The organism is Priestia megaterium, assembly GCF_041941685.1.
Lineage (GTDB): Bacteria > Bacillota > Bacilli > Bacillales > Bacillaceae_H > Priestia > Priestia megaterium_C.
In genome coordinates this window covers 2,022,130-2,077,795 of sequence record NZ_CP130958.1, presented here as the reverse complement: position 1 = coordinate 2,077,795, position 55,666 = coordinate 2,022,130, and the positions used below count along the sequence as shown (strand labels likewise).

Annotated in this window: 62 protein-coding genes, 4 pseudogenes and 1 riboswitch; of the genes and pseudogenes, 16 read left to right on the top strand and 50 right to left on the bottom strand. The window is 38.3% G+C overall.

Annotation, left to right across the window (positions count from 1 at the left end; translation table 11 throughout):
* Positions 1-329: 329 nt before the first annotated feature.
* Positions 330-710, bottom strand: a complete 381-nt coding sequence (locus Q5794_RS10690; RefSeq protein WP_013056721.1) for a helix-turn-helix transcriptional regulator — start codon at positions 708-710, stop codon at positions 330-332.
* A gap of 228 nt (positions 711-938) precedes the next feature.
* Here Q5794_RS10690 and Q5794_RS10685 point away from each other — a divergent pair, with 228 nt between their 5' ends.
* Positions 939-1,373, top strand: coding sequence for an Hsp20/alpha crystallin family protein (locus Q5794_RS10685; protein WP_013082862.1), 435 nt, complete (start codon positions 939-941; stop codon positions 1,371-1,373).
* Positions 1,374-1,414: 41 nt separating this feature from the next.
* Here Q5794_RS10685 and Q5794_RS10680 read toward each other — a convergent pair whose 3' ends face one another.
* A complete protein-coding gene (locus Q5794_RS10680; protein WP_251034122.1) occupies positions 1,415-2,104 on the bottom strand; it encodes an anti-sigma factor in 690 nt (229 codons plus the stop codon).
* 178 nt (positions 2,105-2,282) lie between these two features.
* On the opposite strand from Q5794_RS10680, the gene Q5794_RS10675 reads away from it, so the two are divergent.
* Complete coding sequence (locus Q5794_RS10675) at positions 2,283-2,681, top strand: thiol-disulfide oxidoreductase DCC family protein (RefSeq protein ID WP_214987175.1); 399 nt, start codon at positions 2,283-2,285, stop codon at positions 2,679-2,681.
* Positions 2,682-2,841: 160 nt separating this feature from the next.
* Here the strand turns inward: Q5794_RS10675 and proC are convergent, their stop codons facing one another.
* From proC to Q5794_RS10655, 4 genes and pseudogenes are all read right to left on the bottom strand, one after another.
* A complete protein-coding gene (gene proC, locus Q5794_RS10670; protein WP_193425794.1) occupies positions 2,842-3,645 on the bottom strand; it encodes a pyrroline-5-carboxylate reductase in 804 nt (267 codons plus the stop codon).
* 3 nt (positions 3,646-3,648) lie between these two features.
* Positions 3,649-4,310 (bottom strand): annotated as a pseudogene (bshB2, locus tag Q5794_RS10665) (bacillithiol biosynthesis deacetylase BshB2).
* 23 nt (positions 4,311-4,333) lie between these two features.
* Positions 4,334-4,645 (bottom strand): YojF family protein, encoded by a 312-nt coding sequence (locus tag Q5794_RS10660; protein WP_152640865.1) that lies wholly within the window; start codon positions 4,643-4,645, stop codon positions 4,334-4,336.
* Positions 4,646-4,726: 81 nt separating this feature from the next.
* Positions 4,727-5,614 carry a 5'-3' exonuclease gene (locus Q5794_RS10655; RefSeq protein WP_214987176.1) on the bottom strand — a complete coding sequence of 296 codons (888 nt, stop codon included), beginning with the start codon at positions 5,612-5,614 and terminating at the stop codon, positions 4,727-4,729.
* A gap of 243 nt (positions 5,615-5,857) precedes the next feature.
* Here Q5794_RS10655 and Q5794_RS10650 point away from each other — a divergent pair, with 243 nt between their 5' ends.
* Positions 5,858-6,040, top strand: a complete 183-nt coding sequence (locus Q5794_RS10650; RefSeq protein WP_280146878.1) for a hypothetical protein — start codon at positions 5,858-5,860, stop codon at positions 6,038-6,040.
* A gap of 178 nt (positions 6,041-6,218) precedes the next feature.
* Here the strand turns inward: Q5794_RS10650 and Q5794_RS10645 are convergent, their stop codons facing one another.
* The gene (locus Q5794_RS10645) at positions 6,219-7,019 is read right to left on the bottom strand and encodes a GIY-YIG nuclease family protein (protein WP_013056711.1); all 801 of its coding nucleotides are present in this window, start codon (positions 7,017-7,019) and stop codon (positions 6,219-6,221) included.
* A complete protein-coding gene (gene panE, locus Q5794_RS10640) occupies positions 7,019-7,948 on the bottom strand; it encodes a 2-dehydropantoate 2-reductase (RefSeq protein ID WP_214987177.1) in 930 nt (309 codons plus the stop codon). The genes Q5794_RS10645 and panE overlap by 1 nt, the downstream gene beginning before the upstream one ends.
* 271 nt (positions 7,949-8,219) lie before the next feature.
* On the opposite strand from panE, the gene Q5794_RS10635 reads away from it, so the two are divergent.
* Positions 8,220-9,140 (top strand): GTP-binding protein, encoded by a 921-nt coding sequence (locus Q5794_RS10635; protein WP_214987178.1) that lies wholly within the window; start codon positions 8,220-8,222, stop codon positions 9,138-9,140.
* A 33-nt stretch (positions 9,141-9,173) separates the two neighbouring features.
* Here Q5794_RS10635 and Q5794_RS10630 read toward each other — a convergent pair whose 3' ends face one another.
* Complete coding sequence (locus Q5794_RS10630; protein ID WP_013056708.1) at positions 9,174-9,332, bottom strand: hypothetical protein; 159 nt, start codon at positions 9,330-9,332, stop codon at positions 9,174-9,176.
* A 297-nt stretch (positions 9,333-9,629) separates the two neighbouring features.
* On the opposite strand from Q5794_RS10630, the gene Q5794_RS10625 reads away from it, so the two are divergent.
* Positions 9,630-9,956 (top strand): MerR family transcriptional regulator, encoded by a 327-nt coding sequence (locus tag Q5794_RS10625; protein WP_013082852.1) that lies wholly within the window; start codon positions 9,630-9,632, stop codon positions 9,954-9,956.
* 91 nt (positions 9,957-10,047) lie between these two features.
* On the opposite strand, the gene rarD is transcribed toward Q5794_RS10625, so the two are convergent.
* From rarD to Q5794_RS10555, 14 genes are all read right to left on the bottom strand, one after another.
* The gene (rarD, locus tag Q5794_RS10620) at positions 10,048-10,974 is read right to left on the bottom strand and encodes an EamA family transporter RarD (protein WP_214987179.1); all 927 of its coding nucleotides are present in this window, start codon (positions 10,972-10,974) and stop codon (positions 10,048-10,050) included.
* 135 nt (positions 10,975-11,109) lie between these two features.
* Positions 11,110-11,679, bottom strand: a complete 570-nt coding sequence (locus tag Q5794_RS10615) for a cob(I)yrinic acid a,c-diamide adenosyltransferase (RefSeq protein ID WP_025752044.1) — start codon at positions 11,677-11,679, stop codon at positions 11,110-11,112.
* The gene (locus Q5794_RS10610) at positions 11,676-12,101 is read right to left on the bottom strand and encodes a bifunctional adenosylcobinamide kinase/adenosylcobinamide-phosphate guanylyltransferase (protein WP_214987180.1); all 426 of its coding nucleotides are present in this window, start codon (positions 12,099-12,101) and stop codon (positions 11,676-11,678) included. The genes Q5794_RS10615 and Q5794_RS10610 overlap by 4 nt, the downstream gene beginning before the upstream one ends.
* The gene (locus Q5794_RS10605) at positions 12,053-12,667 is read right to left on the bottom strand and encodes a histidine phosphatase family protein (RefSeq protein WP_214987181.1); all 615 of its coding nucleotides are present in this window, start codon (positions 12,665-12,667) and stop codon (positions 12,053-12,055) included. The genes Q5794_RS10610 and Q5794_RS10605 overlap by 49 nt, the downstream gene beginning before the upstream one ends.
* Complete coding sequence (cobS, locus tag Q5794_RS10600; protein ID WP_214987182.1) at positions 12,625-13,398, bottom strand: adenosylcobinamide-GDP ribazoletransferase; 774 nt, start codon at positions 13,396-13,398, stop codon at positions 12,625-12,627. Before cobS ends, Q5794_RS10605 begins: the two co-directional genes overlap by 43 nt.
* Entirely contained in the window at positions 13,395-13,955 is a 561-nt protein-coding gene (locus Q5794_RS10595) for a bifunctional adenosylcobinamide kinase/adenosylcobinamide-phosphate guanylyltransferase (protein ID WP_214987183.1), read from the bottom strand. Before Q5794_RS10595 ends, cobS begins: the two co-directional genes overlap by 4 nt.
* Positions 13,952-15,031: a threonine-phosphate decarboxylase CobD gene (gene cobD, locus Q5794_RS10590; protein ID WP_214987184.1), complete on the bottom strand. Its 1,080-nt coding sequence runs from the start codon at positions 15,029-15,031 to the stop codon at positions 13,952-13,954. The genes Q5794_RS10595 and cobD overlap by 4 nt, the downstream gene beginning before the upstream one ends.
* Entirely contained in the window at positions 15,006-15,992 is a 987-nt protein-coding gene (cbiB, locus tag Q5794_RS10585) for an adenosylcobinamide-phosphate synthase CbiB (RefSeq protein ID WP_192997210.1), read from the bottom strand. Before cbiB ends, cobD begins: the two co-directional genes overlap by 26 nt.
* A gap of 4 nt (positions 15,993-15,996) precedes the next feature.
* Positions 15,997-16,605, bottom strand: a complete 609-nt coding sequence (locus tag Q5794_RS10580; RefSeq protein WP_374989078.1) for an adenosylcobinamide amidohydrolase — start codon at positions 16,603-16,605, stop codon at positions 15,997-15,999.
* A gap of 88 nt (positions 16,606-16,693) precedes the next feature.
* Positions 16,694-17,653, bottom strand: a complete 960-nt coding sequence (locus Q5794_RS10575; protein ID WP_374989077.1) for an ABC transporter substrate-binding protein — start codon at positions 17,651-17,653, stop codon at positions 16,694-16,696.
* A gap of 258 nt (positions 17,654-17,911) precedes the next feature.
* Positions 17,912-18,045: riboswitch (cobalamin riboswitch) on the bottom strand.
* Between the two features lie 90 nt (positions 18,046-18,135).
* Positions 18,136-18,450 carry a thioredoxin family protein gene (locus tag Q5794_RS10570; protein WP_013056696.1) on the bottom strand — a complete coding sequence of 105 codons (315 nt, stop codon included), beginning with the start codon at positions 18,448-18,450 and terminating at the stop codon, positions 18,136-18,138.
* Between the two features lie 188 nt (positions 18,451-18,638).
* Positions 18,639-19,241, bottom strand: coding sequence for a YpjP family protein (locus Q5794_RS10565; RefSeq protein ID WP_025752035.1), 603 nt, complete (start codon positions 19,239-19,241; stop codon positions 18,639-18,641).
* Positions 19,242-19,621: 380 nt separating this feature from the next.
* Entirely contained in the window at positions 19,622-20,401 is a 780-nt protein-coding gene (locus tag Q5794_RS10560) for a class I SAM-dependent methyltransferase (protein WP_214987216.1), read from the bottom strand.
* Positions 20,402-20,535: 134 nt separating this feature from the next.
* On the bottom strand, positions 20,536-20,973 hold the full coding sequence (locus tag Q5794_RS10555) for a BrxA/BrxB family bacilliredoxin (protein WP_057243854.1): 438 nt from the start codon (positions 20,971-20,973) through the stop codon (positions 20,536-20,538).
* 241 nt (positions 20,974-21,214) lie between these two features.
* Here Q5794_RS10555 and Q5794_RS10550 point away from each other — a divergent pair, with 241 nt between their 5' ends.
* Positions 21,215-22,081, top strand: a complete 867-nt coding sequence (locus Q5794_RS10550; protein WP_374989076.1) for a polysaccharide deacetylase family protein — start codon at positions 21,215-21,217, stop codon at positions 22,079-22,081.
* 29 nt (positions 22,082-22,110) lie between these two features.
* Here Q5794_RS10550 and Q5794_RS10545 read toward each other — a convergent pair whose 3' ends face one another.
* The 6 genes from Q5794_RS10545 to Q5794_RS10520 all read right to left on the bottom strand — a co-directional run bounded on the left by Q5794_RS10545 (position 22,111) and on the right by Q5794_RS10520 (position 28,977).
* Positions 22,111-23,235, bottom strand: a complete 1,125-nt coding sequence (locus tag Q5794_RS10545) for a conserved virulence factor C family protein (protein WP_013056691.1) — start codon at positions 23,233-23,235, stop codon at positions 22,111-22,113.
* A gap of 61 nt (positions 23,236-23,296) precedes the next feature.
* Positions 23,297-25,195, bottom strand: a complete 1,899-nt coding sequence (locus Q5794_RS10540; protein WP_374989075.1) for an ABC-F family ATP-binding cassette domain-containing protein — start codon at positions 25,193-25,195, stop codon at positions 23,297-23,299.
* A complete protein-coding gene (locus Q5794_RS10535; RefSeq protein ID WP_374989074.1) occupies positions 25,176-25,829 on the bottom strand; it encodes an HD domain-containing protein in 654 nt (217 codons plus the stop codon). Before Q5794_RS10535 ends, Q5794_RS10540 begins: the two co-directional genes overlap by 20 nt.
* A 124-nt stretch (positions 25,830-25,953) precedes the next feature.
* A complete protein-coding gene (locus tag Q5794_RS10530; RefSeq protein ID WP_025752029.1) occupies positions 25,954-26,430 on the bottom strand; it encodes a glutathione peroxidase in 477 nt (158 codons plus the stop codon).
* A 61-nt stretch (positions 26,431-26,491) separates the two neighbouring features.
* The gene (locus tag Q5794_RS10525) at positions 26,492-27,010 is read right to left on the bottom strand and encodes a hypothetical protein (RefSeq protein ID WP_025752028.1); all 519 of its coding nucleotides are present in this window, start codon (positions 27,008-27,010) and stop codon (positions 26,492-26,494) included.
* 278 nt (positions 27,011-27,288) lie between these two features.
* Positions 27,289-28,977 (bottom strand): formate--tetrahydrofolate ligase, encoded by a 1,689-nt coding sequence (locus Q5794_RS10520; RefSeq protein WP_214987188.1) that lies wholly within the window; start codon positions 28,975-28,977, stop codon positions 27,289-27,291.
* Between the two features lie 352 nt (positions 28,978-29,329).
* On the opposite strand from Q5794_RS10520, the gene metA reads away from it, so the two are divergent.
* Positions 29,330-30,241 carry a homoserine O-succinyltransferase gene (gene metA / locus Q5794_RS10515; protein WP_192997203.1) on the top strand — a complete coding sequence of 304 codons (912 nt, stop codon included), beginning with the start codon at positions 29,330-29,332 and terminating at the stop codon, positions 30,239-30,241.
* A 172-nt stretch (positions 30,242-30,413) separates the two neighbouring features.
* Here the strand turns inward: metA and Q5794_RS10510 are convergent, their stop codons facing one another.
* Positions 30,414-30,602, bottom strand: coding sequence for a hypothetical protein (locus Q5794_RS10510; protein ID WP_014460480.1), 189 nt, complete (start codon positions 30,600-30,602; stop codon positions 30,414-30,416).
* Between the two features lie 84 nt (positions 30,603-30,686).
* Positions 30,687-31,097 carry a hypothetical protein gene (locus Q5794_RS10505; RefSeq protein ID WP_028408813.1) on the bottom strand — a complete coding sequence of 137 codons (411 nt, stop codon included), beginning with the start codon at positions 31,095-31,097 and terminating at the stop codon, positions 30,687-30,689.
* 160 nt (positions 31,098-31,257) lie between these two features.
* Between Q5794_RS10505 and Q5794_RS10500 the strand changes: the two genes are divergently transcribed.
* Together Q5794_RS10500 and Q5794_RS10495 are read left to right on the top strand one after the other, a co-directional pair.
* Entirely contained in the window at positions 31,258-31,989 is a 732-nt protein-coding gene (locus tag Q5794_RS10500; protein WP_192997202.1) for a polysaccharide deacetylase family protein, read from the top strand.
* A 464-nt stretch (positions 31,990-32,453) separates the two neighbouring features.
* On the top strand, positions 32,454-32,618 hold the full coding sequence (locus Q5794_RS10495) for a hypothetical protein (protein ID WP_013056680.1): 165 nt from the start codon (positions 32,454-32,456) through the stop codon (positions 32,616-32,618).
* A 123-nt stretch (positions 32,619-32,741) separates the two neighbouring features.
* Here the strand turns inward: Q5794_RS10495 and Q5794_RS10490 are convergent, their stop codons facing one another.
* Entirely contained in the window at positions 32,742-33,437 is a 696-nt protein-coding gene (locus Q5794_RS10490) for a peptidoglycan-binding protein (protein WP_129708433.1), read from the bottom strand.
* Positions 33,438-33,559: 122 nt separating this feature from the next.
* Complete coding sequence (locus tag Q5794_RS10485; RefSeq protein WP_116072793.1) at positions 33,560-34,309, bottom strand: Cof-type HAD-IIB family hydrolase; 750 nt, start codon at positions 34,307-34,309, stop codon at positions 33,560-33,562.
* A gap of 245 nt (positions 34,310-34,554) precedes the next feature.
* Here Q5794_RS10485 and Q5794_RS10480 point away from each other — a divergent pair, with 245 nt between their 5' ends.
* Complete coding sequence (locus Q5794_RS10480; RefSeq protein WP_374989073.1) at positions 34,555-35,397, top strand: sulfurtransferase; 843 nt, start codon at positions 34,555-34,557, stop codon at positions 35,395-35,397.
* Positions 35,398-35,472: 75 nt separating this feature from the next.
* Here Q5794_RS10480 and Q5794_RS10475 read toward each other — a convergent pair whose 3' ends face one another.
* The 4 genes from Q5794_RS10475 to Q5794_RS10460 form a co-directional block, all read right to left on the bottom strand.
* On the bottom strand, positions 35,473-36,117 hold the full coding sequence (locus Q5794_RS10475) for a FusB/FusC family EF-G-binding protein (RefSeq protein WP_192997199.1): 645 nt from the start codon (positions 36,115-36,117) through the stop codon (positions 35,473-35,475).
* Between the two features lie 135 nt (positions 36,118-36,252).
* Positions 36,253-36,522, bottom strand: a complete 270-nt coding sequence (locus Q5794_RS10470) for a CD3324 family protein (protein ID WP_057243870.1) — start codon at positions 36,520-36,522, stop codon at positions 36,253-36,255.
* A 375-nt stretch (positions 36,523-36,897) separates the two neighbouring features.
* A complete protein-coding gene (locus tag Q5794_RS10465; protein ID WP_013056674.1) occupies positions 36,898-37,026 on the bottom strand; it encodes a YuzL family protein in 129 nt (42 codons plus the stop codon).
* 65 nt (positions 37,027-37,091) lie between these two features.
* Positions 37,092-37,772, bottom strand: coding sequence for a class I SAM-dependent methyltransferase (locus Q5794_RS10460; protein WP_374989072.1), 681 nt, complete (start codon positions 37,770-37,772; stop codon positions 37,092-37,094).
* Between the two features lie 104 nt (positions 37,773-37,876).
* On the opposite strand from Q5794_RS10460, the gene Q5794_RS10455 reads away from it, so the two are divergent.
* Together Q5794_RS10455 and Q5794_RS10450 are read left to right on the top strand one after the other, a co-directional pair.
* A complete protein-coding gene (locus Q5794_RS10455; protein WP_013082820.1) occupies positions 37,877-38,101 on the top strand; it encodes a DUF3892 domain-containing protein in 225 nt (74 codons plus the stop codon).
* Positions 38,102-38,113: 12 nt separating this feature from the next.
* Entirely contained in the window at positions 38,114-38,260 is a 147-nt protein-coding gene (locus Q5794_RS10450) for a hypothetical protein (protein WP_013056671.1), read from the top strand.
* A 303-nt stretch (positions 38,261-38,563) separates the two neighbouring features.
* On the opposite strand, the gene Q5794_RS10445 is transcribed toward Q5794_RS10450, so the two are convergent.
* The 3 genes and pseudogenes from Q5794_RS10445 to Q5794_RS10435 form a co-directional block, all read right to left on the bottom strand.
* The gene (locus Q5794_RS10445) at positions 38,564-39,439 is read right to left on the bottom strand and encodes a helix-turn-helix domain-containing protein (protein WP_014460489.1); all 876 of its coding nucleotides are present in this window, start codon (positions 39,437-39,439) and stop codon (positions 38,564-38,566) included.
* Positions 39,440-39,835: 396 nt separating this feature from the next.
* Positions 39,836-40,926, bottom strand: a pseudogene (gene ribD / locus Q5794_RS10440) (bifunctional diaminohydroxyphosphoribosylaminopyrimidine deaminase/5-amino-6-(5-phosphoribosylamino)uracil reductase RibD).
* Positions 40,923-41,672, bottom strand: a complete 750-nt coding sequence (locus tag Q5794_RS10435; protein ID WP_214987192.1) for a GTP cyclohydrolase II — start codon at positions 41,670-41,672, stop codon at positions 40,923-40,925. The pseudogene ribD and the gene Q5794_RS10435 overlap by 4 nt, the downstream one beginning before the upstream one ends.
* A gap of 355 nt (positions 41,673-42,027) precedes the next feature.
* On the opposite strand from Q5794_RS10435, the gene Q5794_RS10430 reads away from it, so the two are divergent.
* Positions 42,028-42,351 carry a helix-turn-helix domain-containing protein gene (locus Q5794_RS10430; RefSeq protein ID WP_014460492.1) on the top strand — a complete coding sequence of 108 codons (324 nt, stop codon included), beginning with the start codon at positions 42,028-42,030 and terminating at the stop codon, positions 42,349-42,351.
* A 124-nt stretch (positions 42,352-42,475) separates the two neighbouring features.
* On the opposite strand, the gene Q5794_RS10425 is transcribed toward Q5794_RS10430, so the two are convergent.
* From Q5794_RS10425 to Q5794_RS10415, 3 genes are all read right to left on the bottom strand, one after another.
* Positions 42,476-43,687, bottom strand: coding sequence for an MFS transporter (locus Q5794_RS10425; protein ID WP_192997196.1), 1,212 nt, complete (start codon positions 43,685-43,687; stop codon positions 42,476-42,478).
* A 124-nt stretch (positions 43,688-43,811) separates the two neighbouring features.
* The gene (locus tag Q5794_RS10420; protein WP_214987219.1) at positions 43,812-43,973 is read right to left on the bottom strand and encodes a hypothetical protein; all 162 of its coding nucleotides are present in this window, start codon (positions 43,971-43,973) and stop codon (positions 43,812-43,814) included.
* Positions 43,974-44,082: 109 nt separating this feature from the next.
* Entirely contained in the window at positions 44,083-45,138 is a 1,056-nt protein-coding gene (locus Q5794_RS10415) for a tartrate dehydrogenase (RefSeq protein WP_214987193.1), read from the bottom strand.
* A gap of 208 nt (positions 45,139-45,346) precedes the next feature.
* Here Q5794_RS10415 and Q5794_RS10410 point away from each other — a divergent pair, with 208 nt between their 5' ends.
* On the top strand, positions 45,347-46,015 hold the full coding sequence (locus Q5794_RS10410) for a GntR family transcriptional regulator (RefSeq protein ID WP_192997194.1): 669 nt from the start codon (positions 45,347-45,349) through the stop codon (positions 46,013-46,015).
* A gap of 146 nt (positions 46,016-46,161) precedes the next feature.
* Here Q5794_RS10410 and zwf read toward each other — a convergent pair.
* Together zwf and Q5794_RS10400 are read right to left on the bottom strand one after the other, a co-directional pair.
* Positions 46,162-47,660, bottom strand: a pseudogene (gene zwf, locus Q5794_RS10405) (glucose-6-phosphate dehydrogenase).
* Between the two features lie 125 nt (positions 47,661-47,785).
* The gene (locus tag Q5794_RS10400) at positions 47,786-48,697 is read right to left on the bottom strand and encodes an AEC family transporter (RefSeq protein ID WP_025752008.1); all 912 of its coding nucleotides are present in this window, start codon (positions 48,695-48,697) and stop codon (positions 47,786-47,788) included.
* 291 nt (positions 48,698-48,988) lie between these two features.
* Here Q5794_RS10400 and Q5794_RS10395 point away from each other — a divergent pair, with 291 nt between their 5' ends.
* Positions 48,989-50,506 carry an alpha/beta hydrolase gene (locus tag Q5794_RS10395; RefSeq protein ID WP_214987195.1) on the top strand — a complete coding sequence of 506 codons (1,518 nt, stop codon included), beginning with the start codon at positions 48,989-48,991 and terminating at the stop codon, positions 50,504-50,506.
* Positions 50,507-50,574: 68 nt separating this feature from the next.
* Here Q5794_RS10395 and Q5794_RS10390 read toward each other — a convergent pair whose 3' ends face one another.
* Both Q5794_RS10390 and Q5794_RS10385 read right to left on the bottom strand, forming a co-directional pair.
* On the bottom strand, positions 50,575-50,709 hold the full coding sequence (locus Q5794_RS10390; protein WP_264295275.1) for a hypothetical protein: 135 nt from the start codon (positions 50,707-50,709) through the stop codon (positions 50,575-50,577).
* 120 nt (positions 50,710-50,829) lie between these two features.
* Entirely contained in the window at positions 50,830-51,519 is a 690-nt protein-coding gene (locus Q5794_RS10385) for a DUF421 domain-containing protein (protein ID WP_311590538.1), read from the bottom strand.
* Positions 51,520-51,659: 140 nt separating this feature from the next.
* On the opposite strand from Q5794_RS10385, the gene Q5794_RS10380 reads away from it, so the two are divergent.
* Entirely contained in the window at positions 51,660-52,289 is a 630-nt protein-coding gene (locus Q5794_RS10380) for an NUDIX domain-containing protein (RefSeq protein ID WP_192997191.1), read from the top strand.
* Positions 52,290-52,293: 4 nt separating this feature from the next.
* Here the strand turns inward: Q5794_RS10380 and Q5794_RS10375 are convergent, their stop codons facing one another.
* From Q5794_RS10375 to Q5794_RS10365, 3 genes and pseudogenes are all read right to left on the bottom strand, one after another.
* Positions 52,294-52,692, bottom strand: coding sequence for a PaaI family thioesterase (locus Q5794_RS10375; protein ID WP_214987196.1), 399 nt, complete (start codon positions 52,690-52,692; stop codon positions 52,294-52,296).
* Between the two features lie 113 nt (positions 52,693-52,805).
* Positions 52,806-53,840, bottom strand: a pseudogene (locus tag Q5794_RS10370) (DNA topoisomerase); the annotation flags it as partial.
* A gap of 448 nt (positions 53,841-54,288) precedes the next feature.
* On the bottom strand, positions 54,289-55,440 hold the full coding sequence (locus tag Q5794_RS10365) for a suppressor of fused domain protein (protein WP_214987197.1): 1,152 nt from the start codon (positions 55,438-55,440) through the stop codon (positions 54,289-54,291).
* Positions 55,441-55,666: the final 226 nt, after the last annotated feature.

The following is a 55,666-nucleotide window of genomic DNA, read 5'->3' as shown; positions in this document are numbered from 1 at the left end:
AAATCTAGTCAAATTCGTCAGAGTTGCTAAAACCAAAATGCTTCAATGATGGTCTGATAACGGTTTATAAGTTCTTAAAATATGGCAAATAACGCATTAAATAGATTTATATACACTTTGTATCATATCAATTCGTACACTATTTATGAATAGTGCATAATCTTTAAAATCGAATTCATCCATATATGTTAAAAGTGTGTATTTTATCCATAATATAACTATATATCCATCTTTTACACTACTTTGTACCCATTTTATAACTTTTATTCCGACATAAGACGACAAAATCAGCTATAGAAAAAACGTGTCTTTTCTAACTAAAGACACGTTCATTTGGACCCGAAGTTGTCACGAATAGCTTTTTGAATCATAGCTTCACACCGCTCCAGCTCTACTTTTAATTGTTTTTTATATAATTTAGCTTTCTCTTCTCCCTCATTCGTAAATGTATAATAAACCACTTCTTGAAGCTTCATTCCTTCTTTTTTACGCTTCACCTGTTTGAGGACACCATCTTCAATCAAGTCATGAAGAGCTTTGTATACTTCAGAATGATTAGGTTTGAACCCAAAAGGGCGAAATTCATCTCTCAACACATCTAACAACCGAAGGCCATACAGACGCTCTTGTTCTGTCATCGTAATCATATATAATTTTAAGAAAGCACGTTGTTTTAATAGAAAACCACTGGATGTACGCTTTTCTCTCATCTCAACTTCCTCCTTCACATACTTGCTTTCATTCAGAATAATAGAAAGCTCTATACGTAATTATACTTTTTTTATTCTACATAATCCTTCTTTTTCACTCAAAATCTCTTTTTTTCTCACATTTTTTCACTTATTTACGCGTTTTTCTCATTCTTTGTAAGCAGGCATTGAATTTTCTTTTTTTCATATATATAGAAGGAATTTACGTGAATATAAGGAGGGGTTCCTTTGAGTAAAAAATATGAAGAGATTGATTGGGGTTCGATTCAGCATAAGGTAGAAGATATGCTTGGAAATCACTTTTGGAGCGATTTAAATCACATCTTACCAAAGCGATTTCCAAACGTCGACTTATATGAAACCGATAAAGAAGGCATTATCGTTGTTGAGGTTCCTGGACTGCATTCAACTAACGACATTCAAATCAAGTTGGACGCAAATATATTAACAGTTGAAGGGAACGTTCCTTATGCTTATGAAGCATCTAAACAAAAGTTAAAGCTCAACGAACGCCATACAGGCGTATTTTCTCGCACGGTCAAACTTCCTTTTCACTACACAGACGAACCAGTTCGCGCTAAGTACAAAAATGGATTATTGGAAATTCGACTGAATAAGATAGAAAATGACCAAACCATTGCCATACAATTTGAAGATGATTAACTGCACGTAACAAAAACCCTTCTGTAGCAGAAGGGTTTTTGTTAGAGCGGTGAACTTAACACAATGTTTCCTTTTGGCGTCTTATTATTCGCGTTCGGTTCTAAAGTAATGGCCATAACACCCCACTTTTCAGTCTGTTCTTTTTGGCTCATCGTATAGACCACTGTCCCGTTTCCATTTTTATCTGTTACAAAAGCACCTGCCGGATGAGGCTTATCACCTTTTATGAGCCACACCTGATAAACTTCATTTCCCTTTACGTTTTTCAAGTTATTCGCTTGAATGACCACATTTAAATTTCCACCTTTTTTCGTAAGAGATGCTGTTGCTTCACCAGAAACGTTCGGCTCCGCCTGCAGCTTCATTGTTTTTTCAGATGTAAGAGGTTCGTTTTGAGGAGCAACCGAAACATTTGGTTCTTGTTTGCCTTTGTCTTCATCTTTCAACAGAAAGTAGCTGTTTCCTGCAAGAGATAAAAGAAGCGCCGCAACTAATCCAATAATGATGGATTTTTTATTTGATTTCTTAGACGCAGCATGTTGTTTTTGACTTTTTAAAGCTATTGGTTCTCTCTTTGTCTCATCTTGATCTTCTTCAAATACATTCGCAAGTATTCGCTGTTTCATTTCTGGCGGAGGAGATTGTTCTGGTGTCAAATATGTTAGATCTCCAAGAACTTCCTCCAGTTCTCGTAATTCTTCTTGACAGCTTTGACAGTTTTTCAAGTGCATTTCAAACTCTTTTTTCTCCTGGGAAGTCAACTGATCATTATAGTAATCAATGAGTCCTTATTATATAATCGAATTACCTTTGAATTTGGATCACTTTCACATCTTTTAAACGTACCTTTATTTTTCAAAAATGACAAATAATTATACTTTTTTTATGGAATAGGAGCGAAATCGTCCAATGAAACATTTAATTCTTTTTGATGGCATATGTAATTTATGTAATAGCAGTGTTCAATATATTATTAAACATGATGAACAAGCTTTGTTTTCTTTCGCTTCTCTTCAATCAGATTTCGGAAAGCAGCAGCTAGCCTCTCCCGGCTTACTTCCTGAGCAATTAGACAGCATTGTATATATTCATGGAAAACAAAGATATATAAAATCAACGGCTGCTTTAAAAATCGCCAAGCGCTTAGATGGACCCGTTAAATTTTTATATGCTTTCATTATCATTCCTGCACCTATTCGAGATATAGTATACAACTGGATCGCTCGCAACCGATATAAGTGGTTTGGCAAACAGCAGCACTGCATGCTCCCAACTTCTGATACGAAAAAGCGGTTTGTTGATGACTAAAAAAGCTTGGGACATAGAGAAAAAAACAGTTCCAAAGAGGAATATATTTATGTTAAGAAAGTCTATTCATTAAAAAATCCGAACTGATTCAACATTCTAATGAAAGAATGCTGAACTATAGTTCGGATTTTTCAGCTAACATATGGTTGTACGAGCTTTTTTAACTTCCACCCATTGCTTTTTTATTCGTTGCTTCAATTGCCTGCTTCATTATTAGAGAGAAGTCTTGTTCTTTCATAACTTTTAACCCTTCGGCAGTAGCTCCGCCTGGAGTTGTTACTTGCTCTCTTAAAGACGCAGGATCTTTGGTTTCATGCAGCATTTGTACAGAGCCATACATCATTTGAATAACTAAATCTTTGGCTGTTTTTTCGTCCACACCGTAAGCAGTAGTTGCATCAATTAACGATTCTGCAAAATAATATAAAAACGCCGGTGCACTGCCAGTTACAGCCGTTAGCTCATGTACTTCTTTCTCTGAACACTCATGCGCTTCACCAATTCCTTTTAAAATCATTTGAAGCACTTCTTTATGTTCTTTTGTGGCAGAAGTTCCAAGTGAATACAGTGACATCGATTGTCCAATCATAGCAGCTGTATTTGGCATAATCCAAGCGACAGGCGTATCCTGCGGAAGGTGATTTTCTAAGTAACTCGGACCAATTCCTGCCGCTAACGTTACGACAAATTGTTGATTTAGATGCGTCGAAAGTTCCTTGAGCACTGAAGGATGGGCCTCGGGAGGCATCGCTAAAATAATAACATCCGAATTGTCAACTTCTTGGCGCCAATTTTGCGTCGTTTGTACGCCGTACGTTTTTTCAACACGCTGTAACCGCTCAATATCTCCGTTGTTTGACATCACCACTGCCTCAATACTGTCAGCGCTGCTCGTAACCAAACCAGCCGCTACAGCTTCAGCCATTCGTCCTGCTCCAATAAATAAAATTCGCTGTTTTTTCATCTGTTACTCCCAGTTATATGTCCAGAATTCTTCTCTAGTTAATAAACGTTCCATTTGCGGATAGTCAGATAAGCGGTCGAAGTCAATTGCGTTCATCATTCCTTCTGTTTGAGAACGATGGGCTTTTAACGCTTCAATTTTTTTATCTTTCATCGCTGTTACATCAAAAATAACATCTGGTTCTCCAATATGTTCAATACGATCTTTTGAAAACGCATGACACCAAACAACCGGACGCTTTTCTTTTGGCATACGTTTTACCGCTTGAATCGTAGCTGCACCCGTAGCATTATGATCAGGGTGTACCGCAAAGCCAGGGTAATGCGTTAAAATGTGAGTCGGCTTTACATCGTTAATGATTTCTTCGATTTTATCTGCAAAAACATCAATATCAAGAAATTCCAGCGTTTTATCACGAAGCCCTAGCATACGCAAGTCTTGAATATCTAAAACGTTCGCTAAATCTAAAAGTTCTTTTTTCGGATTTGAGGTAAAGTTTCACGGTTAGCAAACAGCGGTCTACCCATATTTCGTCCCATTTCACCTAGCGTAACACAGGCATATGTAACGGGCGTTCCTTTTTGTCTAGCTTGCGTGATCATTCCTGCTGCTCCATATGCTTCATCGTCAGGATGCGGAAATACAATTAATAATCTTTCTTCCATGTTCTATTCTCCTCTCTTTTCTGTTATGAAAACGGATGTTCACTTAATTGAAGGGCAACTGCTAAACGACCTTCGAAGTCATGCCCAGCTAGAAGAAGTCGGCCTTCTTCATCAATTTCCCAATCTGTTAATCCCTCTGCATAAATCCATCCTAAATCAATTTGAAGACCTACACGATAAGGACCTTCTCCAGTTATCTTTCCGTTTGAAATAGTGACTTTACCATTGCGAATAAAAGCCCCAACTGTCATTACTTTTTCATTTACGTGTGAAGCATATGCACCGTTTGTCGTTTCAAGGTGTACATATACGTCTTTATTTAAAAATGTTTGTATTTTTTTTGGACTGTTTCTTTATGAATTGGTTGCACGCTTGTTACTCCTTTCTCATGTTCATAAATTGTATTGTACTAAAAATCATGAGCGAATCCTAATGTTTAGTTCTAGACTTTGAATTTCTTTATTCCATCGTTCATAATCATACATAAATGTTAATTCTCCCCAAGTCAACATACTGATTTCTTGAATGTCTATAATAATCTCAGCGAGTTCACGACTAAGCATACCTAGTTCTTTTCCTTCGACCAGCTTTTTTTTGTAACGATTAAAAGCTGGATCTAATTGTTCAATTTGTGCATAAATTTCATGGATAGAGCCATATTGTTGAATAAGAGGCAGTGCGGCTTTTTCTCCTACACCAGGAACGCCCGGAATATTGTCAGATTTGTCACCAAGCAATGCTTTTACGTCCACCCATTGACGAGGATGAATATTGTATTCTTCTTGAAAGTGCTTAAAGCCATAAACAAGATCGCCAACCTGCTTTTTGGCAATAATTTGCGAAATATGTTGATCTAGAAGCTGAAGCAAGTCTCGGTCATTGCTATAGATGTACCCTGGACTTTGCTTTTCCTTACTCCACTTGCTTGCAAGTGCTCCAATTAAATCATCTGCTTCATAAGAAGACAATGACATTTGATAAATGCCTACTGTGTCAAAAAATTGTTTTAACGTTTCGTACTGCTGAATCAGCGGCTCAGGCAGCTCTGCTCTTGTTTGCTTATATAGGGCGTATGTATCTTTACGTTTTGTATCCTCACGCTTAACATCCCAAGCGACGAAAATATGGCTTGGCTCATATTGGTGAATCAATGCATGCATTTTTTGAATCGTTACTCTCAGGGCATTCGTAAATTGGCCCTTACTGTTTCTTGTCAACGCTGCTTCATCTCTGCCATAAGAAGTAGCAAAATAACAGCGGCTTAATAAATTAAATCCATCAATTACTAATAGTGTTTCGTTCACATAGTCACGTCCTTTGAAAACTTTGCTCCTTTAGCTTTTAGAGCAAACATACTATAGCACTTGTTCTTTGCACACGTCAATGAAGCGCACAAAGCTCAAAACACGCCCATTTTTTTCTCTCAATGTAAATGTAGTATAAAGATGTTAAATTGTTGTTATGATTTATTCGTTTGACTTTTAGAACTTTTGACTATCCTATAAAATGAGGATGAAAGATCAATCCTACAAATGAAGGTGAAAAAAGTGAATAAAAACACGATGATTAAAACATTAAAAGTTATATCTGTTGTGTCGCTTCTCGCTTTGTTATTTATCATTGCTTATGATCGTTCCATGTCTACATCCATGATTATTTTGTTCAGTTCGCTCATTTTCTTTGTATTTGTACTTAGCGACTTTTTTTCGATCGCAAGCCGTGGGGATTAAAAGGCCTTCAATTATATATATCACTGATGTTATTCATCATTGCCATTTTTGAAATGCATCAAGTTGTCAGTTCACTTTGCGTTATTTCCATTATGGCTCTACCAAAAGTTATTGACGAATTAGCTTAAGTGTGAATGATAAATGATAAAATCCATGATCACAATGATCATGGATTTTATCACGTTTTGAGTAATTTTTCAGAGATGCGAAGAGCTTCTTCTATGCCAAATTTACGCACTAAACTGATGGCTTCCTTTATTTCTCGTTTTTTCAAATCATGGGTCGGATTTAAATTTAACAACACTTGAATAACAACTAAATCCCGCATCGTAAACATCATATTCTTTTTCATATCTCGCTGAAATGTATACTGCTCTTTTAAGAGCCGGTCACTTATTGCTAACACTTTCGACTCCGGAAGATGTAGCTGCGCTCCTGCTTCTTGACAAGACCACAATTTTTTCACTCGATCTTCAGCATTCATATTTGCGACTCGTGCATATGTAATATCGCTGTTTTCTTGACGAATCTCTATCTCTTTTAATGTTGGCTTTAGCACCGTTTTTCGCTTGGAGACTTTTTTCTTATCAACTCCTGTATCCCTGAGGACTCTGCCGTGAACGGTGTAAATGTCGTATTCATTTTCTCTTTTTACATCTTGTTTATTGTATTTTGGAAAATAACCATTTACAAGCATCGTTCTCAGCATATCTAATTCTTTTTTTAATCCATGAACTTCAATATATCCAACAGCATAAATTTCTTTATGGAATTTTTTTGTGTTGCTAACGCCTTTTCCTGCAACGTGAGCTCTTACTCTTTCTAATAGAGAGCCCGTCGTTGTTCCGATATACAAAAGCCTGCCGGGTTTATCAAAGAAAAAATAAATGCCGGGAGCAGAAGGCAATTGTCCTATTTCTGCTGTACTTAGCAGCTTCTGCAGTACCTGCATGACTGCTAAATCAATTTTCGCTGTCATTATTTTTGATAACCTTTTAACATTTCTTCATACACTTTTAGATGCGTATACACAGTTTGAAGAAGCGGTACGTGTATAGACGATTTTTCAGCTAATGTCAGCAAATATCCTTGAAGGTGGTCTCCTTCAATTTGAAAACTTTTTTCCATATCACGCTGCATCGATGACTTCATGTCATACGTCATTTTGTCCATCGTATTCATATGCTGTTCAATAATCCCTTCAGCTAATGGTGCATCGTATGCCATCATAATATTTTCAACTTCTTTAAAAAGCTCTTGTACAAATTGACGCCCTCCTTTTGTCGCTAGCACTGGGCCAACAGGTGCGCGCATAAGAGTGGTCATGCCTGACATAACCGTAATAAATAAATACTTATGCCACATATCCTGTTCAATATATGAACTTTTTACAAACGAAGCTTTTGTACCACTGAACGCTTGCTCAATCAGTTGTAATCTTTCTGTTTCCTTCTGCTTAAATTCACCGAATACAAGTCTGTGAGCAGGACTCGTCTGGACGACATCTCCATCTTTGTTTAAAGTTGTTTCAATAAAGCACAGTCCTCCAATGACTTTTTCTTCCCCAAAAGCTTCTTGTAAAGGAACGACGTGAGCCATACCGTTTAACAAAGGTACGACAACTGTCTGATTCCCTACAAAAGGACGCACATCCTCAATTGCTTGTTTAAGATGATAAGCCTTAGTTGTGAACAAAATAACATCATAAGGCTCTTTCATCTCAGATTTTGTAATAGCTTGTACAGGTGAAGTGAAGTCACCGTGTATGCTCTTGATAACAAGTCCATTTTGTTCCAGCTCTTTTTTTCTGCGTTCTCTGACAAGAAAAGTAACATCCTCTCCTTTTTCCACAAGCCTGCCTCCAAAGTAACCTCCAACGCCGCCTGCGCCTAAAACTAATATTCGCATAACTTTTGCTCCCCTTTTTCTTTTTCTTTTTCTTTTTCTTTTTCTTTTATTGTAGCACAGCTAGTTTGAAATTTTATAATATTCTTATTTCATTGTATTTTGAGTTTTTTACAAAAGATAGCCATAGCGCTTTTAAAGTTGTTATAATGAATACAAAAAAGCATAAAAATTTACGCATAGATTATTTATCCCCTCTTGGATATACTATTTACCAATCCGTAATCGGAAAAGTTTCGATTTAAACAATGTTATTTACATAGGAGAGACTGAAATGAAAACAGAAATCTACATTTTATCTGGATTTTTAGGCAGTGGAAAAACAACGTTACTTAAACAGCTGCTTCAGCAAGAAAAAGATCGTAATCGCAACATTGCTGTTGTGATGAATGAGCTTGGCCAAGTTTCGATTGACTCAAATGAAGTAGAAAAAGACACGCCGTTAAAAGAATTGCTAAACGGCTGCGTGTGCTGTACTATTCAAGGTCAATTTGAAACTCAGCTTCATTCACTTCTACAGGAGAACACATTGGATGCTATCTATATAGAAACAACCGGAGTTGCACATCCCATTGAAGTGTTGGATGCCTGTATGTCTCCTCTTTTTGCGCATCAAGTCACGATTAAAAGTATTATCACCACACTCGATGCAACAAGGTGGAAAGAACGTGGGTCCTTAAGCATTCAACTTCAAAAACTTCTTCAAGAACAAGTAAAACATGGGGATGTAATTTTATTAAATAAAACGGACATGCTGTCTGAGGCAGAAAAGTCTTCCCTGCTTTTTGAGGTTCAATCAATTAACGCTCGTGCAATAACATTATTAACGACATTTTCCCGCGTGAAGCTTGACGTGATTCAAAAAGCTCAGCTGTCTCAAAAACAGCCGCACCATAAGGCTCATGTTGAAGATCATCTTCATTTGAAAACATTTGTATATGAGTTTACAAAAAAAGTGGCTCTTGAATTATTTGAAAATTGGCTGCGCCAAATGCCAGATACCATCTATCGTATTAAAGGCTATATGCGCTTTACTCATTCGGATGATACGTATTCGTTTCAATATTCATACGGCATGCCTCTATACATGAAAGAAATGATGAAGCTGCCCACCACTCTTGTCTTTATAGGGGAAAACCTCGACCACGCTAAGATGAAACAAGAATTATTTAATCTTGAACAGCAGTCCAATTAAAAATCCCGCCTAGAGCGGGATTTTTTTTATTACTTATAAACAGGCATTTTGTACTCTGCGCAAAATTTCATATGCACGATTTCCAGCTAACTCTGTCAATTCTTCAAATTTTTCATCTCTTTTCAAATCAAGTTCAATAATTTCTTTTGCCAGCTCAATAATCTCTTCTTTTTTCAATTGTTGCACAGCCATTTAAAACGCCCTTCCCTTTTAGAATTTATGTATATTCTCACATTTATTTTCTATTCATCCTTTTGAAAGCAAGTGATTAACCACAAGGCTTTATCCTGTATGGTTAACCACTTGGGATCGAGTTAATCATTAGTTTATAGGACTCTTTTCCCTATTTCATTATTTATGTCACTTTTTCTCACATAGTAATTCAAAAATATAACATATATATGTTAGAATATATTACATGTTATAAATTTTTGTATTTTTTTCCTTTATAATAATAACATACTACTACGTACTCAGGGGTGAGGGAGAATGTCTACGAATGAAGCGTCATATCGAGATAAAAAAGTCATGTCTATTGGGATTGTAAAAGAATTAACCGGTTTATCAGAAAGGCAAATTCGCTACTACGAGAAAAGAAGCCTGCTCTTTCCGGACCGAACCAATACGGGTATCCGGAAATATTCGTTTTCAGACGTCGAACGATTAATGGATATTGCCGATCGAATAGAAGAAGGAGTTCAAACGAGTGAAATACGCACAGAACTGGCCAAAAAAGATGAAGCGAGGAAAATGAAAGAAGTAAAAAACCAAATGCTTCAAGGTCAGTTGAACGCTCATTTCAAGCGGAAGCTATAAAGTATACATACGGTGACTTTCCCGTCTCCGTTTTTATTTCTTTACGGCAGACAAAAAAGCGCATATCTAAAGATATCCGCTTTTTTGTCCGTTAAGCTGAGCGCCCTTTAAAGAATTTCGGCTGATGAGAACTCATGAACTTAGTTTTAGATAAAATGAACATAACCGATCCGCCCCAAATGAACAAAAAGGCAATCATCTCTACGCTAGAAAACGGTTCATGATACACGAATACCCCTAATAAAAGCGTCATGGTAGGAGCAATGTACTGTAAAAAACCGACCATCGATAGCGGAATAAGAGGGGCCCCTTTAGCGAAATATAATAGTGGCATAGCTGTAGCAACACCGCCTCCAATTAAAAGAGCACTCAGATCAAGCGACTGAAGGGAAAAACTTGAAGATCCTTTCACTAAAAGAAAAATAAAATAAATAACTGCAATAGGTGCAACCATCATCGTTTCAATCGTTAATCCTACTTTTGCTTCTAATTGAATAGTCTTTTTTACAAGACCGTACAAACCAAAGCTAAACGCTAAGCTTAATGATACCCATGGGATATGCCCGTATGTAACTGTCATAACGATAACACCTATAGCAGCTAATCCAACAGAAGCACCCTGCCAAAAATTAAGCTTCTCTTTTAAAACGACTATACCAAGTAAAATACTAACGAGCGGGTTGATGTAGTAACCTAAACTTGTTTCAATAATATGATTATGGTTAACCGCCCAAATGTAAACGAACCAGTTGATGCTGATCAGCACTGAAGCCACAAATAAAATGACCGCTTGTTTCGTATTACGAAATAATAAACCAAGCGTCTTCTTTAAAGCATTCATTTGCTTTGTCACAAGCAAAAGTAAAAGCATAAAAACAAATGACCATATGACACGGTGAGCGAGTATTTCATTCGCATTCACCTCGCCAAGAAGCTTCCAGTAAAGCGGAAAAAGCCCCCACATAATGTAAGCGCTGGCTGTATAAACAATACCTGCTCGTTTAGAATCTTGATTCATTTCTCAACCTCTTTTCTTTATCTCTCTGTCTCTTATCATTATAGATGCATTTACCTCTTTTTTATAGCTTTATTTTGCCTATCGAAATAGCTCATTAAAAAAACGATCGCTTTTAGCTCGACCGTTTTTTATACCTTATTTTTTAGGCTGTTTAAATACTTTGGCACTGCGAATATATTCTACATCTTGTACATTTTCTCGCGCGTTAGCGATTCGAGCCGCAGCAAAGAAATAATCGGATAAACGATTTAAATACTGAAGCACAGCCGCATTAATTTTATGCTCACGCTGCACGCCAACAACAAGCCGTTCTGCGCGGCGTGTAATCGTCCGACAAATATGAAGCGTTGTCGCTGCAGGTGTGCCTCCAGGCAGAATAAAACGCTCAATGGCTGGCGCTTCTGACATATAGACATCAATGCGCTTTTCAAGTACTGATATCATGTCGTTTGTTACTTTGTACGGATGATCATCTTTTGCAAATGCTAAATCACTTCCACAGTCAAAAAGCTCATGTTGAATCGTAATTAGCTCTTCTTTTACATCTTTTAATGTTGTTTCATCCAGCTGATAAATCGCTTGACCTACAAAGCCATTTAGCTCATCGATCGTACCGTATGCTTCCACTCGAATATCATCTTTATTTACTCGTCCTCCAATTAAGCTTGTCTGCCCTTTGTCCCCTGTTTTTGTGTAAATGTTCATTGTATTTCCTCCTTCAATCGATTAGCAATTCCGTACCAAATGTGATCTACTTTCCGGGCATGTGCCGCTAAATGCTGATACGCATACCCGCATTCATCTCTCCACTGCCGCTCTGTTGGATCTAAAGGAACAATCCCTTTGCCGACTTCAGTTCCAATCACTATTAACCTTTCCCATACATCGCTGTCTCTCCACTTCTGTATTAACTTTTTAACAACAAGGTGCGGAGACTCCAGCTCGCTATGTATTAATTCCTTAACATAGTGCTCAAATCCTTCTAGCACTATGTAACTTTCTTCGAACTCAAACGCCGGTAAAACAGGACCTTCATACAAACAATGCCATTTTACCGACTCACTGGCATAATGCTGCTTCACCCATTTTCTTTTGCCGGTAAATGCACCGCCGAATACGAAATGCATGCTCTTCTCTCCTTTGCCTGTTTGTATGTACACGTTACTGAAAAACCTTCTCCATAAGAAAAAGAAACATCCCAAAGCGACGCTGTCTGTTTAAAATGGGATGCAATTAAACGCAGTGGTCCGCCGTGTGAAACAATAGCAATGTGACGCAATTGCTGACTGGCCGCCAAATCGACCGCTTCTTCCCACGCTGCCCAAACTCGGTTTGAAAAGCTTGAGAAGCTTTCACCATTCGGAGGCGTATGTTCTGTCCAGTGATCAATCCAATTTCTATACGCCCATATGTTTTTTAAATCTTCATACGTCTTCTCTTCCCAATCTCCAAAATGCAGCTCACGCCAATTTTTACTTTTAACCACCTGAGATTTTGGAAAAACAACTGCACTTGTTTCTAGCGCTCTTTTTAAGTCACTGGAAATAACGAGCTGAGGTTCTAGAAAAAGCTCTTTCAATTCATTTTTCCCTTCTATACTTAAAGGCGGATCACTCCACCCTATATATTTTTTCTGTTGATTTTCAAGCGTCATGCCGTGACGAATACATGTGATAACCAAAGAATTATCCATAAAAACGTTTCTCCTCCTTCAATGGTTGCCCCTATAACATCTCCTGTTACGCCACCAAACTGCAAACGATAAAATCGTATCCAGAGCCATAAAAAACCGGCAAAGAAAAGAATAATGAATTTATTGTCCATAAAAATAACGAAAATAGCAACTAAGAATAGGCTCATGATGATAAATCCGTAAATAGACCGTTTGGTGACTCCTTTTTGAAAATATGCAGCCAGACCCGTCTCTTTAGCGGGCTTATCTCTCAACAACAAAAAGGCTGCTCCAATTCTTGGAAGCGTAAAGACAATTAAGCATGCCCAAATTGATAAAGAAGAAAGAGACACTAATTCATAGATCGCACTAAAACGCAGCAGCAGCAGAACCATAAGAGAAAGAATAGCAAAAGACCCAACGTGCGGATCACTTAAAATCTGCAGTTTTTTTTCCTTTGACTGATGAGAAAAATACGCATCGCTTACGTCCATCCAGCCGTCTAAATGAAGGCCACCCGTTAAAACAAGCGGTAAAAGCAAAACTAAAATACTATCAACAATCGTAGTGATAGGTGAAGATTGAAGCAGCTGTAAAAAGCTATAAAACATCAAGCCTAGTAACATACCAATCCACGGCAGCACAAAAAGTGAGCGTGCCGTTCTTTTTTCATTCCATTGAGCGGTTTTAGCCAGTGGCAAGATCGTAAAAAATTGGAGAGAAATTCGTAGTATGGCTATCCATTCTTTCATATATCTACACATTCCTTTCCTTTTTTAAAACGATAAATTCCCGCTTCTACACAAATAGCCACATTTGCTTTTTCTACAATATACTGATGTAATTTTCCTAACATCTTCATATAGCTATATGTAGGCTCCTCTAATACGCCCGCTTCAAACAGTTCATTAGATACTAGCACGACCGTCTGAGACTGCACAAACAGCTTATCGAGCGCTTTTATCATATGACGAAAAACCTCTTGTTCGCCTTCTTTTGTTTGCCACCTTTTTTCTGTTAAAAAAAGCTCATTGGCAAGCCAGTTCGTGACACAATCCAAAAGTATAGCATCATCACTTTGAAGATTTGGCAGAATTTGTTGTAAATCTACAGATTGCTCGATCGTTACCCAAGGCGTGTTCGCTGCTTGGCGTTCTTTTTGATGAAGCTGAATGCGTTTTTGCATTTCCTTATCTGTTTGCCTGCTTGTGGCAATATAAACAGCGCGCTTTGTACAAAAAGTTTGAACCATGTTCTCCGCTGCACGTGATTTTCCGCTTCGAACGCCTCCGCTAATAAAGATGATCATATTTCATCGAGTCCTTGTTTGATTACGTTAAGTAAATAGTCATTTTCTTCTTTCGTTTTCACAGCCAAACGGATATAGCGTCCATTTAAAAATGGGAAGTTTTCAGTATGACGAGCTACCACGCCATAGCTTGCTAAATAGACAAGCCATTCGCGCGTTTTAATAGAAGACGGAACGCTGCAAAGATAATAGTTTGTTTGAGAAGGAGAAACCAAAAGTCCCCATTCCTTTAGTTGACTCAAGATCCGTTCCCGTTCTTGTTTAATATAATGTACGGTTTTTTTCACAAAATCTTTTTCATCCACACATATCATTCCTACTTGCTGCGACAATCCATTTACACTCCAAGGAGGCTGCTTTTTAGACATCTTGCTAATGATTTTTTCATTTGCCAAAATATAGCCAAGACGAAGCCCGGCAATATTAAACATCTTTGTCATGGAACGCACAACAATGATATGCTCATAATCCAGAATAAGAGAATCAAATGAAGGCTGATGTTCGACAAAATCAATGAATGCCTCATCAATCATTAAGTATGTACCATGATGAGCAGCAGCTTTTACTACTTTCATCCATTCCTCATGACTATACATAACGCCCGTTGGATTATTTGGATGGCAAATCCACAGTACTTTTATGTCCGGAAGAATGCTCATAATCAACTCTATATCCCAGCTCCAGCCATTTTCTTCAGCTAAAGGAACGTATGTCACTTCACATCCATAAGCTTTACTTGCCTGTTCATATTCAACGAAGGTCGGCTGTACAATCCCTGCTTTCTCTCCTGAAAATAACGAAGCAATAAGGAAAAACGCTTCAGCGGCGCCATTTGTAGGCAGCACTTGAGCAGCTGAAACATGATGATGAGCTGCAAGTTTATTTTTCAGCTCTGTTACTTGAGGATCAGGATAACTAAACGCTGCATCCTTGAATTCGTTCCACTTTTCGTGAAGCACAAGGGGAGCCCCTAAAGGATTTGTATTCACGCTAAAGTCTTTTATATGCGATAAATTCTCGGCCCCTATTGCTTTTAAAAAGACATTAGGATTAGCTCCATGTGTAGGTAATAGCACTAATAACTCCTCCTAACAAAAGATATAATAACCACGTAGCATAGACCGTCCTTTTCATAATGAAAACAGCTTGTTCAATATGACCGGCTTGCAGGGGAATGAGTGGTTCACCCATTTTTGCACGATTAGATTCTATGCCTTTATATGTATTAAGCCCGCCGAGTTGAATACCTAAAAGAGCAGCCACTGCGCTTTCCCCGTATCCGCTATTTGGGCTTGGATGCTTTTTAGCATCGCGCTTAATCAAACTCGTTACATGCCCAAGAGAATACCGGCTTTTTGCTACATTAACAGCCGTCATCACTACTGCAGTTAACCGACTTGGAATATAGTTTAATACGTCATCGGTTTTTGCACTAAAATAGCCGAACAGAAAGTAGCGGTCATTTTTGTACCCAACCATTGAATCACATGTGTTAATAGCTCGGTAAAAAAAGGCTAGGGCTCCTCCTCCTATAAATGCATAAAAAAGCGGAGCTGTGATACCATCACTTGTATTTTCAGCCACGGTCTCTACCGTCGCTCTGGCAATTTCTCCTTCTGACAAACGATCTGTATCTCGTCCCACAATCATGCTTACTTCATATCTAGCTTTCTCCATATCTCCTAGCTGAAGAGGCTTTTGCACCTTATAAGCAGCTTCGCTTAAAGAACGAGTGGATATAGTAGTCGCAATCATTACGCCCTCTACTAAAACACCTGCTATAAAATGAACTCCGTACAAAGCATGGAGGAATAAGAAAGGAACAACTCCTGCGAGCACAACCATACTTATCACAAGAAGCAATCCTTTGAATCGTTTTCCTGCACCTTTATTTAATCTAGAATCCATCCAATAAATCCACTTGCCAAACCAGCGAACGGGATGCGGCCAATGTTCAGGGTCGCCTATGATTCGGTCAATTAGTAAAGCAATCGTCATGGCCGTCATGTGTGCAATTATCGCTTGTGTAATACTCATTTCTTCACCTCTTTCCTTTAAGTCCCTGCTCTAAGCTTATTTTCACCAGCTTGGCTACCGCTTGACCTAAAACGGTCATAGAGCCTGCATATTCATATAATGGTCCTTTCTGAGACGCTGCAACTGAGATGCTGTCCGTAGATGTTCCCGTAGCAATCGTCTTTGTAGCTGGATCTATGACACCCAGCTGGGACAGCGTTTTTGTTTTGGCTTCTGTGGCCGCGATAAAAAGCTGTAAAAATGCAGCATCCGTAAGCGTACCTTCCACGAAAAAAAACATATTAATTGTACCGGGAGAAGAATAGAACGGGACAGCTTCGTCAGCTGTAATATCTACTGCGTTTCCTACTCCAGCCGTTATTACGGAAGCTACTCTTACTCCGTAGCCTTTATAACAGTAAACCGCTCTTTCTTTTAACAAAACGGCTGTCATCAACCCTACGATTTGCTCTTGGCGCACATTTTCTTTCATCAAATATTGCTCATACTCCAAAGAAGGAGTATCTGAATAATAGTCTTTGTGAACAAATCGATTGTAAAAGGTGTCCGTTTCCGTAATGCCTGTTCCTAAAATCCCTGAGCTGTATGTTTTATAAGAAGTCTCGGTTTTCATGATTAAAAGCTCAGGCCGTTCTTCAATTTTAAGATGTGAAAAGGGACCAATCCCCTTTTCAATTCGAACTGGAATATGGTCCCTCTTTTTATTTATTGTACACCTCAGGGTATACTGCTTTTGCTAAGTCCTCTAAGCCATCTACAATACGAGGTCCTAAGCGGTTGATTTTGTTTTGATCAACCTTCTCGATGTTACCCTCTTTTACAGCAGTCACGCTGCTCCAAGCGGGACGCTTCATAATCTCATTTTTGTCTGCATCATACGTTGCGATAATAACGTCAGGGTTTAACTTAACAACTTGCTCTTCAGAAAACTTAACCCAACCCTTTTCACTAGCCGCTACGTTATCAGCACCGATCATAGTAAGCATTTCGTTCATGAACGTACCTTTTCCTGTTGTATAAATCTCAGGAGCTCCTGATACCTCTATCCATACTTTTTTACGATCTTCTTTTGAAATCGTTTTTGCTTTTTTCTCAATTGAAGCTACTTTTTCTTTCATGTCTTTAATTGTTTGATTAGCTTCTTTTGTTTTACCCGTTAATTTACCGATTTGCGTAATAGAATCATAAACCGTATCAAACGTTGTTGAATCTTTTACAACAAATACCGGAATACCCGCACTTTCAATTTGTTTAAATACTTCATCCGAAACGCCCATACTTGAAGCGTGTGCCAGCACTAAATCAGGATTTAAAGCAATTACTTTTTCTGCATTAACGTTCATATCTCCTACCTGCGCTTTTTTCTTTACGCTTTTAGGATAATCATCGTTGCTTGTGACACCAACTAATTCTTTTTCAAGGCCAAGGGCATATACAATCTCCGTATTACTTGGCATTAATGAAACAATTTTCTTAGGCTGTTTTTTCAACGTAATTTCTTTATCACGCGCGTCTTTTACCTTCACTGGAAATGCAGCTTGTGACGTTTGTGCCGTATCTTGCTTCGTTTTTTTATCACTGTTGCTTTGGCTGCCTGCACCGCATGCAGCAAGTACGATGACTAACAGTGCAATAATGGAATACGAAAGCCATTTTTTCATCTAAATACTCCCCCTATATATTGTTCATTGTGAATACGAAACCTCCACGTTAAAGAAAAAGCAAATGATCATGCAAAAAGCAGCGCTATCCCGTTTTTTCCGCTTTGACTATGTATACTGCTCGCCGGCAGCTTCAAAATAAAAAAGCTTTACTTTCAATTGAAAGCAAAGCAGGTAACGTCAAGATAAGCAGGAAAAGAATCCGTTTACTATACTTGATATGTATGTTCATTACCCTGCTTCACCCTTCCTCGAAGGTTTCACAGCTAACAATAAGGCAGGTCTCCTGACTTACGCACAAAGCGCTTACAGTGGCGGGACCGCGCTGGTTTTTCACCAGACTTCCCTTTTCACTCAATCTTTAAATTGAGACCTTATTGCTTTACGTTTATTCACTTGTCCTAGTATACCCCACTCATGGAAAAATGGAAATAGCCATTCTCACAAAAAAAGCTGCGAGAATGCTCTCGCAGCTTAAGGAATTAAAGAGTTGCTAAAAATTCACGGACCGCTTCAGGCGTTTTAGCATTTGCACTGTGCAAGTGCGCAATTTTTTCACCGTTTTTATATACAAGAAGAGAAGGAATACCCATTACATTGTTTTCAGCAGAAAGTTCTTCAAACTCATCCTTGTCAATTTTAAACCATGCTTTATCTGTATTTTCGTCAACGATTTCATCAATGAACATATCCAAACGTTTGCAATCAGGACACCACGTTGTCGTAAAAATCCCAACGCTTAGTGTTTCATTCTTAATTTGTTCGCGAAATTGTTTTTCTTCCGTAAATTGTTTCATTGTGTTACCTCCAGCATCTATTCGTTCCTTCTCACTATTCTATGGTAAGAAGTCTGACTTCATTATAAACGATTTTTTTATCATTGTGCTAATGTTTCAGCTTATTTAGACCATAACGGTTTTAGACGTAAAAAAATGCTAGCTTAAAAAAGCTAACATTTCGAAATCGTAGAATGTTGTGTCTATTATCAGCTAAACCATTTAGGCGGCATGTTTCGGTTCCAATAAATTTTCCCTAAATCATAATGTTTTTGAAAATTATCTGCAGCCGCATGATAGTGAAAATTAAACCAGTATCCATCTTTTGGAGGATTTTCACGCCGTACATGAAACCGTATTAAGTCCTGACCGGTCTCCCGGTCATATACATGGAAAATCTTTTCACCGTAGCCAGCAGCAGGATGCTCGCTTATCTCGAGATTCTGAATTGACTGTTCACGTTCAGTGCCAATGTCGGTCAGCACTTCTTCAATTTTAGGTAACACTGCTTGACGAAACTCATCTTCAATGACAGGCCCAATTTTTGTTCCGAATTTTTCCACTGACTGTTTTTCAGCTGATTCCATTGCATACGTAACAAATGATGAAACGTCTTCATATTTTGGTTCTTCATATGGCAAATGGATATCTTCTATAACAGCCGTGACAGGAGTTGTTTCTCTTACATACCCTGCTTTATGTTGCTTGTCCGCTTTTGCATCATCAACGTATAAATATTCTGGTGGAGTGACAAGCCCAAATGTAAATACTGTAATAAATACAACTAGCATTCTTTTTATCCATCTAGGCATTCGTATCTTTCCTTTCTCATCTTTTCCCATATGGTCTTTTCATATCGTAAAATTCATTGTTATAACTCACTAGGTATTGTAACATACTTATTAATTTTTTACCTATATTTGCTTATTCATTTATGCTGCCTACGGGCATTCGACGACTTTTTAGTTAGCACCTTCCTTCTTCTGTTGGAGGTTGTCACACCGAGCGGAAACCTATACAAGATATTCCTTTTTTGCTGGATGCTTAAACACAAAAGTATTTTTATGTTCAAAAATATATCATACTTTTATGAACTTTAGATGAAATTCATAAAAAAAACTTCCAAAACTTTTTAATTCCTAAAAGGTTTTGGAAGTCTTTTCAATGATCGTGATTCATTTTACTTTTTTGTTTATTTTTGTATATCAATTGTCCCGTAATGAAATTTTGATGTTTTTCGTTTTTGCACGGTAAATCCATGTTCTTCAAAACGAGTGCTTTTCCAATGATCTTTTAGCACGATCTTTTGTTTGGCTACTCTTTTTGCTTCTTGTATAGCCATTGGCGTCAGCGTAGTATACAGTGCTATTGCTTTAATACCGTTAATTCCATTCGATTCATCAATTTGCTCTTGAAACATAGGATCAAAGTAGACAACATCAAAAGAATTATCTTCACAACACGCCAAAAACGATTCAAAATTTTGATGAACCACGTTTATACGCTTCATTGCATCGTTCAACTCTTGTACGTCACTTTCCCAATTTAAAAGCCCTTGTTTGACTAAATAAGCTACATAGCGGTTGCCTTCTAGTCCGACAACTTTCCCGCTTTTCCCTACCGCTGCGCTCGCCATCATACTATCCGATGCAAGACCAAGTGTACAGTCAAGCACGCTCATTCCTTTTTCTAAACCTGCAGCTTCAATAAACGGATCACGTTCTCCGCGCAGCCATCTCTTCACTCTAAACATAGCGGAGTTTGGATGAAAAAAAATAGGTTCCTCTTCGTTTTGAACGTGCAACTCTACTCTATTCTTACCGACAACCAGCACATCTGCAGCTTGAAGATTCTGAAGATCTGCAACGGATTTCTTCTCTCTTACTACAAAAGGTATACTTAAACCAGCGGCTACTTGTTTGGCTTTCACAATCATCTGTTCATTTGTTCGACCAGCAGTCGTAACAATCACTTTCATAACTCCCCCTACAATGTTTGGCTATTTACATAAAGAAAAAGGATGCCGATAGACATCCTTTTTCTTATAAAGTATATGCGATTTTTCTCTAAAAATCTATATACTAGATGTGACAAAAGCAGGTCATTTTATGAACAGTGCTGCTTAAAGCCATTTAAAATGTTTTCAAAAATAACTTCTAACGGCTGACCTTCAATTTCATGTCGAGGAATAAAATGAACGACTTCTTTTCCTTTTAAAAGCGCCATAGACGGTGATGAAGGCTCAATATCCCCAAAATATTCACGCATTTTAGCTGTTGCTTCCTTATCTTGACCGGCAAAAACAGTTACCACTTGATCTGGTTTTTGCTCAGACTGTAAGTACGCTTGCGTTGCTGCAGGACGTGCTAAACCAGCAGCGCATCCACAAACTGAATTAACGACAACAAAAGTTGTTCCTTCTGCGTTTTCCATAAAATCAACTACGGCTTCCTCTGTTGTTAATTCTTCATAACCAGCTTGAGTTAATTCTTGACGCATTGGTTTAACTAACTGACGCATATATTCTTCATATGCCATTGACATATTAACATTCCTCCTAACAATCATTCACGCTAAAAGCATACTATAAAAACCAGGAAAAATCTAGCTACTCACTCTTCAAATCCTTATCGTTGTCCCATTCTCATTTTTCATTTGACAAAAAAAGATTAAAACCGGGTCATATCATCTAATTTTTTTCCATAAAAATGTCGATTTTTACTATTAATATTCCATTTTTTGTACTATAGTAGTAAATAGTAGTTTAGTAGAAAGGATTTTTAAATTGAACCAGCGATTTAAACCGAACAAACGATTTTATGCATTTTTGTCTTTAGTGTTAGTGATCGTCGCTTCTTTGTTTTTTATTACAGAAGCCAAAGGAAGTGAATCCGCTGCATCTCAGCAAGTCTTAGCATCTACTGCATTGCCGCTGAAAGAAGCTGCATCTTCAGCACAGCCTGAGAAGCTGCTTAATACACTTCACCATAATATGTATGTAGGAAATACGTTAAACGATCAAAATCAAGCTCTTACACAGCCTGTTTACCTTACGTTTGACGATGGCCCAACACCTGATACCCTTCACATTTTAGATGCTTTGCGTCAATATAACGTAAAAGCAACTTTCTTTATGTTAAAGCATCAAATTGACGCTCACCCTGAAATTGCTAAAAAAGTAGCACAGGAAGGACATGCTATCGGCTGTCACGGCGTCTCTCATGATATTCATGTCATGTATAGTGAAGATGGCGCAGCGTTAAAAGAAATGCAGGAGTGTCAAGCGACAGTTAAGAAAGTAACCGGTGTTGACAGTAAGTTAATCCGCGTTCCTTACGGCAGCGTTCCTTATTTAAAAGAGCCCCACCGTACAGAGTTGCTAAGCCACTTTAAATTATGGGACTGGAATGTAGACAGCGAAGACTGGGCACTTCGTTCTGCACCTAGAATTATTCAGGGCCTTGAACCTCATATTCAAGGGGTTAACTCCAATGGAAGAACACCAGTCATTTTATTTCATGATAAATCCTTTACGGCACAATCCCTTCCTGCTATTTTGACTTACTTAAAGCAGTCGGGCTATCAGCCTATTAAAATTGATAACACTATGCAGCCTATGCAGTTTCCAACTCCCGCTGCAAAACAGTCGTAAAAAAGATCATTCAAGTGAATGATCTTTTTTTATGCTTTTCTGCTTTCCGTCATTTGTTTCCAAACAGAACCTTTTGCTTCTTCTCCGCCTTCGATACGTTCAATTGCTAGCTTGATTTGTAAATCTACCTCAAATTCTTTATCATTCTCTGCTGCTTTTAATGCAGGAAGAGCCGTCTCGTCCCCTACCTCGTATAAATACATAGCTGCACGCCAGCGAACAAGCTTGTTTTTATCACCAAGAGCTTCACACATTGCCGGAATACCTTCTTCAAAACCTAAATCTGACATGCAGTCCCCAGCAGTACGGCGCACAGTGACTGATTTATCTTTTAATGCTTTGTATAAATAAGGCAGTACCGCTTTTGATTCAATCATTCCTAAGTAGACCGTAGCTAAGCGGCGAATAGATGCTTTTTCATCATCAAGCGCTTTATTTAAAACGTCTAAATCAGCTTCTGTTGGATCCATTTGTTCTAAATGGGCATAGCGCACTGACCAATCGTTGTCTTCTAGCATTTCTTCTGTAACTTTATAGGTTTTACGCGGCTGTACAACTTTTCCGCCTTCTTTTTCTTCTTGTGCATTAGACACAAGGCGAGTTAATCTTTCTTGCGGATATGCTGCTGCTAACTCTTCCACTACTTCGTCTCCGATAGCCGATAACTCTCCGTAACGAACGCCTTGTTCTTTCCATTTCCGTTCTAATACCACATTATCTGAAAAACGTTGAAGTTCTGCTACCGCTTTTGCGAATCGCTCGGGCAGACCAAAGCGCTTTTCTTCATTTCCGTCCGTTAGCTTGACCTGCATCGGTACATTTTTGAACATTTGAACTGACACATTGACCTCACCAAAATGCTCATTCATTTTGTGCTGTTCACTGTTGCTTTGCAAATCTTCACCAAACGCTGCACGAACTTGCGGCAAAATTTGCTTCCAGTCATATTTGGCATTTCGCTCTACTGCCAAGAAGTCCGCTACGTGGTAGACTCCTTTTACCCCTTCTACTTTCAAGATGTCTTGAACAACTTCAGGGGCTGCTTCAGCATTTTTTTCCGTATAGTTATTGCTTTTTCCGCCTGATAGCACTTCGTCTAAATTAATTTTCATTGTATTCGGACTTGGCGTTGGCTCAATTGATTTAATATTCATATCGTATCGTACTCCTCTCATTAAAATTGTAGCATGTGCCATACTCAGTCTAACGACTTGTTTACGCGTTTTCAATTTCTTCAATCAGCTCTGAAAGCTCTGCCCAGCGATCAAGCAGTGCACTTAATTCTTCATTTGCTTTCTCTTGTTCTAACGATAGGTTATGCGCTTTTGTATAATCGCTGCCCACCTGTTCAATTTCACTTGTTAAGCGTTCAATTTCTTCTTCTTTTGCTGCAATATTATCTTCGATTTCTTCCCATTCTTTTTGTTCTTTATACGTTAAGCGACGCTTTTTCGTTTTCTCCGACTGTTTTGGCTTTTCTTCTTTCACTTTAGCCTGCTGAACCATTGCCTGCTTCTTCTTCATCGCTTCTTCCAATTGATCTGTATAAGCGCCAAAATAAATCGAAATGTTTCCTTCTCCTTCAAAAACTAGTAAGTAATCTGCTACTTTATCCAAGAAATAGCGATCATGCGATACGGTGATCACAACACCTGGAAATTCTTCGAGATAGTCTTCAAGCACCGTCAGCGTTTGAGTATCCAAATCATTAGTCGGCTCATCTAGAAGCAAAACATTTGGCGATGTCATTAATAATTTCAACAAGTACAAACGACGGCGCTCTCCTCCGGACAACTTTTGAATCGGTGTTCCGTGCGTATGAGAAGGAAATAGAAATCTCTCAAGCATTTGCGAGGCAGAGATCATTTTCCCATCCGTCGTATGCACAACTTCTGCCGATTCTTTAATATAATCAAGCATGCGTTGATTCAAGTCCATATCATCGCTTTCTTGGGTATAGTAAGCAACTTTAACCGTTTGTCCTCTGTCAATTTCACCGCTGTCCGGCTCAATGCGTCCTGCAATCATATTCAACAGGGTAGACTTTCCGCTTCCATTTTTTCCGACAATTCCGATTCGATCTTGTTTTTTCACGATGTGCGTAAAGTCTGAAAGAATGATTTTATTTTCATACGTCTTAGAGACATCTTTTAATTCAAACACTTTTTTCCCCAGGCGACTGCCTGCTAAACTTAAATCCAGTGATTCTTTTTCAGAGGAATCGATTTTCCCTTCTAATTCATCAAATCGCTGAATACGCGCTTTTTGCTTAGTCGTACGCGCTTTTGCTCCTCTGCGAATCCAAGCCAATTCATTGCGGTATAAGTTGCTTAATTTTGCTTGAGTTGCTTTTTCCTGCTCTTCTCGAATCGCTTTTCCTTCTAGAAAAGCAGCATAGTTTCCTTTATAGCTATATAAATTTCCACCGTCTAATTCAAAAATTCGGTTTGTAACAGCATCCAAGAAATAGCGATCATGAGTAACAAGCAGCACGGCTCCTTGATATTTGGATAAATATTCTTCGAGCCATTTAACGGTCTCATAATCTAAGTGGTTAGTCGGCTCATCTAAGATCAATAAATCAGGTGTTTGAATTAGACTTTGCGCAATGGAGACGCGCTTTTTCTGTCCACCTGAAAGCTCACCGATTTTTGCACTCATATTTGAAATTCCAAGCTTCGTTAAAATCGACTGTGCGTTAGAATTGGCTTCCCACGCGTTCATCGCATCCATTTTCTGCTGCAAATCATACAATGTTTGCTGATTTTTTTCGTTTGCAGAGTCTTGCTCCAACGCATACAGAGCTAGCTCATAGTTTTTTAATAAGTTAAGAAGAGGCGTATCTCCGCTGAAAACTTGCTCCAAAACCGTTAAGTCTTCATCAAAATCCGGATGCTGCGGTAAATATGTCACGCTGTAGTCTTTAGCATGAACAATATCTCCTTCGTCTCCGAGCTCTAAACCTGCGATAATTTTAAGAAGCGTTGATTTCCCTGTTCCGTTTACACCGATTAAGCCGATTCGCTCATTTTCCGTAATGGTAAATGTTAGTTGATGAAACAGCTCTTTTTCTCCATACGTTTTTGTTAAGTTTTCAACAGTCAGCATTTTCATAATGATAATTCCACTCTTTCTTAAATTGAACTAAAAATTCTTTCATATATGTATGTCGCTCTTGCGCTAGATACCGTGCTGTTTGAGTATTCATTAACGCAGTGAGCTTTAATAACTTTTCATAAAAATGTGCAATAGCCGTTGATTTCCCGTGTCTGTATTCTTCTTCCGTGATCTCACTTCGTACAGCAATGTTCTCATCATACAAAGCCGTGCCTTTAGCACCTGCATACATAAACGTACGTGCGATACCAATTGCACCGATCGCATCTAAGCGATCTGCATCTTGAACAATTTGACCTTCAAGCGTAGCCATAGCCGAACGGTTTCCGCCTTTAAATGACATCGTTTGTAAAATGTGAACGATATGGTTGCAGTTCTCTTCTTCTACCTGCTGACTCTTCAGCCACTCCCACACTTCTTCGTACGCCTTTTCAACATCTTCCACTAGCTTATCATCTACAACATCGTGTAAAAGCGCGGCTAGTTCGATAACTTCCCGATTGCCGCCTTCTTTTTTATATAAAAGTACTGCATTTCGACGCACGCGATCGATATGCTGCCAGTCATGACCCGTTGTGTCATGCACATGCCTTGCTTGAACCCACTTTTCCGTTTCCGCTATTTTATTCATTTGCTCACCTCAATTATATCCACCATTATTTTAGCACAAAGTGAGGCGCTCGTCTCACTGACAGCTGATCACCGTTTGAAAACCCTTGCTGAAAAATAAAAAACAGATGGAGATCCACCTGCTTTTACAGCAATTCTTTTATATCTTTTTGAATATCTTTTGGTGCAGTTTGAGGTGCGTATCGTTTCACGACTTCACCTTGACGATTCACTAAAAACTTTGTGAAATTCCACTTTATCCCTTTGGAACCTAGTAGACCCGGTGCTTGTTCTGTTAAGTATGTAAATAACGGGTGTGCATGCTCCCCTTTTACATCTACTTTTGCAAACATCGGAAACGAAACGCCATAGTTTAACTCGCAAAATTGTTCAATATCATTTGAACTTCCTGGCTCTTGACCACCGAACTGGTTGCAAGGAAAACCTAGAACCGTTAGGCCGTTTTCTTTTTCTTCTTCGTACAGCGCCTGCAAATCTTTATATTGAGGGGTGAAGCCGCATTTGCTAGCTGTATTCACAATCAACAGCACGTCACCTTGATAGTTAGATAGCGATACGTCTTCGTCTTTAATTGTTTTTGCCGAGTATTCATACACACTCATCAAAACGCCTCCTTTTCCCTATTGTAATTCACTTTATTTCGGAAGTACAACTGAAACGCTCTTATGATTTGTCGTAAAGAACCTTTAGCTGATCAGTCGTTTGCAGCATGTAATCAATCATCTCGATTAAATCTCCTACTTGGTCTTCGTAAATAAATCGGTTAAAGGTTACCTCAATATTGTTTTCATATTCGCTTCCTCCGACTTCATGAGTAATACGCTGCTTAACAACTCTTGTTGTTCCCCAGATCCTCTCACACATTTCCTGTATGTTTTGAAACTCAGCTTCTTCAAACGGTTTTTGTTTTTTTAGCTGAAAATGAATATAAACTGTACAACCTGGTTTTTCTACACGGGAAGGCGTTAATTCGGCATGAATGTTGTCTAAGTCGGTTGATAAAGTTAGCGACGCGGTACAGCAAAAATGCTGTTGAAAAGAAATGCGGTACGTTCGAGTAAACTGAGCTAAGTCTACAAAATCTTCGCGATTCGTAACAGATACTTGCCCAGATAAGTCAAGATCATAGATCTCTCCTTCTACAACAACTTTTAAATTATCAAATACAATCGGATCAAACATTTCAACTACTTCCTTTTTTATAAAATACGAACAGTCAGCTCTTCTTCTTTCTTGCCAAATTAATTCATAACATACCTGTTATTTTATTTTATATTGCAAGAAAGAGATTGAGACACAACTAAGTCCACCCAATCTACATCTAGAAGCCACTACACCCATGAAACTTATTTTTACCATAACTATGAAAAAATCCGAACGAGTTTGATTCTTCATCAAGAATCTTGCTTCATCGTTCGGATTTTCCTTCAACTAAAATACTCTTACCCTAGCCTCTTCTCTTAAAAAATCCCTAGTGCATGTCCATTCTCGTCAATATCCATATTGAGCGCAGCAGGTTTTTTTGGAAGTCCAGGCATTGTCATAATTGAACCTGTTAGCGCCACGAGAAACCCAGCTCCGAGTGAAGGACGGAATTCCCTTACCGTAATCTTAAAATCAGTTGGTCGCCCAAGCTTCGTCTGATCATCACTTAACGAATACTGCGTTTTGGCCATACAGATCGGCAGATGATCCCAACCGTTTGCTTCAAATTGCTGTATTTGCTTTAACGCTTTTGGAGCAAAATCTACGCCTTGTGCTCCGTATACGGTTTTAGCAATAGCTTCTACTTTTTCTGGAATCGAAGCTGACACATCGTAAAGAGGAGAAAACTGACTTTCTGTCTCGTTCATGACTTCAAGAATTTTTTCAGCAAGCATGACGCCGCCTTCTCCACCTTTTTCCCATACTTCTGTTAAAGCAACGGGAACATTCTTTGAAGCACACCAATTCATAAGCGCTTCTACTTCACCTTTTGAGTCCGTCACAAAACGGTTCACGGCTACAACGTAAGGAACGCCGAATGCCTGAATGGTTTCAATATGCTTTTCCAGATTTTCAATTCCCGCTTCTAAAGCCTCAATGTTTTCTTCATTTAAACGCTCTTTAGGAACGCCCCCATGCATTTTCAAAGCGCGAATTGTCGCAACGATTACCACCGTTTCTGGTTTAATATCTGCCATACGAGCTTTAATATTCAGGAATTTTTCTGCACCCAAATCTGCCCCGAATCCCGCTTCTGTTACTACATAGTCACCTAGTTTTGCAGCCATTTTTGTGGCAATGACGCTATTGCAGCCGTGGGCAATATTAGCAAAAGGACCTCCGTGAATGAGGGCTGGAGTATGTTCCAACGTCTGTACAAGGTTTGGTTTAATCGCATCTTTTAAAAGAAGAGTAAGCGCTCCTTGTGCACCTAAGTCTGCAACCGTTACAGGCTCATTGTCCATGTTATAAGCTACCACAATAGACGCTAAGCGACGCTTCAAGTCTTGTAAATCTGACGCTAAGCAGAAAATAGCCATAATTTCTGATGCCACCGTAATATCAAATCCATCTTCTCGAGGAACACCCTGCATCGGACCACCTAATCCAATGACGACCTGACGCAACGCGCGGTCGTTTAAATCTACCACTCGTTTCCACGTGATTTTACGTGTATCAATACGCAATTCATTGCCTTGATGTATATGGTTATCTAAAATAGCTGCCAGCGCGTTGTTAGCTGTTGTGATGGCATGCAGGTCTCCAGTAAAGTGTAAGTTAATATCCTCCATTGGAAGCACTTGAGCATAACCGCCTCCAGCGGCACCTCCTTTAATCCCCATTACCGGACCAAGAGATGGTTCACGCATAGCGACAATCGCTTTTTTACCTAATCTATGTAATGCCTGAGCTAAGCCAACCGTCACTGTCGACTTCCCTTCTCCTGCTGGAGTTGGATTAATAGCTGTAACTAAAATCACTTTCCCATCTTGTTTTGTGTGTAAACGTTCCATAACGGACAAAGAAAGCTTGGCTTTATAATGTCCGTACGGCTCTAGCTCGTCCTCTAAAATATCCAGCTGTTCGGCAATCTCTTTAATCGGTTTAATCGTTGCCTCTTGTGCAATTTGCAAATCACTTTTTATTTGCTTCTTAGTTGTCATATAAAAACCCCTTTTCTGCTGAGAATTCTTTTTAAACACTTCATCAAAAAAGGATAAAATCCATTTTCTGGGGGAGATATGAAGTTTAATAAATACAGGAACGACTGCGCTATAAATTTTACTAAGTTGCAGTCAAGCTAAAAAAGCATAGCAACGCTCCAGTTTAACCTTATTGTACCATTTCATTTTAGCCATTACGCATATTAATGCTCTTTTTTTTCAAAATTCAATTGCTTAATATTCTGTATATTCCTATAATAGTATATTGTACATAAATGTTGAACCTCATCTTCACGTGAGAAAGAACATTTATACGCGTCATTACTTCGAAATCGAATAGGAGGAATTTTTATTGCCTATTAATATTCCACGTGATCTTCCGGCAAAAGAAATTTTAGAAAAAGAGAGAATTTTCATCATGGACGACGTGCGCGCGGTGAACCAGGAAATTCGCCCGCTTAATATTGTTATCCTAAACTTAATGCCGGAAAAAGAAAAAGCTGAAACTCAATTATTACGTTTACTCGGAAATTCACCGCTGCAAGTGCATATTACACTTCTTTACACGGCAAGCCATAAAGCAAAGACGACGAGTAGAAATCACCTAGATCAGTTTTATAAAACGTTTGAACAAATTAAAGAGCGAAAATATGACGGAATGATTATTACAGGAGCACCTGTAGAACATATACCATTTGAAGAAGTAAACTACTGGAAAGAACTTCAAGAAATTATGAATTGGTGTAAAACAAATGTGACTTCTACCCTTCATATCTGTTGGGGAGCTCAAGCCGGACTTTATCATCACTTTGGCATTGACAAGCGACCTCTTTCTGATAAATGCACGGGTGTATTTACACATGTTGTATCGAGTGAAGAACCGATTAAGCTGCTGCGAGGATTTGATGATGTCTTTTATTCTCCTCATTCCCGTCACACTGATGTCGACATGAATGAAGTAAAAAATCATCCTGACCTTGAGCTTCTTTCCTACTCTGAAGAAGCTGGTGTTTATATGGCGATGTCTAAAGATGAAAAGTTTATTTTCATTACAGGGCACCCAGAGTACGACGTTCAAACACTGCAAGAAGAATTTCTTCGAGATACAGAAAAAGGGCTAGAGCCGAAGCTTCCGGAACACTATTTCCCAAACAATGATCCCGACAAGAACCCCTTAAAAACATGGCGCTCTCATGCCAACCTGCTGTTTATGAATTGGTTGAACTATTATGTTTACCAAGAGACTCCATATCTGTGGGAATGAAAGAACCGAGCGGCCGTATTTCAAACATAAAAAACGACAAGTCCTTATATGGATTTGTCGTTTTTGCATTTATTGTATTTCTTTTTTCTAAAGTCTCCCTTTCTTTTTTAATTATTATTTAGAACATAGTTTTATCAAATAAATAAAACACAATCTTCTAAAAGATTGTGTTTTACAGTTCTTTAATATATTCAATGACCGAATCTGGAAATTCGTTTCGAATTCCGCAATTCCCACAATAAAATCCGCTATATTCGTCTGTCGCAACGTACTGTCTTAAAAGAAACAATGTTAACCTGTTTGGGAGACCGCATTCTGTGCAAAACGCCAGGTATTTGCTGCGCTGTCTGTTTGCTGACATACGTTTCATCCTTTCGATTAACTATAGAAAGCGTTTTCTTATTTATATGGAGCTTTCTTATTAGTTTATGACAGCAATTACGGTCTACCTCCAATTATTGTCGCGACGAGAAGGGCGGAATAAACGCAGAATTAAATTAATTATAAGCACAATAGCTAAAATATTAATTAACAACCCAAAAATCCCGCCCAGTGCACCCATATGACCAAGCAAACCGCCAAATAACATCCCTGCCAGGCCGCCATAAAGCAGTCCACGGGCGAATCCTCCTCGTTTTGAACGGGTAACGCCCCGATTTACAGTTCCATTTCTGCGGTTTGAAAAATTAGACCTCGGCTCATTTTGTCTAACGCTTGGCTGTCTATTAAAGGACCGCTTCCCCGAACGATACGACCTTGCACTTACGTTATAGTCATCATGATAGGAAATATATTCAGCTAAGGGAGATAAACTTAGCGAAAAAATCAATGCTACGGCAATCATTATTTTTTTCATCTGCTTTTTCCTTTCTTCACCTAATAGTAACTGTTTATTATAGTACGCTGTTTCATGCATATCATACGTTTTGACACAAAAGGGAAATTCAGTTTCATACAAAATTTTTAATCGGGTATCATAACGTTATACTTTGCCCTAGAAAGGAGCGTGCATGTACATGATACGAAGAATTAGCATACTGCTTTTTACACTGTGCTTCTTATTTAATGGAGCCCTTCCTGCACTATGTAAAGCGGAACAAGTAAAAAATGTAGAAGTGCGTGACCGTTTGCTTTATCAAGGTAATAACCAACTAAAGCAAACCGCCCTAACATTTGATGATGGACCGGATCCGCGCTTTACTCCACATGTATTGGATCAATTGAAAAAGCATGGTATTAAAGCAACCTTTTTTCTTATTGGGGCAAAAGCTCACGAACATCCTGAGCTGGTGAAAAGAATGGTAGCTGAAGGTCATGCTGTTGGGATTCATACCTATTGGCACCCCAATTTACTAAAGGAATCTACTGAAAAGTTTCACTGGGAAATTGCCAAAACTCAGGCTATTATTAAAAACATTACCGGTTTTGAAACACAGCTGTTTCGTCCTCCATATGGAAATTTAACGCAAGAAATGATCAACGAGCTGCCAAATGAAAATGTCTATGCGATTAACTGGTCTTCTGATTCATTGGACTGGAAGCAAATCCCAGAAACAGAAATCACCAAAAATGTATTTAAGAACATGCACGCCGGAACAATTGTTTTGATGCACGACGGCGGCCATTGGACCATGGACCTTTCTAACACCGCAAAGTCGCTGGATACCATCATTCCTAGACTTAAGCAAGAAGGATATGATTTTGTGACCGTCCCAGAACTTTTGCACATCCCTTATCCAAAAAATTAAGCTCCAAAGAGTTTCTGATTTAGAAACTCTTTGGAGCTTTACGATTTCCCTTGATAGAAAGTAAATATGCCTCTCCTACAAAAAGAGCGTGTCAAAAGATCTAATTCAAATCCATCTTAAAACTCAAAAATATGCCTTATTTCTTCAAAACGTTATCATACTAAAGATACAAAAAGAGGCATTCTTTTTTTGTTCCATCGCTCTACAATAGAGGGAATTTACGGATAACCTCTAAAATAGGTTTTAAGTTGCATGATTAGGAGTAAATATTACTATAACTACTCTCATATTTTTAGACAAGCTGCATATATATAAAATGAGAGAGTCGAACACATTCCACATATCCCTAAATTTCTTCTTCTCACAAAAAAATTGACAAACTTTTTTTGTCAACAGGTGCGTATAGATATGATAGAATTCCTATATAATGACCTGGATTCATTTCTAAACAAGGAGTTTTGACTATGATTAATGAACAAGAGACGTTGTTATTTATTAAAGAACTTGGCCGCTTGTTGAAAGACTATCAAAACTGTTCAAACGCCTCTGTAAAAAGTGAAATATATAAAGATATCGTGTTGTTGAGCAATGTTATCCAGTTAGATCACGTGAACGTTTCTTACGCTTAGAAAATCCTTTTTATTTCTTTATAAATTTCAGTTTTTCTACTATAACTACAGAAAAGGAAGAAGGGAGACGATTTCCATCCATCTCTTTTCTTCCTTTTCTCGTTATCGGTTTTTTATGGTTATTTAGAACATAGTTTTATTAAAATTATTGTAGAGTTTTTCGAGTGTCTTCGGTCCAACTATTCCATCTACCTGCAGATAAAGTGCTTGTTGAAAAGCTTTTACCGCTTTGAAAGTGGAAGACCCGAATATACCGTCTGCGCCTCCAAAAAGAGAATAACCTAAGTGAATAAGCATACGCTGAATTAACTGTACGTGATTTCCTCGATCTCCGTATTTAATTAACATGCTTGAAGCCTTTGGCGTCTGTTTTTTAGGTACTTTTCCACTTCGAAGCTCCGACAAAGATAAACCGAATGTATATTGAAAATGAGGGTAATCTTTTAAGCTTGTCCAATCTCCTCCCCATTCCAACCCAATCCTTTTTCCTATCTCTCCCGCTTTGTTCCATCTTCGATCAATGGTCCAGTCAACTTTTCCGTCGTTATCAAGCAGCGCAATGTCAAAAGCTAGTCCATAATTATGATAAGAATAGCCGCCTTTGGCATTAGTCACAATACTTCCTGGTGTTGTTCGGCCTTGTGAATATAGTTTGTGCTGATGCTCTATCGATCTAAATCCTTCAGTGATACTAACAAATATGCTTTCTTTATATGCTTGCCCAATGAGCTCGTACGCTTTTTCTTGCACTATTTCATGTACATCTTGTAACTTATTTTCTGCTTTTTGTAACAGCTTGTCTAATGATAAATCACTCATACTCCCCACTTCTTAACTAGATGGCTTCTCCTTATATATACGTATAAGACGAACTCTAAGGGAGGCATCCAGTATCAGTTTATACGGGAAGTAGTTAAGTTGTGCAACATGTAGAGCTGCTGTTATTTCAGCACCCAGTGGCTGATAGCCTTCGCTACTCCGTTATTGACATTTGTATCTGTCACCCAGTCCGCTGCTTCTTTTACAGCTTCCTGAGCATTTCCCATGGCGATTCCACACCCTGCCGCTTCAATCATAGCCATATCATTTAAGCTGTCTCCCATGGCAATGACTTCATCCATTGAAATGCCCAAACGTTCACATACAGTCATGATCCCTTTTGCTTTGTTAATACCAAGTGCATTAATTTCTAGATTCGTTAAACTAGAGTTGCTAATTTCAAAATCTGAAATGCCTGCTATTTGTTTCAGCACTTCTTCTCGTAAAGCATCATCTGGAATATCGTAGCCAAACTTCAGCCATTCCTGTGAGGCAATATCTTCTGGAAATTCGTCTCTCCATACTTTATCCGTAGTCACAGCCCAAAAGTTAAGCTTATGCTCTTGCGTTAAATTCCACATCTTCTCGATGTAAGAAGCATCAATTAATTTTCGTTCTACAAGCTCTCCAGATTCATCCCAAATTTCACTTCCGTTTACTGTAATAAGGTAAGAAGATAGCTGAAGAGACTGCGCATATTCACGGCATGTTAAAAGAGATCGCCCCGTGCTTAGCACCACATGAACACCCTGTTCTTGGGCTTTAGCAATGGCCTCACGATTTTCTTTAGAAATTTCTTGCTGATTGTTCAGCAGCGTTCCATCCATATCTAGTGCGATCAGTTTAAATTCTTTCTTTTCATTTGTTTGCATCTTTCTCTCTCCTTCTCTTCAATAGTAGGTATGACATTACGCTGAGCATTTGACTTACACTATGTAACTCTTATTATAACTGTAGCACAGGAGCATTTCGCTCTGCATCAGATAAGTGTTAAAATGGGCAATTATTCTACGGGGAATAATTGAAGGAAAACAAAATAGCTTTGCCGTAATTTACATATAACGCTTTTCATTTTTAGTTATTTCAACTAGAATTTTGGTAAAAGGATGTGAATGCTATGAATACTATTATTTCACCAGATGACTTACATACTGCATTACAGCAACCCCAACACTCCATTGTGTTGCTTGACTGCCGATTTACCCTTGGGAATTCTGAGGCAGGCGCAAACGCTTATCAAAATGAGCACCTCCCGAATGCTCATTATTTGGATTTAGAAAAAGATCTGTCTTCTGTGGCTACTTTGCACGGAGGAAGGCACCCGCTGCCTGACGTTCAAAAGCTAGCTCAAAAGCTCGGCAGCTTAGGAATTAATGCTGATTCAAAAGTCGTCGTTTATGATGAACAGAACGGAATGATGGCTTCAAGAGCATGGTGGCTACTGCGATATATAGGAATTGAAGACGTACAAATTTTAAATGGAGGTTTTAATAACTGGAAGCAATCGGGATATGAAATAACGAAGAACGTACCAGAAGGTTCTCCTCAAACGTTTGTACCTTTCGTTCAACAAGATTGGGGACTTGCAGAAGTTGAATACGTAAAAAAGAACCTTCATAACCCTAATGTTGTTCTTATCGACTCTCGTGAAAAAAGGAGATATCTCGGCTTAGAAGAATCCATTGATTTTGTAGCAGGACATATCCCAGGGGCCATTCATTCTTTCTGGCAAGATGTGTTAACTTCAGAAGGTTTATGGAAAACAGATAAAGAGTGGAAGGAAATGTTTTCAGCTATTGATTCTCACGCTGAAATCATTGTATACTGCGGATCGGGTGTATCTGCTTGCCCGAACGTTTTAGCTTTAAAATCAGCAGGTTTTCCAAATGTAAAATTATATACCGGCAGCTGGAGCGATTGGATTAGCTATCGTGACAATCCAATCGAGAAAAACAGATAGACAAAGAAGGCTCAGTCTCACCAAAAGTATAGAGGCTGAACCTTCTCTTTTTGTATTCTTCTTATTAGCCGCATGTTATTTACTGAGCCTTAACATAAAATCATGAAGCCGCTCTAAGGTAAGCAGATTTTGATTACATGCTTCGCTATCTTGACAAATATAATTTCCTCGTTGTGTAAATGTCCCTTGAACAGTTCCTTTGATTTCAGCAGTGAACATACCGACTTCCTCGTAGCTGTGGCAAAGCGTGCATATTCCTTTCTGATTGATAGGTTTAAACGTTCCTTGAATACCTTTTAACATCTGGGTATACGGCTCCTGCGCTACGATAAACTTTCTGTTTGAGCCTTTATCGATCCAGCTAACATAGGAAATGCTCGTTAGATCAATGCTATCAGCAGAAGGGACTTTTAACTTTTTCACTTTTGGAAACAACTTTTTCACGCCAGCTTCTGTAAAAGATTTAAATGGAATCACGTAAGGCTTTATCGTTTCTAAAAACACCTCTGCTTGCTCCTTATTTCTAACTTCAGCAACTGACAGCAGTAATTCTTCCTGTTCCTCGCTAAGAACATCAAACACATTTAATACTTTTTCTTTTGCAAGAGCTTTTAAAGCCTGCAGCACATCAGAATTGTTTACTGTTCCATGCCCATTGATAAGGATTTGCGTTTGGCTTTTGATAAAGTTATATTGATCATTTCTTATAAACGCTTCCACGTTCTTCACTCCTTCTTCATTTAATCAGCTACTTTTTACTTTACCGTACGGATTCCTTTTATGAAATGTAAAAAATAAATCAGAAATAAACTATACCTAAAAAAGCGCGGGCATTCAGTTGCCAGCGCTTGATTTCTATCGTTGCTTTTTATATACAATTTTTTTGATGGTTTCGGTTGACAAAAAGTATTCACGGGCTAGTTCCTCAATTGAAGTTCCTTTTTTAAACAAATTCTTAATCCGTTCGTTTCGCTCGTCAATCAACTTTCTTCCACCAGAGCAAGTTCCCCATTTTCTTTTTGCCTTCTGCGGCTTTGGAATATAAATGGTTTCTCCTTGAATGTATTTTTGAATTTCACTAATCAGCTCTTCAGGTAAAATATTTGTTGCTTTTACATACGTCATTTCTGCCAGCTCCTTATGTGGTTTTGCTTATACAATAAGGGGCAAAGCCGTATATATTAGAAATGAGATATGCGCGGTTAGGCGATGTCTATTACTAAACCGTCCATCCCATGCAAAGTATCGCCTTTCTAATATCAGGCTTTGCATGAGACGCTGCAGTATCCGGTAAACATCTTTTATTTACCATTTATTACACCTCCACTTTACATCGACTGTAAACCAAGCTTGTATAAAATTACAATTATTGGCTCAGATTTTATTATAAGCTATCTATAATCTTGCACACAACACCTTCTTACTTATAAAGATGACACCATAAATAAAACGAACGTGCAGGGAGCTCGCTGTTCCTCCTGCACGTTCGTTTTATTTTTGTTATGAACGCTTCTGCTTTTTGTTAGCTGAACTGCTTTGAACACCTTGTTCAGAAGTGGTCGTCCCTTGTCCTTCTACATTTGGTGAACCTAGTTCTGATTTTGAGCGGTCTTTTTTAATTTTACTCATGTCACTCACCTCCAGTTTGTAGTGTACCCTTTGTACAGCTACATATAAGGAGAGGTGTGCTGTTTTTATTGTTTCTTAAGCATAAATAACCATAGAAACGTTAAGGCTTGCTTTAATTCGTTTGGGAGCTGTCCAATCAGCTTACCTGTAACATTTCGCTTATATACACCTTCGCCATCGATTACTTCCCATCCATTTTCTTTTGCAAGCTGTTCAAATTCCCACGGCATCATCGTATTGCAAATAACGTCTTCACCGTATAATCGTCGAAAACTATTGGTACGAGGCTGAGCAGTTGGTCCAAGAATACCTACACATGCATATCCTCCTGGTTTTACAACTCGGTGCAATTCCTTCAGAGCTAATCGCGGGTGCTCCGTCCATTCTAGGGCGTTGATTACCATAACCCCTTCTACTGATTCAGAAGACAGCGGGAGCTTCATAATATCAGCTTGAGCGAACGACACATTTTCACTTTTATGCAGTTCAGATGCTTTTTGAACCATTTCTTCTGATAAATCAAGACCGATTGCTTTATATCCAGAAGCGGCTAGAAGAGACGTCCCAAACCCATCACCACAGCCGACGTCTGCTAGCAAAGCGCCTTTTTTAAGATGTTTTTGAATAAATGGAATAACTGTTTTCCGACTTCCGTTTTTCCACATTTCTTCACTTCGGCTATTCCAAAATGATACTTTTTGGTTCCACTCGTCTTGAGCTTGATCATGCCAATTAAATGTTGTCATTTTTTATCCCCTTTGCACTCTTTTCTTTACCTTATCACTTTTTGCAATGAATAAAAACGACTATTTCAGCAACCATATAGATGTAAAGGAAGGTGTTTATTTGTATGAAAGAACGTTTCGTTGCGGTACGTAAAAATGCAGACGGTGACCTGCTAGAATTTCAAACTGCTTCAGGAGCTGTTTTAACCTATGAAGAAGCGTTAAAGAAAGTAGAAGCGGGAGACGTTGAGCATGTGAGTACCTTTGTAGGGAAAGACGGCGGTACGTATATTCGCAGTATTCCTGACCATGACAAAACAAATAACTTAGATGCATTGCCATCATTTTAAAGGAGAATGAATATGACAAAAAAGAATAATAAAGGAAGCGCTAATCAAAGTAACCCAAAAACGCAGCACCATCTTGTTGAAATGGGTGAAGAGATTTCAAGCGGGGATAATTCAAAGGGAAACAAACGCAACAAAGATCAGTCAAGTAAAACACAATAAAAAAAGCCGTGCTAAGAAGCACGGCTTTTTTTATTAATGTTGGCTTGGAAGACCTAATGTTGAAAAATCTCCTGTTGCTACGCTTGTTCCAACTGAAGCAACACCTGCTACTAATGTAAACGCTAATGCCATACCGACTAATACTTTTTTCATAATTATTTCCTCCTCTTTCTTTGATTTGACTCTAGTGTATCACAGGATAAAAGTAGATGAATTCCTTTCTATCAGTATTTATCCCCTTAAAACCACGGATTTCCTCCATTTTGATAGAAATTTCTCAAAAATTATAATGATAGGAATATTTTAAACAAATAGAGCTTCAAGTTCTTTTTCTACTAGCTTGACGAATCGCTCATTTCGTTGCAGGGTGAAAATGGTCATAGACTTTTCCATATATTCTTTACCTTGTTCAATTTTACCTAATTTGATTAGGCTCTCTCCTGCTTGGTAATGAAGTTCTCCAAATAAATACATTGATTCATTACTAATGCACAAATCGATTCCTCGGTTGCTATATATTAATGATTCATCATAGTTACTCATATCTCCAAGCGTTTTGGCAAGTGCATTTAAAATTCTAATTTTTATATTTTCGTCTTTTGTTTGGGGCAGCTCATTTAAGCTTTTGAGTGCTGTTTGATATGTATCTAGAGCCTGTTCATACTCTTTCTCTTCATAAAGAATAATTCCAATGCTATTTAAAATTTCAATTTCTCTTTCTTTATAAAACGTTGCCGATTGCTTAGTAAGCTCGATCGCTTGGTACATTTTAGACAGCGCATCTTCTTTATTATGATGAATGTAATACACGCAAATACCTTCGTGCCACATTAAAAATTGCTTGTTCAGCGGATTTTGAAACAGAGGACTTTCTTTTTCTTTTACAATGATATTATGAATAGCATCATAATCTCTCTGACGAATATATTGACGAATTAACGATTGAACCGCATCTACGTAATCAAGTCGAGGTGATTCTACACTATCAAAAAAGTAGTTAACATCTACGCCAAGGCGCTTAGAAATTTTATAGAGGGTAATGCTTGATGGATATTCTTCACCGTTTTCAATTTTGCTGATTTGCGCTTGTGTACAAATGTCTCTTGATAATTCTTGTTGTGTCAACCCTGCCATTTTGCGAAGGTCTCTCATAACACTCCCAATTCTATACTCTCTCATCTCTTTTCTCACCCTTACTTTCACATAATATATTCTCTCTATAAACATATAGTGATTTTATTTAGATAGTCAACTGTAAACACGTTAAAAATTTATACAATGTTTCGAAATTGACCATTCCCTATAATAGCAAATTAATCTATAAGAGTAAAATAGTGTATGATTTCTCTTCTCTAAAAAATCCCACCAAAAAATGAGATTGAGACATAACGAAATCAATCCAATCTACAGACGAACAAATAGGATGAATAAGCTAATATAGATCACTTTGTTACACCGCTAAAAACACCTGCATACATGAAACCTATGTTCACCATAACAGCAAAAAATCCGAACGATAAATCGTTCGGATCTTCCTTCAACTAACATATTTTTGTTCCATCCTCATTCACATTTTTATTTATAAACAGGATATCCAACAAATTTAAAGTCTTTGCCGATTGACGTCACAGAAAGACGCTCCACGTCCACTGCGTCCCACATTTTCTCTACGCCTTTTCCTTCTAGGAAAGTAGGAGCTTCTTTTCCTCCTGAAAGCTTTGGAGCCATATACAGCACCAATTTATCAATTAAACGATTTTCCAGGAATGCGGCATTAACTTCGCCCCCTCCTTCAATTAAAAGAGACGACACAAATTTCTCACCTAGTATAGAAAGCATATCTTCAAGATTTACTTTGTCCTCACCGCTTGTAACAAATACTTCGACGCCTTGCTTTTCGAGCTGTTCTTTTTTTCTTTTGAATAGCCCTGACTTGTAAATACCCACGTTGGAGCTAAAGAATCCGTTGCTAGCTTAGATTCAAGCGGCATACGCAACTTTGAATCCATCACAATACGAATTGGGCTGCGGCCGCCTTCAATGCGAGTTGTCAGCTCGGGGTTGTCCTTAATGACCGTGTTCACCCCTACTAAGATACCCGCTGTTTCGTTACGCAGCTGATGTACATCCAAACGAGCTTCCTCAGAAGTAATCCACTTGCTGTGAGAAGAAGCAGTTGCTATTTTACCGTCTAACGTAATCGCTGACTTTAATGAAACAAACGGCTTCTTCGTTACAATATACTTATTGAAGACCTCATTCATTTGACGTGACTCTTCTTCACATACACCTGTTATGACCTCAATGCCTGCGGTTTCTAAAATTTTAACTCCATTACCTGCTACTAAAGGATTAGGGTCTAAAGTTGCTATCACCACTTTTTTTACACCGGATTCAACTAGCGCTTCAGCACAAGGACCTGTACGTCCGTGGTGTGAACAAGGCTCTAGCGTTACGTAAGCAGTCGCTCCTTTTGCTTGTTCGCCAGCCATTCGCAGCGCGTGAATTTCAGCGTGCGGTTCGCCAGCTTTTAAATGCGTACCAATTCCAACGATTCGATTATCGTTTACAATAACCGATCCTACAAGCGGATTTGGCTCTGTTTGTCCTTTTGTTGCTTTTGCGTTTTGTAAAGCTATATTCATATAAAATTCGTGATTGATCAAAGAAGAACCTCCTCTTTTAAATGTCCTGAACGTTTAACTTTAGTATCCAAATACTTTTCATTAAACTGCGATACATCTCCCCAAAGTGGAACGCGCCCTGATAAAAGTGCGCCGTTTTTCTCAAGCGCGATTAGCTTTTTGGGATTATTGGTAATCAGCGTAACCGGTTTTTGGCGCAGCACTTTTAACACGCTGATGGCATCACTATAGCTGCGAGTATCATCTTCAAATCCTAACCCTTCATTCGCTTCTACCGTATCAAATCCGTTTTCTTGAAGAACGTATGCCATTGCTTTGCTGAATAGGCCAATGCCGCGTCCTTCATGATTTGCTAAATAAAATAGCGCTCCGCTCCCATTTTCGACGATCATTTTCATTGATTGTTTTAATTGAAAACCGCAGTCGCAGCGTTTGCTTCCGAATATATCTCCCGTATGGCAGATACTGTGCATACGAATGAGTGCCTCATGCGATTCTTGAAAATCTCCGTACACAAGAACACTAGATTGCTGCATGTCAGCTAAATTAGCTCCTTGCATTTTTCCAATAAGCTCTTCCGTACTTAAAGATCCTTCTTTTACATTATCAGAACGCAACCATGAATACCAACTAAATACTTGTGTCTCACCATCCAGATTCACAGGAAGCGTAATAGGTCCTACTATATAAATAAAATGGTCTTCATTTTTTACTACGTTAATTTTATCTTTTAAAATTGAAACAACTTTTTGGTTAATCACAGTCATTTCCTCCTCTTACGTATCTTCTCACTTACCTACCATTTTCAAGTTTTGCTCAATTTCTCACATGAGCAACTGTTTTTTAGCACTTCACAACATTTATTTTTTTAAATTGGTTTACCAGCTTACTAAAAGTAAGTAGGTTTACTTGCATAAAGTATTATATGACGATACATTTATCTTGTAAAGCTTTTATGTTCCTTTTGTTACTTTTGGTAATTAACTTTTATAATTATATAAATTATATAATCAAAATATAAGTACGTAAAGTAATTTATAATATTTAAGTAATTAAATTACATAACACTAGATAAAATACTGACTTTGTTTTATAATATAGGAAGAGAATGGAGGTAATAACATGGACGGTTTAGCACTCTGCCCACGTTTTGAAAAGGCTGTTACTATACTAACGAAACGTTGGACGAGTTTGATCATTTTTCAGCTGCTTTCCGGCTCACAGCGGTTTTCTCAAATGCAAGAAGCACTTCCAGTAAGCGGAAGGCTCTTATCCGAGCGCTTAAAAGAATTAGAGCATGAAGGAATCGTCATTCGTACGGTTATTCCGGAAACTCCAGTTCGAATCGAGTATTCATTATCCGACAAAGGATTAGCACTAGCGCCGGTAATTCAGGAAATTCAGACATGGTCCAGTGAGTGGATTACAAAAGAAGAAGTGGAATAAAAGAAATCTCTAAAGAAATCAGGAGGGCTTCTATATCGATATGCTCACAGCCGTTTTCGTTTTCTTTAGAGCTCCATAAATAAAAAAGGCACGCTCCCCTTGAGCACGCCTTTTTTTATTTATGTTATTTTCCTAATGATTCATTTCGAGAAATAATACGCTGTTTCTGGCTTTTTCGGCCGTGCAATACAAGATATACTGCTATAGCTAAAAGAGCAATAATGGAACAGAATACATACATTCCTTTATATCCGGCTGCTGTGGATAAAATGCCTAATAAAAAGGACCCTAAGCCCATTCCAGAGTCAAAAAACACAAAAAACGTAGCCGTGGCGACACCTCGGCGATGAGGAGAAGCTTTTTTTACAGCAATGGATTGAAAACTTGATGTAATCGTTCCAAAGCCTAATCCAATCAATGCTCCAGCTAATAAAAACACCCAGCTTGTTGTCGCTTGGCTAAGCAAAAAGATACCGATAGCTAAAGATAAAATGGACGGATATACCACGCTGTTTTCTCCGTATTGATCAAACCATTTTCCTGTAAAAGGTCTAGAAGCCAACAGGCACACTGCATATACAACAAAGAAAAAGCTTGAAGCTTGCGTAAAGCCCATTTCTTTTGCATAAATAGACACAAACGAAATAACACTTGCATATGAAAAAGCTACCACAAGGCCTGCAACAGAAATAGGCAGCGAGCGGTATTCAAAAAACTCCGCAAGACCTTTGGCTGGCTGTATTTCATTTGTTGCAGAAGAAGCTGGTTGCACCTCAGGTACACGAAGTACTAGACTACATAATACTGCTAAAACAGAAGATACAACCGCAACGGTAAAGACCGCTGTATGACTCAAAGTATTTGTTAACGTTAAGCCTACAAACGGACCTACTACCATCGCTAAGTTCATGAACGTCGCATAGTACCCCATCCCTTCTCCTTTTCTCTGTTCTGGGATTACATTTGCAACGATTGCTCCTGTAGCAGTTGTGCTCATTCCAAAACCAATACCATGAAGCACACGCAGCAGCAGCAGCGCAGATAATGAGTGAATGTTCATATATAAAATAGAACCAATTAAAAAGATAAAGACACCTATTAATAGTACTTTCTTTTGTCCTAATGTTGTCATCCACTTACCGGCTAGCGGTCTGAACACAATACCGGACACTAAAAAAATTGTCACAATTAGCCCTAGGCTTTGTTTACTTGCATGAAGTTCATCCGTTGCAAACAGAGGCAATGTGACAGTTAACATATAAAAAATGACAAAAACAAAAAAGCTGGTCAGTGAGACCGCTAAAAAATCTTTTGTCCATAATTTCGATTTCTGCATGAGTTTCCTCCTTTTATTTGTTTATTCGTATCGATTTATTAACACAAACTAAAACACAGTCTAGTAATAATATGTATACGAATTATATCAACTCAAACTATTATAGGATCCATATATGTAAGTGTCAACATGTATTTATCGATTTTGATTTCCGTGCAAGACTTCGCTTTCCGCGGGCGAGCGCTGAGCCTCCTCGTCGCATACGCTCCTGTGGGGTCTCACCTGCTTCGCTTTTCACGCAGGAGTCTTCGCCTTGCCTCCAATCAACTGCTAGAAAGACCAACACACATGAAACCTACGTTTACCACAAAAAAAACCATGAATCAAACACTTTGATTCATGGTTCGTTTTTCACTTCGTCTAATATTTTTTTGTCCTAGCCTCTTTTAGAACCTTCACTTCTTTAAATGAGAAATAATTTGATCCGTTACTTCACTAGTAGTTGCGCTGCCTCCAACATCTGGTGTAATGATGCCCGATTCCGTCACTTGTTCAATAACCTCTAACAAATGACTGCCTAATTCTTGTTCACCAAAATGATCCAACATCATTTTTGCTGTCCAAATCTGTCCGATTGGGTTTGCAATTCCTTTTCCGACAATATCAGGAGCAGACCCGTGTACCGGTTCAAACATCGAAGGATATTTTCCGTTCACATTAATATTTGCAGCAGGAGCAACGCCAATACTTCCCATAACAGCAGCTCCGATATCTGTTAAAATATCTCCAAATAAATTGCTTGCCACAATTACATCAAAACGACTTGGATTTGTAACGAAAAAAGCCGCCAGCGCATCGATGTGCTGTGTGTCTGTTTCAATATGAGGATAACTCTTTGCAACATCTTGAAACACTTCGTCCCAAAACGGCATGGAATGAACAATTCCATTTGACTTCGTTGCGCTTGTAACTTTTGCTTTTCTTTTAGAAGCTAATTCAAAGGCGTAGCGCATTGCTCGTTCTGTTCCTTTTCGAGAAAAAACCGCATTTTGAATAGAAATTTGATCTTCTCCTTGATAAATTCGGCCTCCTACTTCACTGTATTCTCCTTCACTATTTTCACGAACAACAATTAAATCAAACTCTTTTGGGTTCGTTAGTGGAGATGCGATGCCTTTTAACCTCTTGGCTGGACGAATATTAATTACCTGCTGAAATTCTCGACGAATCTTAATGAGCAGACCCCATAGCGACACGTGATCTGGCACAAGATTTAAATTTCCTACAGCTCCTAAAAAAATTCCGTCAAAGTGTTGAAGCTGCTTTAGCCCATCTTCTGGCATCATCTGTCCGTACTTCAAATAATAATCACAGCTCCAAGGAAATTCTGTAAATTCAAATTTTAATCCCCCGTGAAGATCTGCAATCGTACGAAGGACTCTAACCGCCTCCGGCACAACTTCTTTTCCTACTCCATCTCCTGGTATGTTCGCTATTTTTAACGTTTTCATCAAAAATCCCCCTGCGTCTTTTATGTAAAAAACCTATCGGTCGACCGTCGACCGATATTATCTATTTGATTATACGTAAAAACAACACTTTCATCAAGAAAATTCTGAATATATTCATTCTCTTCAAAAATTCAAAATTATTATGACTCTTATGAACAAGCGTATTATAATTAGGAAATAAATGATTATAAATAAACGAGGTATATCAATGAACAATTTTGATTTACATAAGCCGTTACCATACTATCTTCAATTTTATGAAAAAATTAAGCAAATGATTGTGAACGGTGAATATAAACCGGGCCAGCGAATCAATGAAACCCAGCTAGCTAAAGCATTTGGGGTTAGCCGCTCTCCCATAAGAGAAGCAATGCGTTTATTAGAAAAAGACGGCCTTTTAGTTGCAGATCAAAAAACAGGCTTTATTGTTTATTCCCTGTCTCCTGAAGACGTAGAAGAAATTTATCAAATTCGTACGGCTTTAGAGTCTTTAGCCATTAAGCTGTGTATTACTCGCGCTTCTGATGAAGAGCTTCTTTTCATTGAGCAGCTGTTAGACAGAACCGCTGAGGAAATAAAACAAGGAGCCGAGGATTCTCGACTTATTGAGCTAAATGAACATTTTCATCAGCTGATTCTTCAATACAGTCATAATAAACATTTAAAAAAACAGCTCGATAGCGTAAATGTATTGATTTATTTTTGTCGAGTGCTTAATTTTAAAGGTAAAGGACGCGCTGCTGAGATTTTAGATGAGCATCAGCAAGTGTTCACCTTTATGAAAAAACGCAGTTTAAAAGCTGTTGAACATATGCAAAAACATTTACATCATGATCTTGTTCATTTACAAAAACGATTAAACACCAAAAGAGATTGAGACATAACTAAATTCATTCAATCCAAAGACGAACAAATGAGATACATAAAAAAATCCGAACGATGAATCGAGATTCTCCATCAAGAATCTCAGTTTATCGTTCGGATCTTTCTTCAACGAAAAAAATTTTGTCCTAGCCTCTTTTTTTAAATAGGCAAAAACACTCCAGGTGCTTCCCCATGCTCATCGTCATCGAGCCACCACTTAAAGCCTTCTTGTGCAACTAATTTCTGGGCTTCTTCAGGACCTTGTGAACCCGATGGATATTCATAAAGCGGCAGCATGTCAGCCTCAAATGCATCTAATACAGGCTGCACCCACTGCCAAGATAGCTCTACTTCTTTCCAATGAGCAAAAAATGTAGAGTCACCGATTAATGCGTCATAAATGATTCGTTCATATGCTTCCGGTACACTTTCTTCTTCTCTTGAAAACGTAATACGAACCGGCTCAATAACACCATTTTTTAATGGGTTTTTGCTGTTAAGCTGTAAAGCGACGTTTTCGCTTGGACTAATTTCAATAATAAATAAGTTTGGTGCTACTTTGTCATAAGGAGTTTCGTACAGACCTTTTAAAGAATCTTTAAATTCTACGACGATACGAGTTGATTTTTCTTTCATTCGTTTGCCCGTTCGAATATAAAAAGGAACGCCTTTCCAAAATGGATTATCAATCCATAAACGTGCTGCCACAAACGTATCATTTTTAGAGTCTGCTTCTACGCCAGGCTCTTCTTTGTATCCTCTAACAGATTTGTGATCGATTTCTCCGCTTCCGTATTGCCCTCGTACAACATCGCGAGCTACTTCTTTCGCTTGAATTTTCCTCAGTGACTCCATTACTTTTTGCTTTTCTTCTAAAATGTTTTCTGAGCAAATTCGTTTTGGAAGATGCATAGCTGTCATCATGAGAACCTGCAGCATATGATTTTGAATCATGTCGCGTATGGCCCCCGTATGATCATAATACCCTGCACGATTTTCAACACCGACTGTTTCACTTGCCGTAATTTGGACATTCGCAATGTGTTTGTTATTCCACAGCGATTGCAGCACGGGGTTCGTAAATTCAAGCGCTTCTAAATTTTGCACCATCGGTTTACCTAAATAATGATCAATTCGATAAATTTCTTCTTCTTTAAACGTACTGCTTAGCTTTTCATTAAGCTCTCTTGCTGAAACAAGATCATGTCCAAACGGCTTTTCAATCATAAGACGCTTCCAGCCGCTGTTTTGATCCAAGCCGCTTTTTTTATATGCAGAGCAATTACATCGAAGTATTCGGGTGCTACGGACAAATAAAACAAACGATTTCCTTTACTTCCATGAGTTGTTTCTTGCTCATTCACAAGTTTTAGCAGCTGTTCGTAATCTTCTGTTTTGCTTGCGTCTACTGCTTGATAATGAAAAAGGGACAAAAAATCTTCTTCGTTACTTTCCATTTTCCGTCTCGAAAAATCGTTTATAGATTGCTTTACACGCTCTTTAAAATCCTCATGAGACATCTGCTCGTACCCTGATCCAATAATAGAAATAGCATCAGGGAGCTTTTTGTCTGTAAATAAATTATAAAGAGCGGGAAAGATTTTTCTTTTTGCTAAATCACCCGTTGCGCCAAATAAAACAAAAGTTAAGGACTCCACTTTTTTTCCTCCCGTCAGGTTGTATGTATGATGGATTTTCTCTTCTCCTAGCTTACCTCTGTTTATTTGGGAATATCCTTGTTTCATCAAAAAGGACGCTCACAAGTGCGAGCGTCCTCAGTTATTTACATTAAAATGTTTGTCATTCCCCACAGCAGCAAAAAGCTCAGCAGAATCGTCATGTTTGAAACGGTGCCGACAAATTTTTGATCGTATTTGAATTCTACTGCATAAGGTAAAACTGACCCCGCTACTGGTAGAATGAAGCAAACTAAGATTGTATACCGGAACATATCTTCAAATGGAAGCAGGAAAAACAGCGCAATTCCTACGCCGAGTCCGATTACGTAGCGGATACTTAAAAACATAATAATTTTTTTCAAGTAGCTTTTTTGGAACGAAAAATTTAAATATACGCCTAAAAGCAAAAGAGAAAGCGGCATATTAGCTTTAGAGATAATGCCTGAAACGTCTAATACATATGATGGTAAATGAATGCCTATAATCGCAAGAAGACAAATGATTACGTAGGTAAGAAGCGGCATCGATTTTAATACTTTGTATAAAATCTTTTTAAATTCAATGTCAATATCATCTCCTGAGTAGTAGCTGCCAATCACATAGCATAAAACAAAAATAACAAAGGCATTTCCGACATCAAACATACCAAAATATTTAAGCCCTTCTTTTCCCCAAATGCCTTCTACTAACGGATAAGCAAACATTCCAATATTAAACCCTGGAATCATCATCGTCAGCATGCCTTTCACTTTTCTTTCATCTTTTCGAAAAACAAAAATTCCTACCGCAGCTAACAGCAAGCCATAGACAATTCCAATAACTAATAGTAAAATAAGCGATCCATCAATTTTAATACTGCTGAATGTGACAATAATTAAGCAAGGCATTGTAATATTAAAAATAATTCTTGCTAAAGCTTCCCCGTCTTTTTGCTGAAGGAGGTTTGTTCTTTTTAGTATGTATCCTAATAGAATGATTGTAACGGAATACAAAAACTGACTGTTAAAGCTGCTCATAGACCTACTCCCTTGCCCTCTAAGATAACGTTTTATAGAAACGTTCTTCATATCTTTTATACTTATTTAATCGATTGTTTTACCCTGTCTTTTTTAATCCTTTTTTCATTATAATATAAGCAGCTTAAAAAGAAACTAGAGAATTGGATGCAGTTTACCTGTTTGTTAGACAAAAACAGCTTAGAAACAAATGAAAAAACTTTCCTCCAAACTGATTTTAAAACAGGACATTTTTCTTTTTTATGGAATTTATTTAAAAGGTATGTAGTATTTTTATGAGGAGGAAGAAACGTGAAACGAAAAATGATAGCGCTTACTTTTTCTGCTGCTCTTTGTTTTTCAGCTTCAGGATCTCTTGCTGAAGCTTCTAACAAAACAGATGTAATTCCAAATGCTGATCAGTCGGCAGAAACCTATTTTGACGGAGCGAATGGGAATTGGCTCACCACTAAAAACCCCGCTCAATATCAGCAGGCTACGCTCTATGGCAATATTGGGCTTACTCCTTATAACTGGGGGAAACCTGAAGATGGATCGGGCTGGTATCGAATTAATCAGCCCGCTGAGGTCAAAGGAACGCAAGTAAATGGCATTTTTGAAGACGCTCAGTTCGTCATCCGTGTTCCTGATAACTGGAACGGAAAACTTGTGGTAGCCGGCATTCCTGCCACGCGCAACGAAACGTCCACCGATTTATTATTCAGCGATTACGTTCTTAAAAAAGGCTATGCATTTGCAGCCACCGATAAAGGAACGCAAGGAGAAAGTGACCCTAACGATCCTTTTGCTAAAGTAAAAAATGCACTCGCTAACGATGACGACAGCGTAGCAGAATGGAATATGCGCTATCGTCAACTGACAAAAGCTGCCCAGAAATACTTGACTACTCATTATTCAGACAAGCTAATCAACCCGTCCAATCGAAAAAATCCTGCAAGCGATTTGATTCGAAACGATCATAAAGTACCCACGTATGCAATTGGCATTTCAAACGGCGGATACGTAGTCAGATACGCACTTGAACACGATGATCCAAAGCAAACAAAAGAGCCTCGTTTATTTGATGGAGGCGTCGATTGGGAAGGTGTATTATGGAGTGCAAAAGCGCCCAATTTAATTAGCTCACTAACACCTGTTGTAAACAACGCAGAAGAAGCGCTGTACGGAAGCGGAAAAGAACAGAAAAAAGCTATTAAACAAATGTATAAAGCCGGTCTTCCAAAAGGATCAGAAAAATTGTGGAATTATCATGATCAAGTGTACTGGGCGGTCACTTTAAACATTTACCGTGACCACTTTGATCCAACTGCTCCTGGAAGAACAAACTGGCACAACTACTTAAACTTTACTTCATCAGGTCTACGCGACCGCTCATGGGACTACATCTTTGAAAATTATCGCTATCAAACCCGTCTAAAAAGCGTAAAAGAAAATGTAGCAAAAGTAGAAAATACAGGTGATATCGATGTACCTCTTATCAGTATGGCCGGCTCTCTCGATTCACTTATCTTCCCTTCTATTCACGCGGAGGGCTATGAAAAACTCGTTAAAAAAGCTGGCAAGGCAAATCTTCATCGTCTTTATACCGTTAAAAACGGAAATCACGTTGACAGCTTAGTATGGAATAAACAAACGGATCCAAGTCAAGAGCTTCAGCCCCTGCTTCCATATGCTCATCAATCTTTTGATTTGTTAGTAGACTGGGTAGAAAATAAAAAAGCTGCGCCTGCAAGTAAAGATATTAAAGCACCTCAAAATATCCTTAAAGTAATCGACATAAAATCCGGGCAAGAAGTAGATCCTCGCTGAGGTTGAGACATAACTAAATGAATCCAACCTAAAGACAAACAAATGAGATACATGAGCTGGACTGCTTATTACACCGCAGTTGATTTCCGTGCAAGGCTTCGCTTTCCGCGGGCGGCCGCTGAGCCTCCTCGTCGCTTACGCTCCTGCGGGGCCTCATCTGTTCCGCTTTTCCCGCAGGAGTCTTCGCCTTGCCCTCCAATCAACTGCTAGAAGGAACGAAATAGATAATACTATGTTCACAATCACAAAAAAACGAACCACTAATCAGACATGCTGATTAATGGTTCGTTTTTCACTTGGGCTAAAATACTTTTCTCTCAGCCTCAGTCTTCATAATAATCAAGATACAAATGACCTGCTGAGTCTGCTTGTCCTAAAAATACCTTGTCGACTGCGGCATCTTTCTTTTTTAGCTGTTCTTTGACCCACGCTACGCTATATCCCAGCTCATGAACGGCTTCTTTCATTATATTTCCGTCCATGATAATCGTTTGAGGTAATCGTGTCGCCTCTCCTTTTATTAATAAATCTTCTCTCGTAACGTTTTGCTTTTCTTTTTTTAACAGCACGCTTAATTCGCCGTTGGTTTCGAGCATGGCAAAAGCTACGTCTTCTACATAAAAGATGTCTTTTTTCCGAAGCTGCTCCATGAGCTCATCTACTGTATATTTTTCTTTTTTTACATTTTCCTCAAGAATTTTTCCTTCTTTAATGAGGATCGTTGTTGTCCCTTCCACCGCTTTTCGAAAGCTTATACTTTTTAACGATACGTTTGATACAAAAATAAGAAACGATGCCCACACTAAAATTGCGACTACCCCGTGACTTGCCTGTAAATCTACATCCATTGAAATTGTTCCTGCAATATCTCCAATTGTAATGCCAACGATATATTCAAAAAAAGAAAGTTTGGATAACTGTTTTTTCCCTAACAGCTTTGTGATAAAAAACAAGCCAAGTAAAATCAGCACTGAACGAAGTACCACTTCTATCCAATGATTCAACGCATGCACCTTCTTTACTAAAATTGATGTATCCTTTATCTTGTACTTATTTTTATGTATGAACACGTTTTTTCATCTTCCATTATTTAATTTACATACCTTTCACGACAGGTTAGAGTAGAAAGAAGTAGGAAGCAAATGGGGGTTTTATGATGAACGATGAAGTGTTAACTGTATTTAACGACCAACAGAAGCGCATAGGAACAGCGTCTCGCAAAGAAGTTCATGAAAAAGGCTATTGGCACGAAGCGTTTCACTGCTGGTTTGTCAGCCGTGAAAATGATACAGACTATATTTATTTTCAAATTCGAAGCGAACAAAAACAAGATTACCCCGGTGCGCTTGATATCACAGCTGCCGGACATTTGCTTCATACAGAGACCGTTCAAAATGGAGTAAGAGAAATTCAAGAAGAGCTCGGCGTCAACATTTCATTTAATGAATTGCTTTCTTTAGATGTATTTAAATATGAAGTATCTCAGCCGCACTATATTGACAAAGAATTCGCACATGTATTTTTATACTACAGCTCTCACCCTCTTAGTGCTTTTACTTTGCAGCAAGAAGAAGTATCAGGACTTGTAAAAGCGCCTTTTTCTCACTTTTGCGAACTGTGGCTTGGAAATCAAACAGAATTGAGCGTTGAAGGGATAACAAATAAAAAAGAGCCTATTCACCGTACAGCACATAAAAGTGAATTTGCTCCTCATCCCGAAGCTTACTATAAAACGATCATTGCATTCATTAGCCAGCAGCTGCATTCCGCAGAAAAAGCTTAGAATTCTAAATTTTTTCTGCGGAAAAAATCATATATGTTGCACTGCCAAGCGCAACAAGCTTGCCGCTGCTGTCTTCAATTTTCACTTCTCCAACAGCAAGCGTTTTGCCGCGGTGAGACAGTGTGGATTTAGCAACTAAATAATCGCCTATACCCGGCCTTGTGTAATTTACTTTTAATTCAACTGTACTGGCACTTTCAGCCTCAGAAAGAGAAGACCGCACAGCTGAACCAACCGCTGCGTCGATAAGCGTGGCAATAACGCCTCCATGAACCGTTCCTCTTCCTTGCAGAAGCTGCGGCTGAATCGTGATTTTTAACTCCGCATATCCTTTTTCAAGCAGCTTTTCTTCAATGCCAATATAATCCCAAAACGGAATCATCCCTTTACTCGTTCGTTTCATCAATCTCATCCTTTGCATAAATAAACTATGTAAGAACTTCTAGAAAAGCTGGAGAGATCCTGTTTCTTCACATGCAAAAAGCGCTTGCTCTTTAGCAAACGCTTTTTATTCCACTATTTTTCAAATAAAAACTGCACTTTGTTTTCTTTCCATTCTAACTTAGCATTAAAGGTTTTATCACCTTTTTTAAAACCTTCAATCAAATCTGTCTGTCCTTCGCTTAACAGCTTTTTTAAATTAGCCTGCGTAACTGTTTTACCTAAAATCTTTTTCGATACGGTAAACGTGCATTTTGTTTTTGCATAGTTTGAGCATCCGTAAAATGAGCCTTTATCCACTACTTTTCCATCGCAAAGCTTACACGAACCAAACGATTTGGAAGAAAAGCTTTTACCTTTGCCCTTGCCTTTTCGCTGAATGGATTCAGTGTCGTATCCGCTGAAGTTCCACTTACTTTCTGCTTCGACAGCGTCTTCGATAATTTTAGCTGACAGCTTTTTTGTTTGTTCCATAAAAGCAGCGGCCGATGCTGTTCCTTCTCCAATTTCAGCTAAACGCTGCTCCCACTTAGCCGTCATTTCTGGAGAAGCTAAAATTTTATCGCCAATCGCGTCAATCAATACCTTTCCTTTATCAGTCGCAAATACTTGGTTTTTTTTCACATCAATATATTTACGGTCTTTAAGCATTGTAATGATTCCCGCACGCGTAGCTTCAGTCCCTAACCCTTCCGATTTTGCTAAAATTTTCTCCAGCTCATCATTATCCAAATGCTTGCCTGCTGTCTTCATCAGTGTAATCAACTGACCTTCCGTGTAGCGTTTTGGAGGCTGTGTTTTACCTTCTTTTACGTCTACTTTAATAGCTTTTCCTTCTTCCCCTTCTTGGACATTCGGAAGAATAACGTCGTCATCTTTCTCATTTTGAAAAATTACTTTGCGCCAGCCTTCTTGGATTTGCTGCTTTCCTTTTGAAATAAAAGCTGCTCGCTTTTCCACTAGTGTCGTAATCGTTGTATAGTCGAAAATCGCTTTTTCATAGTGTGCCGCAATTAGACGTCTTACGACTAAGTCGTAAATTTTCTGTTCGTCTCCTGACAGTTTGCTCGGGTCCTTCACTTGTTTCGTTGGAATAATCGCATAGTGTTCTTGAAATCAAGAGTACTATTATAAAATGTTATATATATAAGAGGCTTAATCGTAAAATACATGTCTTAAAAGATAGTCAGGCATTTTACTCTATTTCATTTTCTAACTTAGATACCTCTAGCTAATTATCAAAATTCCAAAACGTATGTTCTTAATATATTTTATCATCAAAGTACCCTTAATAGTAAACCCCATGTACATTAGCATTAAAATATAATTGAATATGGAACATATGCGAAAAGCCCCACATCAATAAACCTTGATGTGGAGCTTTTTATAAACCGTCAAATATTTAAATAAATCACAAGGATCTTCAAAGATTTTAATGTTTTTCAAACTCCATCTTCTAACTAAAATTTTCAATTGTTATTGACAATTAGCTTCAACAAGAAAAAATATTATTAGGTAAATTCTAAAAAAACCCCTGTCCATGAACTATCTACACGTATTATTGAATACCAACATTTATCCGATTTATATCCAAAACATCGGTGATTCCTTTCTCATTCATTCTTTCAAGCAGATACTCATACCCTTTTTCCAATGCAAGCTTTCTTTCTTCTTCATAGATAGGAACAAGTGTATACATATTTATGTCTTTATCTCTAGTATGAACGTTAGCCAGTCCGGACTCTTGAGGACGACAGATCATTACGCATGATAACTTTGTATTTGATGCAAATGGCTGAGGAGGTTCTCCATTTGGAAGAATAACTCCTTCCTCAAGCCACCCATCATAAAGGTGTGGAATATGAGCCACTTTCCTTAACCATCCAAAGGGCCAATAATGATTTTGATCTTTCATATTATCCTTTTCGACTACCCAATTTGAAGGTAACTTTAGTAACAGCTCTGCATACTTAAATGTTCTTTCTTCATCTGAATAATCCATAGGTTCATCACTCATACCGGTCGTTACAAGCGTGACGAAATCTTTATTCATTGAGGGAGGGATTATGTGAATAGTGACTGATACTCTACTACCTGGAACAGTTTCACTTATAGTATTTTCAATAGGACCGAAGTGTTTCGTAATATGATTTAAAATCTCAACATGACGGTCCTGATCATTATGATTTGTTGTAGTTACACCCGTAGAGAGCTCTCCCTGACTTTCTAACAACTTAACAATTTCTTTTTGGCCTTGTTCCTTTGCAAAAGTCAATGCGTCTACCTCTCTCATAGATTCACCACTATATGTAACATTCGTATCTATACCACTTTCAATTAATAGTTCTGCAATAGTAGCATGGCCATTACTAATTGCACCAAACAATGGATTTCTTTCTGGATCGCTTACATCCATATCTGCTCCACAAGATAATAGATACCTGACTATATCAATATGACCTGCAGAAGCTGCTTCGTTCAATGCTCCGCCACCATACACTCCTCCAAGTACATTAACATTTGCACCGAGTTCTATTAGTTTCTTAACAATATCTAACTCTCCTCTAGAAGCTGCAAGATGAAGCCACGTTCCAAAAGGGGTCATCATATTTAAACGTTCAGCATCGGAGCCAATTAATTCAGCTACCTTTTCAATATCGCCTTTTTTTATAGCCGAACGAATTTCTTTTGCAATTTGTTTATTATCCATTCCTAATTACCTCCTCCTCTTGGCAATGTCACCAAGCTTTTCTACCATGTCTTCCCTATCTCCACCAGCATCTCTTACTTTTCTTAGCATCTTCTATGTGTATTATTGTAATTTTTACAATTATATCCCAACAGATTATTACTATCTACATAATGATACTTAAATGGGAACTATAGTTCATTTGAAATTTGACCCCCTCTTAAAATCTTGACCTACAAGCATTTCT

Excerpts from the sequence above, each read along its gene's own strand:
- Q5794_RS10610 (WP_214987180.1), bottom strand. The coding sequence starts at position 12,101 with ATGCATTTCGTATTCGGCGGTGCATTTACCGGCAAAAGAAAATGGGTG.
- Q5794_RS10470 (WP_057243870.1), bottom strand. The coding sequence starts at position 36,522 with ATGACGTATGTAAAAGCAACAAATATTTTACCTGAAGAGCTGATTAGT.
- Q5794_RS10520 (WP_214987188.1), bottom strand. The coding sequence starts at position 28,977 with ATGACAACTAAGAAGCAAATAAAAAGTGATTTGCAAATTGCACAAGAG.
- Q5794_RS10575 (WP_374989077.1), bottom strand. The coding sequence starts at position 17,653 with ATGAAAAAATGGCTTTCGTATTCCATTATTGCACTGTTAGTCATCGTA.
- Q5794_RS10430 (WP_014460492.1), top strand. The coding sequence starts at position 42,028 with ATGGACGGTTTAGCACTCTGCCCACGTTTTGAAAAGGCTGTTACTATA.
- Q5794_RS10645 (WP_013056711.1), bottom strand. The coding sequence starts at position 7,019 with ATGACAGCGAAAATTGATTTAGCAGTCATGCAGGTACTGCAGAAGCTG.
- Q5794_RS10510 (WP_014460480.1), bottom strand. The coding sequence starts at position 30,602 with ATGTCAGCAAACAGACAGCGCAGCAAATACCTGGCGTTTTGCACAGAA.
- cobS (WP_214987182.1), bottom strand. The coding sequence starts at position 13,398 with ATGAAAGAATGGATAGCCATACTACGAATTTCTCTCCAATTTTTTACG.
- Q5794_RS10690 (WP_013056721.1), bottom strand. The coding sequence starts at position 710 with ATGAGAGAAAAGCGTACATCCAGTGGTTTTCTATTAAAACAACGTGCT.
- Q5794_RS10375 (WP_214987196.1), bottom strand. The coding sequence starts at position 52,692 with ATGAAACGAACGAGTAAAGGGATGATTCCGTTTTGGGATTATATTGGC.
- Q5794_RS10455 (WP_013082820.1), top strand. The coding sequence starts at position 37,877 with ATGAAAGAACGTTTCGTTGCGGTACGTAAAAATGCAGACGGTGACCTG.
- Q5794_RS10605 (WP_214987181.1), bottom strand. The coding sequence starts at position 12,667 with ATGGATAATTCTTTGGTTATCACATGTATTCGTCACGGCATGACGCTT.
- Q5794_RS10675 (WP_214987175.1), top strand. The coding sequence starts at position 2,283 with ATGAAACATTTAATTCTTTTTGATGGCATATGTAATTTATGTAATAGC.
- panE (WP_214987177.1), bottom strand. The coding sequence starts at position 7,948 with ATGCGAATATTAGTTTTAGGCGCAGGCGGCGTTGGAGGTTACTTTGGA.
- Q5794_RS10555 (WP_057243854.1), bottom strand. The coding sequence starts at position 20,973 with ATGTCAATGGCATATGAAGAATATATGCGTCAGTTAGTTAAACCAATG.
- Q5794_RS10630 (WP_013056708.1), bottom strand. The coding sequence starts at position 9,332 with ATGGCTGTGCAACAATTGAAAAAAGAAGAGATTATTGAGCTGGCAAAA.
- Q5794_RS10635 (WP_214987178.1), top strand. The coding sequence starts at position 8,220 with ATGAAAACAGAAATCTACATTTTATCTGGATTTTTAGGCAGTGGAAAA.
- rarD (WP_214987179.1), bottom strand. The coding sequence starts at position 10,974 with ATGAATCAAGATTCTAAACGAGCAGGTATTGTTTATACAGCCAGCGCT.
- Q5794_RS10505 (WP_028408813.1), bottom strand. The coding sequence starts at position 31,097 with ATGAAAAAAATAATGATTGCCGTAGCATTGATTTTTTCGCTAAGTTTA.
- Q5794_RS10415 (WP_214987193.1), bottom strand. The coding sequence starts at position 45,138 with ATGAAAACGTTAAAAATAGCGAACATACCAGGAGATGGAGTAGGAAAA.
- Q5794_RS10570 (WP_013056696.1), bottom strand. The coding sequence starts at position 18,450 with ATGAAACAATTTACGGAAGAAAAACAATTTCGCGAACAAATTAAGAAT.
- Q5794_RS10680 (WP_251034122.1), bottom strand. The coding sequence starts at position 2,104 with ATGCACTTGAAAAACTGTCAAAGCTGTCAAGAAGAATTACGAGAACTG.
- Q5794_RS10490 (WP_129708433.1), bottom strand. The coding sequence starts at position 33,437 with ATGAGTGATTTATCATTAGACAAGCTGTTACAAAAAGCAGAAAATAAG.
- Q5794_RS10495 (WP_013056680.1), top strand. The coding sequence starts at position 32,454 with ATGATTAATGAACAAGAGACGTTGTTATTTATTAAAGAACTTGGCCGC.
- Q5794_RS10365 (WP_214987197.1), bottom strand. The coding sequence starts at position 55,440 with ATGGATAATAAACAAATTGCAAAAGAAATTCGTTCGGCTATAAAAAAA.
- proC (WP_193425794.1), bottom strand. The coding sequence starts at position 3,645 with ATGAAAAAACAGCGAATTTTATTTATTGGAGCAGGACGAATGGCTGAA.
- Q5794_RS10435 (WP_214987192.1), bottom strand. The coding sequence starts at position 41,672 with ATGACTGTGATTAACCAAAAAGTTGTTTCAATTTTAAAAGATAAAATT.
- Q5794_RS10445 (WP_014460489.1), bottom strand. The coding sequence starts at position 39,439 with ATGAGAGAGTATAGAATTGGGAGTGTTATGAGAGACCTTCGCAAAATG.
- Q5794_RS10485 (WP_116072793.1), bottom strand. The coding sequence starts at position 34,309 with ATGCAAACAAATGAAAAGAAAGAATTTAAACTGATCGCACTAGATATG.
- Q5794_RS10525 (WP_025752028.1), bottom strand. The coding sequence starts at position 27,010 with ATGTTTGATCCGATTGTATTTGATAATTTAAAAGTTGTTGTAGAAGGA.
- Q5794_RS10500 (WP_192997202.1), top strand. The coding sequence starts at position 31,258 with ATGATACGAAGAATTAGCATACTGCTTTTTACACTGTGCTTCTTATTT.
- Q5794_RS10380 (WP_192997191.1), top strand. The coding sequence starts at position 51,660 with ATGATGAACGATGAAGTGTTAACTGTATTTAACGACCAACAGAAGCGC.
- Q5794_RS10450 (WP_013056671.1), top strand. The coding sequence starts at position 38,114 with ATGACAAAAAAGAATAATAAAGGAAGCGCTAATCAAAGTAACCCAAAA.
- Q5794_RS10400 (WP_025752008.1), bottom strand. The coding sequence starts at position 48,697 with ATGAGCAGCTTTAACAGTCAGTTTTTGTATTCCGTTACAATCATTCTA.
- Q5794_RS10615 (WP_025752044.1), bottom strand. The coding sequence starts at position 11,679 with ATGAACATTTACACAAAAACAGGGGACAAAGGGCAGACAAGCTTAATT.
- Q5794_RS10530 (WP_025752029.1), bottom strand. The coding sequence starts at position 26,430 with ATGAGTGTGTATGAATACTCGGCAAAAACAATTAAAGACGAAGACGTA.
- Q5794_RS10540 (WP_374989075.1), bottom strand. The coding sequence starts at position 25,195 with ATGAAAATGCTGACTGTTGAAAACTTAACAAAAACGTATGGAGAAAAA.
- Q5794_RS10535 (WP_374989074.1), bottom strand. The coding sequence starts at position 25,829 with ATGAATAAAATAGCGGAAACGGAAAAGTGGGTTCAAGCAAGGCATGTG.
- cbiB (WP_192997210.1), bottom strand. The coding sequence starts at position 15,992 with ATGAGTATTACACAAGCGATAATTGCACACATGACGGCCATGACGATT.
- Q5794_RS10595 (WP_214987183.1), bottom strand. The coding sequence starts at position 13,955 with ATGATCATCTTTATTAGCGGAGGCGTTCGAAGCGGAAAATCACGTGCA.
- Q5794_RS10425 (WP_192997196.1), bottom strand. The coding sequence starts at position 43,687 with ATGCAGAAATCGAAATTATGGACAAAAGATTTTTTAGCGGTCTCACTG.
- Q5794_RS10580 (WP_374989078.1), bottom strand. The coding sequence starts at position 16,605 with ATGAAAACCGAGACTTCTTATAAAACATACAGCTCAGGGATTTTAGGA.
- Q5794_RS10545 (WP_013056691.1), bottom strand. The coding sequence starts at position 23,235 with ATGAATATTAAATCAATTGAGCCAACGCCAAGTCCGAATACAATGAAA.
- Q5794_RS10410 (WP_192997194.1), top strand. The coding sequence starts at position 45,347 with ATGAACAATTTTGATTTACATAAGCCGTTACCATACTATCTTCAATTT.
- Q5794_RS10480 (WP_374989073.1), top strand. The coding sequence starts at position 34,555 with ATGAATACTATTATTTCACCAGATGACTTACATACTGCATTACAGCAA.
- Q5794_RS10565 (WP_025752035.1), bottom strand. The coding sequence starts at position 19,241 with ATGCCTAGATGGATAAAAAGAATGCTAGTTGTATTTATTACAGTATTT.
- Q5794_RS10625 (WP_013082852.1), top strand. The coding sequence starts at position 9,630 with ATGTCTACGAATGAAGCGTCATATCGAGATAAAAAAGTCATGTCTATT.
- Q5794_RS10460 (WP_374989072.1), bottom strand. The coding sequence starts at position 37,772 with ATGACAACATTTAATTGGCATGATCAAGCTCAAGACGAGTGGAACCAA.
- Q5794_RS10465 (WP_013056674.1), bottom strand. The coding sequence starts at position 37,026 with ATGAGTAAAATTAAAAAAGACCGCTCAAAATCAGAACTAGGTTCACCA.